This is a genomic window from Paractinoplanes toevensis, assembly GCF_018332695.1.
Lineage (GTDB): Bacteria > Actinomycetota > Actinomycetes > Mycobacteriales > Micromonosporaceae > Actinoplanes > Actinoplanes toevensis.
The window spans coordinates 57,672-113,770 of the sequence record NZ_BOQN01000092.1; the positions used below are offsets into that span (position 1 = coordinate 57,672).

General features: G+C 70.7%; 52 protein-coding genes and 1 pseudogene (2 of these 53 cut by a window edge). 27 read left to right on the forward strand and 26 right to left on the reverse strand.

All coding sequences use genetic code 11. The features are described 5' to 3' along the window. Positions 1-325 carry the 3' end of a GlxA family transcriptional regulator gene (locus Ato02nite_RS35580; RefSeq protein ID WP_213011076.1) on the forward strand. Its footprint begins 602 nt before the window's first position, so only the last 325 of its 927 coding nucleotides appear in the window; its start codon lies off the left edge, out of view; the stop codon is at positions 323-325. Here the strand turns inward: Ato02nite_RS35580 and Ato02nite_RS35585 are convergent. The 3 genes from Ato02nite_RS35585 to Ato02nite_RS35595 all read right to left on the reverse strand — a co-directional run bounded on the left by Ato02nite_RS35585 (position 228) and on the right by Ato02nite_RS35595 (position 3,073). Further along, positions 228-1,127 (reverse strand): NAD(P)-dependent oxidoreductase, encoded by a 900-nt coding sequence (locus tag Ato02nite_RS35585; protein ID WP_213011077.1) that lies wholly within the window; start codon positions 1,125-1,127, stop codon positions 228-230. The genes Ato02nite_RS35580 and Ato02nite_RS35585 overlap by 98 nt on opposite strands. Positions 1,128-1,199: 72 nt before the next feature. Further along, positions 1,200-1,463 carry a GlsB/YeaQ/YmgE family stress response membrane protein gene (locus Ato02nite_RS35590; protein WP_213011078.1) on the reverse strand — a complete coding sequence of 88 codons (264 nt, stop codon included), beginning with the start codon at positions 1,461-1,463 and terminating at the stop codon, positions 1,200-1,202. An 83-nt stretch (positions 1,464-1,546) separates the two neighbouring features. Continuing rightward, positions 1,547-3,073 carry a bifunctional AfsR/SARP family transcriptional regulator/alpha/beta hydrolase gene (locus Ato02nite_RS35595; protein WP_213011079.1) on the reverse strand — a complete coding sequence of 509 codons (1,527 nt, stop codon included), beginning with the start codon at positions 3,071-3,073 and terminating at the stop codon, positions 1,547-1,549. Positions 3,074-3,140: 67 nt separating this feature from the next. Here Ato02nite_RS35595 and Ato02nite_RS35600 point away from each other — a divergent pair, with 67 nt between their 5' ends. From Ato02nite_RS35600 to Ato02nite_RS35610, 3 genes are read left to right on the forward strand one after another with little or no spacing between them, the layout of a single operon-like run. Continuing rightward, on the forward strand, positions 3,141-4,442 hold the full coding sequence (locus Ato02nite_RS35600; RefSeq protein ID WP_213011130.1) for an FAD-binding oxidoreductase: 1,302 nt from the start codon (positions 3,141-3,143) through the stop codon (positions 4,440-4,442). 9 nt (positions 4,443-4,451) lie between these two features. After that, a complete protein-coding gene (locus Ato02nite_RS35605; RefSeq protein ID WP_213011080.1) occupies positions 4,452-5,285 on the forward strand; it encodes an NmrA family NAD(P)-binding protein in 834 nt (277 codons plus the stop codon). Then, positions 5,254-6,024 carry a thioesterase family protein gene (locus tag Ato02nite_RS35610; protein WP_213011081.1) on the forward strand — a complete coding sequence of 257 codons (771 nt, stop codon included), beginning with the start codon at positions 5,254-5,256 and terminating at the stop codon, positions 6,022-6,024. The genes Ato02nite_RS35605 and Ato02nite_RS35610 overlap by 32 nt, the downstream gene beginning before the upstream one ends. Here the strand turns inward: Ato02nite_RS35610 and Ato02nite_RS35615 are convergent. Further along, positions 6,002-9,052, reverse strand: coding sequence for an NACHT domain-containing protein (locus Ato02nite_RS35615; RefSeq protein ID WP_213011082.1), 3,051 nt, complete (start codon positions 9,050-9,052; stop codon positions 6,002-6,004). The genes Ato02nite_RS35610 and Ato02nite_RS35615 overlap by 23 nt on opposite strands. 68 nt (positions 9,053-9,120) lie before the next feature. Between Ato02nite_RS35615 and Ato02nite_RS35620 the strand changes: the two genes are divergently transcribed. The 6 genes and pseudogenes from Ato02nite_RS35620 to Ato02nite_RS35645 all read left to right on the forward strand — a co-directional run. Continuing rightward, entirely contained in the window at positions 9,121-10,548 is a 1,428-nt protein-coding gene (locus Ato02nite_RS35620) for an NAD-dependent succinate-semialdehyde dehydrogenase (RefSeq protein WP_213011083.1), read from the forward strand. A gap of 86 nt (positions 10,549-10,634) precedes the next feature. Then, a complete protein-coding gene (locus Ato02nite_RS35625) occupies positions 10,635-11,039 on the forward strand; it encodes a GntR family transcriptional regulator (RefSeq protein WP_213011084.1) in 405 nt (134 codons plus the stop codon). A 2-nt stretch (positions 11,040-11,041) separates the two neighbouring features. Then, positions 11,042-11,920 (forward strand): ABC transporter ATP-binding protein, encoded by an 879-nt coding sequence (locus Ato02nite_RS35630; RefSeq protein WP_213011085.1) that lies wholly within the window; start codon positions 11,042-11,044, stop codon positions 11,918-11,920. Beyond that, entirely contained in the window at positions 11,917-12,939 is a 1,023-nt protein-coding gene (locus tag Ato02nite_RS35635) for an ABC-2 membrane transporter-related protein (protein ID WP_213011086.1), read from the forward strand. Before Ato02nite_RS35630 ends, Ato02nite_RS35635 begins: the two co-directional genes overlap by 4 nt. Before the next feature lie 166 nt (positions 12,940-13,105). Then, complete coding sequence (locus Ato02nite_RS35640) at positions 13,106-14,260, forward strand: sugar ABC transporter substrate-binding protein (protein WP_213011087.1); 1,155 nt, start codon at positions 13,106-13,108, stop codon at positions 14,258-14,260. Between the two features lie 296 nt (positions 14,261-14,556). Beyond that, positions 14,557-14,904 (forward strand): annotated as a pseudogene (locus Ato02nite_RS35645) (substrate-binding domain-containing protein); the annotation flags it as partial. 699 nt (positions 14,905-15,603) lie between these two features. Here Ato02nite_RS35645 and sigJ read toward each other — a convergent pair. Continuing rightward, positions 15,604-16,458, reverse strand: a complete 855-nt coding sequence (gene sigJ / locus Ato02nite_RS35650) for an RNA polymerase sigma factor SigJ (RefSeq protein ID WP_213011088.1) — start codon at positions 16,456-16,458, stop codon at positions 15,604-15,606. A 70-nt stretch (positions 16,459-16,528) separates the two neighbouring features. Here sigJ and Ato02nite_RS35655 point away from each other — a divergent pair, with 70 nt between their 5' ends. Beyond that, positions 16,529-17,548, forward strand: a complete 1,020-nt coding sequence (locus Ato02nite_RS35655) for a nuclear transport factor 2 family protein (protein ID WP_213011089.1) — start codon at positions 16,529-16,531, stop codon at positions 17,546-17,548. Here Ato02nite_RS35655 and Ato02nite_RS35660 read toward each other — a convergent pair. Together Ato02nite_RS35660 and Ato02nite_RS35665 are read right to left on the reverse strand one after the other, a co-directional pair. Then, positions 17,542-18,267, reverse strand: a complete 726-nt coding sequence (locus tag Ato02nite_RS35660; protein ID WP_213011090.1) for an alanyl-tRNA editing protein — start codon at positions 18,265-18,267, stop codon at positions 17,542-17,544. The genes Ato02nite_RS35655 and Ato02nite_RS35660 overlap by 7 nt on opposite strands. Continuing rightward, on the reverse strand, positions 18,264-18,806 hold the full coding sequence (locus Ato02nite_RS35665; protein ID WP_213011091.1) for a TetR/AcrR family transcriptional regulator: 543 nt from the start codon (positions 18,804-18,806) through the stop codon (positions 18,264-18,266). Before Ato02nite_RS35665 ends, Ato02nite_RS35660 begins: the two co-directional genes overlap by 4 nt. A gap of 53 nt (positions 18,807-18,859) precedes the next feature. Between Ato02nite_RS35665 and Ato02nite_RS35670 the strand changes: the two genes are divergently transcribed. Then, positions 18,860-20,944, forward strand: a complete 2,085-nt coding sequence (locus Ato02nite_RS35670; RefSeq protein WP_213011092.1) for a glycoside hydrolase family 3 protein — start codon at positions 18,860-18,862, stop codon at positions 20,942-20,944. Here the strand turns inward: Ato02nite_RS35670 and Ato02nite_RS35675 are convergent. Genes Ato02nite_RS35675 through Ato02nite_RS35685 form a run of 3 tightly spaced genes read right to left on the reverse strand, consistent with a single transcriptional unit; the run spans position 20,927 to position 22,717 of the window. Then, on the reverse strand, positions 20,927-21,955 hold the full coding sequence (locus Ato02nite_RS35675) for an LLM class flavin-dependent oxidoreductase (RefSeq protein WP_213011093.1): 1,029 nt from the start codon (positions 21,953-21,955) through the stop codon (positions 20,927-20,929). The genes Ato02nite_RS35670 and Ato02nite_RS35675 overlap by 18 nt on opposite strands. Positions 21,956-21,964: 9 nt before the next feature. Next, a complete protein-coding gene (smpB, locus tag Ato02nite_RS35680) occupies positions 21,965-22,444 on the reverse strand; it encodes an SsrA-binding protein SmpB (RefSeq protein ID WP_203810185.1) in 480 nt (159 codons plus the stop codon). A gap of 9 nt (positions 22,445-22,453) precedes the next feature. Next, positions 22,454-22,717, reverse strand: coding sequence for a hypothetical protein (locus Ato02nite_RS35685; protein WP_203810183.1), 264 nt, complete (start codon positions 22,715-22,717; stop codon positions 22,454-22,456). Between the two features lie 162 nt (positions 22,718-22,879). Between Ato02nite_RS35685 and Ato02nite_RS35690 the strand changes: the two genes are divergently transcribed. After that, the gene (locus Ato02nite_RS35690; protein ID WP_213011094.1) at positions 22,880-24,997 is read left to right on the forward strand and encodes an MMPL family transporter; all 2,118 of its coding nucleotides are present in this window, start codon (positions 22,880-22,882) and stop codon (positions 24,995-24,997) included. 51 nt (positions 24,998-25,048) lie between these two features. Here the strand turns inward: Ato02nite_RS35690 and Ato02nite_RS35695 are convergent, their stop codons facing one another. Then, on the reverse strand, positions 25,049-25,372 hold the full coding sequence (locus Ato02nite_RS35695) for a putative quinol monooxygenase (RefSeq protein WP_213011095.1): 324 nt from the start codon (positions 25,370-25,372) through the stop codon (positions 25,049-25,051). A 6-nt stretch (positions 25,373-25,378) separates the two neighbouring features. Next, positions 25,379-26,278 (reverse strand): LysR family transcriptional regulator, encoded by a 900-nt coding sequence (locus Ato02nite_RS35700; RefSeq protein ID WP_246607872.1) that lies wholly within the window; start codon positions 26,276-26,278, stop codon positions 25,379-25,381. 146 nt (positions 26,279-26,424) lie between these two features. Here Ato02nite_RS35700 and Ato02nite_RS35705 point away from each other — a divergent pair, with 146 nt between their 5' ends. Then, positions 26,425-27,168: an SDR family oxidoreductase gene (locus Ato02nite_RS35705; protein ID WP_213011097.1), complete on the forward strand. Its 744-nt coding sequence runs from the start codon at positions 26,425-26,427 to the stop codon at positions 27,166-27,168. Here the strand turns inward: Ato02nite_RS35705 and Ato02nite_RS35710 are convergent. Further along, positions 27,117-28,013: a CE1 family esterase gene (locus Ato02nite_RS35710; RefSeq protein WP_213011098.1), complete on the reverse strand. Its 897-nt coding sequence runs from the start codon at positions 28,011-28,013 to the stop codon at positions 27,117-27,119. The genes Ato02nite_RS35705 and Ato02nite_RS35710 overlap by 52 nt on opposite strands. 80 nt (positions 28,014-28,093) lie before the next feature. Between Ato02nite_RS35710 and Ato02nite_RS35715 the strand changes: the two genes are divergently transcribed. Next, positions 28,094-28,660 (forward strand): TetR/AcrR family transcriptional regulator, encoded by a 567-nt coding sequence (locus tag Ato02nite_RS35715; protein ID WP_246607873.1) that lies wholly within the window; start codon positions 28,094-28,096, stop codon positions 28,658-28,660. Between the two features lie 19 nt (positions 28,661-28,679). Here the strand turns inward: Ato02nite_RS35715 and Ato02nite_RS35720 are convergent, their stop codons facing one another. From Ato02nite_RS35720 to Ato02nite_RS35735, 4 genes are all read right to left on the reverse strand, one after another. Continuing rightward, entirely contained in the window at positions 28,680-28,832 is a 153-nt protein-coding gene (locus tag Ato02nite_RS35720; protein WP_213011099.1) for a hypothetical protein, read from the reverse strand. Positions 28,833-28,834: 2 nt separating this feature from the next. After that, positions 28,835-28,987, reverse strand: a complete 153-nt coding sequence (locus Ato02nite_RS35725; RefSeq protein ID WP_213011100.1) for a hypothetical protein — start codon at positions 28,985-28,987, stop codon at positions 28,835-28,837. 73 nt (positions 28,988-29,060) lie between these two features. Then, positions 29,061-31,304 (reverse strand): putative bifunctional diguanylate cyclase/phosphodiesterase, encoded by a 2,244-nt coding sequence (locus Ato02nite_RS35730; RefSeq protein WP_213011101.1) that lies wholly within the window; start codon positions 31,302-31,304, stop codon positions 29,061-29,063. Positions 31,305-31,434: 130 nt separating this feature from the next. Next, positions 31,435-32,127, reverse strand: coding sequence for a hypothetical protein (locus tag Ato02nite_RS35735; RefSeq protein WP_213011102.1), 693 nt, complete (start codon positions 32,125-32,127; stop codon positions 31,435-31,437). A 70-nt stretch (positions 32,128-32,197) separates the two neighbouring features. Between Ato02nite_RS35735 and Ato02nite_RS35740 the strand changes: the two genes are divergently transcribed. Next, the gene (locus tag Ato02nite_RS35740) at positions 32,198-32,815 is read left to right on the forward strand and encodes a winged helix-turn-helix transcriptional regulator (RefSeq protein ID WP_213011103.1); all 618 of its coding nucleotides are present in this window, start codon (positions 32,198-32,200) and stop codon (positions 32,813-32,815) included. Here the strand turns inward: Ato02nite_RS35740 and Ato02nite_RS35745 are convergent. Further along, on the reverse strand, positions 32,812-33,945 hold the full coding sequence (locus Ato02nite_RS35745; protein WP_213011104.1) for a cellulose binding domain-containing protein: 1,134 nt from the start codon (positions 33,943-33,945) through the stop codon (positions 32,812-32,814). The two genes, Ato02nite_RS35740 and Ato02nite_RS35745, sit on opposite strands and share 4 nt — an antisense overlap. A gap of 122 nt (positions 33,946-34,067) precedes the next feature. Here Ato02nite_RS35745 and Ato02nite_RS35750 point away from each other — a divergent pair, with 122 nt between their 5' ends. After that, positions 34,068-36,242, forward strand: coding sequence for a rhamnogalacturonan lyase family protein (locus Ato02nite_RS35750; protein ID WP_213011105.1), 2,175 nt, complete (start codon positions 34,068-34,070; stop codon positions 36,240-36,242). On the opposite strand, the gene Ato02nite_RS35755 is transcribed toward Ato02nite_RS35750, so the two are convergent. The 3 genes from Ato02nite_RS35755 to Ato02nite_RS35765 are packed head-to-tail and all read right to left on the reverse strand — an operon-like array spanning position 36,236 to position 40,169. After that, the gene (locus Ato02nite_RS35755) at positions 36,236-37,594 is read right to left on the reverse strand and encodes a (Fe-S)-binding protein (protein ID WP_213011106.1); all 1,359 of its coding nucleotides are present in this window, start codon (positions 37,592-37,594) and stop codon (positions 36,236-36,238) included. The two genes, Ato02nite_RS35750 and Ato02nite_RS35755, sit on opposite strands and share 7 nt — an antisense overlap. Beyond that, positions 37,594-38,712, reverse strand: a complete 1,119-nt coding sequence (locus Ato02nite_RS35760; protein WP_213011107.1) for an FAD-binding oxidoreductase — start codon at positions 38,710-38,712, stop codon at positions 37,594-37,596. The genes Ato02nite_RS35755 and Ato02nite_RS35760 overlap by 1 nt, the downstream gene beginning before the upstream one ends. Then, a complete protein-coding gene (locus tag Ato02nite_RS35765; RefSeq protein ID WP_213011108.1) occupies positions 38,712-40,169 on the reverse strand; it encodes an FAD-linked oxidase C-terminal domain-containing protein in 1,458 nt (485 codons plus the stop codon). Before Ato02nite_RS35765 ends, Ato02nite_RS35760 begins: the two co-directional genes overlap by 1 nt. A gap of 117 nt (positions 40,170-40,286) precedes the next feature. Between Ato02nite_RS35765 and Ato02nite_RS35770 the strand changes: the two genes are divergently transcribed. Continuing rightward, entirely contained in the window at positions 40,287-40,970 is a 684-nt protein-coding gene (locus Ato02nite_RS35770) for a hypothetical protein (RefSeq protein WP_213011109.1), read from the forward strand. A 214-nt stretch (positions 40,971-41,184) separates the two neighbouring features. Here Ato02nite_RS35770 and Ato02nite_RS35775 read toward each other — a convergent pair whose 3' ends face one another. Further along, the gene (locus Ato02nite_RS35775) at positions 41,185-42,372 is read right to left on the reverse strand and encodes a cytochrome P450 (protein WP_213011110.1); all 1,188 of its coding nucleotides are present in this window, start codon (positions 42,370-42,372) and stop codon (positions 41,185-41,187) included. 179 nt (positions 42,373-42,551) lie between these two features. Between Ato02nite_RS35775 and Ato02nite_RS35780 the strand changes: the two genes are divergently transcribed. Next, a complete protein-coding gene (locus Ato02nite_RS35780) occupies positions 42,552-42,953 on the forward strand; it encodes a helix-turn-helix domain-containing protein (protein WP_213011111.1) in 402 nt (133 codons plus the stop codon). Here Ato02nite_RS35780 and Ato02nite_RS35785 read toward each other — a convergent pair. Together Ato02nite_RS35785 and Ato02nite_RS35790 are read right to left on the reverse strand one after the other, a co-directional pair. After that, the gene (locus Ato02nite_RS35785; RefSeq protein ID WP_213011112.1) at positions 42,907-43,953 is read right to left on the reverse strand and encodes an MAB_1171c family putative transporter; all 1,047 of its coding nucleotides are present in this window, start codon (positions 43,951-43,953) and stop codon (positions 42,907-42,909) included. The genes Ato02nite_RS35780 and Ato02nite_RS35785 overlap by 47 nt on opposite strands. Beyond that, entirely contained in the window at positions 43,950-44,426 is a 477-nt protein-coding gene (locus Ato02nite_RS35790; RefSeq protein ID WP_246607875.1) for a hypothetical protein, read from the reverse strand. Before Ato02nite_RS35790 ends, Ato02nite_RS35785 begins: the two co-directional genes overlap by 4 nt. A 189-nt stretch (positions 44,427-44,615) precedes the next feature. On the opposite strand from Ato02nite_RS35790, the gene ppdK reads away from it, so the two are divergent. Further along, complete coding sequence (gene ppdK, locus Ato02nite_RS35795; protein WP_213011113.1) at positions 44,616-47,297, forward strand: pyruvate, phosphate dikinase; 2,682 nt, start codon at positions 44,616-44,618, stop codon at positions 47,295-47,297. A 110-nt stretch (positions 47,298-47,407) separates the two neighbouring features. Next, positions 47,408-47,815 carry a VOC family protein gene (locus Ato02nite_RS35800; RefSeq protein ID WP_213011114.1) on the forward strand — a complete coding sequence of 136 codons (408 nt, stop codon included), beginning with the start codon at positions 47,408-47,410 and terminating at the stop codon, positions 47,813-47,815. A 5-nt stretch (positions 47,816-47,820) separates the two neighbouring features. On the opposite strand, the gene Ato02nite_RS35805 is transcribed toward Ato02nite_RS35800, so the two are convergent. Then, positions 47,821-48,210, reverse strand: coding sequence for a YybH family protein (locus Ato02nite_RS35805; RefSeq protein ID WP_213011115.1), 390 nt, complete (start codon positions 48,208-48,210; stop codon positions 47,821-47,823). A gap of 388 nt (positions 48,211-48,598) precedes the next feature. Between Ato02nite_RS35805 and Ato02nite_RS35810 the strand changes: the two genes are divergently transcribed. From Ato02nite_RS35810 to Ato02nite_RS35830, 5 genes are all read left to right on the forward strand, one after another. Beyond that, entirely contained in the window at positions 48,599-49,894 is a 1,296-nt protein-coding gene (locus Ato02nite_RS35810; RefSeq protein ID WP_213011116.1) for an IS256 family transposase, read from the forward strand. A 584-nt stretch (positions 49,895-50,478) separates the two neighbouring features. Next, a complete protein-coding gene (locus tag Ato02nite_RS35815) occupies positions 50,479-50,646 on the forward strand; it encodes a hypothetical protein (protein WP_213011117.1) in 168 nt (55 codons plus the stop codon). Positions 50,647-50,712: 66 nt separating this feature from the next. After that, complete coding sequence (locus Ato02nite_RS35820) at positions 50,713-52,068, forward strand: polysaccharide deacetylase family protein (protein ID WP_213011118.1); 1,356 nt, start codon at positions 50,713-50,715, stop codon at positions 52,066-52,068. 182 nt (positions 52,069-52,250) lie between these two features. After that, positions 52,251-52,838, forward strand: coding sequence for a CBS domain-containing protein (locus Ato02nite_RS35825; protein WP_213011119.1), 588 nt, complete (start codon positions 52,251-52,253; stop codon positions 52,836-52,838). A 118-nt stretch (positions 52,839-52,956) separates the two neighbouring features. Beyond that, positions 52,957-53,232 (forward strand): hypothetical protein, encoded by a 276-nt coding sequence (locus tag Ato02nite_RS35830; RefSeq protein ID WP_213011120.1) that lies wholly within the window; start codon positions 52,957-52,959, stop codon positions 53,230-53,232. Between the two features lie 192 nt (positions 53,233-53,424). Here the strand turns inward: Ato02nite_RS35830 and Ato02nite_RS35835 are convergent, their stop codons facing one another. Continuing rightward, complete coding sequence (locus tag Ato02nite_RS35835) at positions 53,425-54,693, reverse strand: alkaline phosphatase (protein WP_213011121.1); 1,269 nt, start codon at positions 54,691-54,693, stop codon at positions 53,425-53,427. Positions 54,694-54,935: 242 nt separating this feature from the next. Between Ato02nite_RS35835 and Ato02nite_RS35840 the strand changes: the two genes are divergently transcribed. Next, on the forward strand, positions 54,936-56,099 hold the 5' portion of the coding sequence (locus tag Ato02nite_RS35840) for an arabinofuranosidase catalytic domain-containing protein (RefSeq protein ID WP_213011122.1). Its footprint extends 312 nt past the window's final position; the window shows 1,164 of its 1,476 coding nt (coding positions 1-1,164); its start codon is at positions 54,936-54,938; the stop codon falls past the right edge of the window.

Below are 56,099 nucleotides of genomic sequence, written 5' to 3' on the forward strand. Positions count from 1 at the left end.
CGCGGCGCTGCTCGACTGGGCCGCCGGCAACCTGCACGAGGACCTGTCCATCGAGGTTCTGGCCCGGCGCGCGCTGCTGTCGACGCGGTCGCTGGCGCGGCGGTTCCGGGCGGCTACCGGCGTCACCCCGTACGCCTGGGTCCTGGACCAGAGGGTGAGTCTCGCCCAGCAGTTGCTGGAGACGCAGCCTTCGCTGGGGGTGGAGGAGGCCGCGGGCCGGGCCGGTTTCAGTTCCGCGGCTCTGCTGCGGCAGCATTTCCAGCGCCGTTTCGGCTGCTCGCCGTCGCAGTACCGGTCGCGGTTCGCGCCGTCACCGCGTGGATGACGCTCGCCATGTCCTCGGTGCCCCGGCCCAGCTGCTCGGTTTCGGCGTAGAGCTCCCGGCAGACGTCGAGCAGCGGCGCCGCGATCCGGTGCGCGCGGGCGGCCTCGACGATGAGCCGGTTGTTGTAGTGCACGTCCCGGATCGAGGCCTGAACCGCGAAGTCCCGGTCGACGATCTTCCCGGATTTTCCCTGGGAGACGAACGAGGCCATCGGGCCGGCGTCGAGGACGTCCTTGAGGAGGGCCTGGTCGAGCCCGACACCCTCGGCGAAGTGGAAGGCCTCGGCCAGTCCGGTCACCATGCTGATCAGGAACGTGTTGACGGCCAGCTTCATGAGCAGCCCGTTCGGCACCGGGCCGCACTCGAACACGGCCCGGCACATCGGCGCGAGCAGCGGGCGTACCTGTCGCCGGTCCCCGTCCTCCCCGGCCAGCATCGCGACCAGCTGGCCGGCCTCGGCCGGCCCTCGCGAGCCGGACACGGGTGCCTCGACGTAACGGCCGCCGTACGCCCGGATCCGGTCGCCGAGCCGCGCGGAGTAATCGGGTGCGGTGGTGCCCATGTGCACGACCGTGCGATCGGCGACGTGCGGGCCGATCACCGTGTCGATGGCCTCGGCGTTCGCCAGCATCAGGAACACGACCTCGGCCCGCTCGAACACCTCGGGCGGCCCGGCGGCACCCCGCGCTCCCGGCAGTGCCGCCCCCGACCTGGTCCAGACGACGAGATCGTCACCGGCCGCCACCAGGTTGGCGGCCATCGGCCGCCCCATCACTCCGAGCCCCAGAAAACCCAGCACCATGGGCACACCGTAGGACGAGGCGGGCCGCCCCTCGCAGTGATTGTGCGCAGGGATCGCGCCAATCCGACCGGGTCAGCGGCGGCTGCGGGACCCGGCGATCACGCTGACGCCCACGGCGGCCAGCACGACCTGGATGGTCAGCTCGATCCAGTCGATGCCGGGGGTGTCGGCGACGCCGATCGCGGCGGCGAGGAACGTGCCGACCACGGCGGCGCCGATGCCGATCAGGATGGTCAGCCAGATCGGGATGTTCTGCTTACCGGGGGCGAAAAGACGCCCGAGGGCGCCGATGATCAGGCCAATGATGATCGCGGTGATGATCCCGGTGATGTGCACGGCAGCTCCTCGAGGTTCTCTTCGTCAACACTGACGCGGGCGGCTGTGCGTGACATCGGGGAAACCCCGGATTCCGCTGCGGGTCAGGTGCCGAGGAAGTCGATGGCGTGCTGCCACAGTTCGGGCGAGTCGGTGAACCACAGGGCGTCGGTGCCGGCCACCGTGCGCAGGCGGGCGTCGGGCAGATGCTCGGCCAGGAACCGGGCGTGGCCGGGGTCGACGTTGAGGCAGTTGCGGCGGTGCAGCACCAGCGTCCGTGCGGTGATCGCGGGCAGGCGGTGGCGCAGGTCGGTGCCGGTGGCCGCGGCCCGGATCGAGGTGGCCACGGCCGGGCTCGCGGCGCGCCGGCCGATCCGGTTCCACCAGCGCCGGAACTCGTCGTCGGCGGCCACGCTCGGGGCGGCCTGGGCGACCGAGTCCACCCCCAGCGCCGGGTCCACGGTGTCCCGGATCAGCGTCTCGGTGGTGGCCGGATCCAGGCCGTACGGGTAACCGGCACCACGGGTGTAGCGCGGGTAGCACTGCGCCAGGATCAGCGACCGCACCCGGTCGGGGTGCCGGGCGGCGAACTCCAGCGCGACCAGGCCGGTGTCGAAGTTGCCGAACAGGTCGGCCCGGTCGATCGCGAGGTCGTCGAGGACCCGGCGCACGTCGGCGACCCACTGGTCGAGCGGGTTCTCGGCCGGGTCCAGCGGATCGGACAGGCCGATGCCGGACCGATCCAGGCACACGACGGCGGCGTGTTCGGCGAGGGCGGTGAGCGCCGTGCGGGCCTGCGCGCCGTCCAGCAGACCGTCGATGGTGAGCATCGCCGGGTTGAGAACGACCAGGTCACGACCACGATCAGAAAGCCGGGTGTACGCCGTGGAGCCACCGGCGTAGCGGACCGCCGTGGTGACCGCCGGGGCCGGCGCGGGCGACCGCAGCACCTCGGCCTGAGCATCGCGCAGCGCGGCCGACGGGTCCAGGCCGACCTCGACCAGCGCGGCCCGCGCCGCGGCGGCGGCCCGCAGCGCCTCGGCCGGCCGGCCCGCCCGGTGCAGGGCGCGCACGCGCAGCACCCACAGTGGCTCGTCCAGCGGGTCGGTGGTGGTCAGTTCCTCCAGCTCGGCCAGTGCCGAGCCGGGATCGCCGCCGGCCACCAGACAGCCGAGATGCTCCTGCACGAGGAGCCGCCGTTCCCGCCGCCACGCCTGCCGCAGCGCCGCCGCCGCGGTCGTGTCCGGGAACTCGGGCTCGCCCCACCACAGGGCCCGGGCCTCGGCCAGCACCGTCGCCGCGCCGTCCGGACGGCCGTCGGCGAGCAACCGGCGGGCCCGCGCCCGGGCCGCGGCGACCAGGCCGACGTCGGTGCGGCCGGGCGCGACCACCAGGCGGTACGCGTCCCGGCCGGCCCGTTCGACCTCGGCGTCCGGCAGCGCGGCGCGGATCCGCGACAGATGGGCGCGCAGCGTCTTGACGGCCGAGGGCGGCGGGTCGTCCCAGAGCAACCCGGCCAGCTCGTCGAGGGTGACCACGGCCGGGGCCCGGACGGTCAGGACGGTCAGCACCTCGCGGGCCTTGCGCTCCAGCCGGAGCCCAGCGCCCGGTCCGAGTACCCGCACGGTCACGACGCCCAGCGTAGGCCACATCCGGACCACATCCATCCCGCGCCGGGCGGCACCTAACTTCGGGTCCATGATGGTTCTGGAGAGACACTTCACCGGCGCCGTGTTCCGGCCCGGCCGACCCGGTTACGACGAGCACCGGCTCGGCTGGCAGCGGGCCTTCGACCCGCGCCCGGCCGTCATCGCCGCCGCCGCGACCGAGGCCGACGTGCGCACCGCGGTCCTCGCCGCCCGCGACCAGGAACTGCCGCTCGCGGTGCAGGCCACCGGCCACGGCATGGTCGTGCCCGCCGACGGCGCCCTGCTGTTGAGGACGACGGCGCTGGCCGGCATCGAGATCGACCCGCACCGGCGGGTCGCCCGGGTCGGTCCCGGCGCGATCTGGGCGGACGTGAACCGGGCCGCCGCCCGCTACGGCCTGGCCGGGCTGGCCGGCCGCTGCGGCACGGTCGGGGTGACCGGGTACACGGTCGGCGGCGGTCAGTCCTGGCTGTCCCGGACGTTCGGGTTCGCCGCCGACAGCGTGGTCAGCGCCGACGTCGTCACCGCCGACGGGACCGCGGTGACCGCGACCGCCCGGCAGCACCCCGACCTGTTCTGGGCGCTGCGCGGCGGCGGCGGGAACTTCGGCATCGTCACGTCGCTGGAGTTCCGGCTGTACCCGGTGGCTCGCGTCTGGTGCGGCATGTCGCTGTACCCGCTGGAGAACGCGGCCGCCACCCTCGCCGCCTACCGGGACTGGGCCCCCGGTGAGCCCGACGCCATGAACACGGCGGTCCTGCTGATCCGGCCACCGTCGCCGGGCCGGCGGGTCCTGGCCATCCGGGCCTTCCACCACGGCGACGACGGGCGCGCGATCCTCGCCCCGCTGCTGGACGCGGCCGGGCCGCCGCTGGTCGACGCGTTCGGCGTACGGCCGTTTCCGTCGGCGAGCGATGCCACCAACGGCCCGCAGGTGCCGCCGATGGCCCTCCGCCAGGAGATCGAGATGTTCCGCACCCTGCCCGGCGAGGTGCTCGACGCCGTCGTCGAGGCCGGTGCGGCCGACTCCCCGCTCGCCTTCGTCGAACTGCGGCACTGGGGTGGCGCGATGGCCCGCCCCGGCCCGGACGCCGGCCCGGCCGGGCACCGCGACGCGCCGTTCTCGGTGATGGCGGTCGGCCCGCAGCCGGTCGCCGAACCGGCCCTCGACCGGCTGACCGGCCGGCTCCGGCCGCACGCCACCGGCGGATCGTTCCTCACCCTCCAGATGGACCGTACGAAGACCCGCACCGCGTTCACCGACCACAACTACGCCCGTCTGCGGGCCGTCAAACGCGCCTGGGACCCCGGCAACTTCTTCCACCTCGGCCACAACATCCCACCGAACTGAGGAGACCCGATGACCCGCATTCTCGTCACCGCCGCCACCGGACACGTCGGCGCCGACGTCGTCCGCGCCCTGCAGTCCCGCAACGTCGAGGTCGTCCCGGGCGACTTCGACGATCCCGCCTCGCTGCGGCACGCCCTCGCCGGCGTCGACCGGGTCTACCTCAGCGCCGCCGACGGTCCCGCCAAGGTCGCCCGCGAGTGCGCGGTCATCGACGCGGCCGCCGAAGCCGGGGTCGGACGGATCGTCAAGCTCTCCGCCATGCACGCCGACCCCGCCTCGGCCCTGCCGGTGTTCCGCTGGCACGGCGAGATCGAGGCCCACCTGCGCCGATCGGAGGTACCGGCGGTGATCCTGCGCCCGGCGTTCTTCATGACCAACCTGCTCATGGTCGCGCCCAGCGTCGCCCGCACCGGCGTGCTGCACGCGCCGACCGCCGGCCGGCGGGTCGCGATGATCGACCCCCGCGACGTCGCCGCGGTCGCCGCCGCCGTCCTCCTCGGTGACGGACATGAGGACCGGACGTACGCCCTCACCGGTCCCGCCGCGATCACCTTCGCCGAGGTGGCCGCCGCCCTCGGGGTGGACTTCGCCGACCTCACCGAGGAGGAGGCCCGGCCCCGGTTCACCGGTGCCGGCCGGCCCGACTGGCTCGGCACCCACCTGGCCGGCGTCTTCGGCGTCATCCGGGCCGGCGGCTTCGAACGAACCACCGGGCACGTCGCCGAGATCACCGGGCGGCCGGCCCGCGACATAGTGACCTTCGCCCGCGACCATGCCGCCGCGTTCACCCCGGCCGATAAGCTCCGAAGTCATGGCGGAGAGTTATTTCGAGCGGGTCGGTGAGTCGAGTTTCAAGCCGACCGAGCACGTCGGCGGGGCCTGGCGGACCGACGAGCAGCACTTCAGTCCGCTCGGCGGGCTGATCGTGCACGCGCTCGACCGCCACGTGCCGGACGGCCTGGTCATCGCCCGGATCAGCTACGACATCCTCGGGAAGATCGACCTCGACGAGTGCGAGATCACCGTCGAGAAGATCCGGCCCGGGCGCACGATCGAGCTGCTCGAAGCCGTCGTCACCATCGGCGGGCGGTCGGTCGTCCGGGCCCGCGCCTGGCTGCTCTCGGTGCAGGACACCGCGGCCGTCGCCGGCACATCAATCGCGCCGATCGCCGCGCTGGAGTCGGTCGAGCCGTGGCGGATGAGCGACCTGTGGACCGGCGGCTACATCGGGTCGATCGAGGTGCGGCGCACCCCGGAATCGGTGCCCGGCCGGGCCACCACCTGGATCACCACGGACGTCGAGCTGGTCGCGGGGGAGACGAGCAGCCCGCTCGCCTCGTTCGTGGCGATGGTCGACACGGCCAACGGCATCGCGGTGCGGCAGGACCCCACCGAGTGGATGTTCCCCAACGTCGACCTGACCATCCACCTGCACCGGCAGCCGGAAGGCCGCTGGACCGGCCTGGACACGACGGTGACGTTCGGCCCGGCCGGTCAGGGCCTGACCAGCACCGTCCTGCACGACGTCAACGGCCCGGTCGGCGCCGCCCAGCAGATCCTCACGGTCCGTCGGCTGCGGTAGGGGCATAGGCTCCGACCAGCTCGTAGATCTCGTCGACCAGGGCGTTCTCATCAACGAACGCGCTGGGCCCCACGGCTTCGAGGATCGAGCGGAGCAGTCCGCGGTCGGTCAGCAGGTCGAGCAGGTCACGGCCGTGTTCCCGGCATTCCCTGGCGAACTGCTCCAGCGCGATCCGCCGGAGCCGGCGCCCGTGCCGCTGGCTCAGAGCTTCTACGTAGATGTTGGTTCGCCCGGTCGCGGTCTCTCCGGTGTAGGTCCCGAGTGGCAACTCGAGGAACAGCCACGCGTTCGAGGCGGCCTTCGCGCGGTCGGCGAGGTAGGTGATGTCGCCGAATTCCCGCCAGAACGGGATCAGTACGTACATGAGCTCGCGATTGTCGAAGCCGGTCTGCACGAACGCCGATTTGCGCAGTTGCCGCCCGGTGTCCGAGTCGGCCGCGACCGTGGCGTCCCAGTACCACGACGCGTCCTCGCGGGATGCCGGTCGTTCCTCCGGCGGCCAGGGCAACGACGGCATGACCGCGATATCGGTCCCGTCCTCGACCCGGATCGACAGCCGGGTCGGGTCGGCCGTCAGCTTCCATTCGACCCGGAACGACTGCCACAGCCGCCGGGCGTCCTCGGGTTCGAGCTGGCTCATCCACAGCAGAGCCAGACAGCGCCAGTTGATCACGACCGGCTCGCCGACCAGATCGGTCACGTCGATCGGGCCGTCGCTCAGCAGCACGGCCAGGCTCACCAGGTTGGCCGAGAACGCCGCCTGGCGCTGGGCCAGAGTGCGCCGTTCCGGTTCGTATTCGGCGAGGGTCCACCGCGGGTGCGGGTAGCCGGCTTCCGGCAGCAGTTCCAGGATCAGATCGCGGCAGCGCTGCCGGGCCGGCGCGTCCAGGGCGGCGAGCATGCCCTGGCAGAACTCCCACAGCGGCGCCCGCCGGGTCAGGGTGGTGAACGAGGTCAGCGCGTAGAAGAAGCCGGCGTCCAGCGCGGCGCCCGGCCGGCGGCGCAACTGGGCGCGGTCCTCGGCCAGGTCGACCAGGGCGGCGACGATCAGCCGGGCCGACAGGAACTCGCCGAACGTGGCGTGCAGGAACTCGAAGCTGCGCCGCGCGCTGCCGGTGTCCTGGCTGGCCCTCGACTCGTGCACGAAGAAGAACCGGCCCACCAGGAGCTGCGCGACGGTCAGCGGCCGTGCCGAGGCCGGGCGGGGAGCCCGGTCCTCCGCGCTGAGCAGATGCCGCATGTCGGTTTCGAGTTCGTCGTCGAGCAGGACGTCGCGGCCGCGGTTGTGCATGGCCACCGCCACCGCGGACAGGCGCCGCCACTCGGCCGCCACCTCGGCGTCCCACTGGTCGGGGCTGAGACCGCCGCCGAGCTTGTCCACCTCGCGGTCGAAGAAGTCGCCGAACAGTCGCTCGTACAGCCCGACGCGATCGAGCGAGTCCTGATGGCGCTGCAGCTGGTTTTCGCGGCCGTCGTAGAGGGCCAGCATGAGCAGCAGCAACGGCTGGCTGGCCAGCTCCCGGTGGGTCAGCGCCACCTCGGGTGGCAGGGGCCGCAGCCCGCGGGCGGCCAGCCCGGGTGCGTTGGCCGCGTTCCAGATGTCGAGCCAGGCCCGGACATGATCGTCGCTGAACGGGGACAGCCGGACGACGGTGGTGTCCTCGGGGAAGCGGGCCCGGTCGGCCACCACGGTCCGGCTGGTCACCACCACGGTGAGCGGCCGGCCCAGCTCGGCCTCCCGCTCCTGGAACTCCTGCAGTTGTTCCAGGTAATCGGCCCAGTTCTGCCCGGTGGCCTGCAACAGCTCGTCGAAGCCATCCATGATGACCACCGGCAGCGCACCCTCGGACCGGCGCACCAGTTCGGGCCAGCGGACGCTCTCACCGAGTAGTAGGTAGAGACCTTCTTCTATCTGGCGCTGCACCGGGGAGTCGGCCCGCACGTTGCGCAGCTCCACCCGTACCGGAAGAAAGCCGGCGCCGGACAGCCGGGCCGCGAGCACCCGGGTCAGGACCGATTTGCCGGAACCGGGATGGCCGAGCACGACGATCGGGCGGTCGGTGGCGCCGGGCGCGGTGAGCGCGGCGAACAGGAAGTCCTGCACGTCGGCGACCGGCCGGCCGCGGGCGGCCCACCACGACTCGGTGGCCGGCAGCGAGGACGGGCTTGCCCGCGCGAACAGTCCGGCCGGTTCCTGATAGGCCTCGCGCAGGGTCGGCAGGACCAGATCGCCGGCCCCGTCGGCGCTGCTCAGAATCGGTTTGCCCAGCCAGGCGGCGTAGCGGCGGACGAGTCCGGCCGGCACCTCGTCCTCGGGCGGCCGGTGATCCGCCAGGGCGCGGATCGCGTCGCGGACCAACTCCCGGGTGGCTCGCGCGTCGGTCATCGCGGTCCAGAGCCGGAACTCCGGGATCTCGGCGGCGAGCCGGCGGAAGGAGGCGCGGTACCGGTCGATGGCGGCCTGGCCGAGCGCGGTGGTGGCCTGGTTGTCGTGCAGGCGGTCGGTGAAGGCGCTGAGGCCGGTGAGAAACGTGATCACCCGGCCGGCGACCTGCCAGTAGTAGTCGTGCAGTTCCCGTTCGACGTCCTCGATCGGGACGGCCGGTTCGGGGTAGGGCGGGCAGCCGTCCAGTACGCCACTGACCAGGGCGGCATGCGAACCGGTGGCCAGCACCGTCATCTCTTCCGCGGAGAGCCGCGCCTCGTCCAGATCCAGACCACGCTCCGCGAGCCAGGCGTCGAGGGCCTCGTAGAACGAGACGATGACGATCACCGTGTGGGCGGCGACCAGTCGATCCGTACGGTCGAAGCGGTTGAGGTCCTGGGTCTTGGACCGCCAGGCGGCCACCGCCTGATGGCCCCAGCGCACCACCTGGTCGCGCAGGGCGAAGAAATCCACCGTGCCGACGCTGACCACGGTGACCGCCCCGGCCGCCAGGCCGGCCAGCGAGCCCAGTCGGTCCACCAGGTCGGACTCGCCGTCGAGCAGCCGGACCGCGTCGGCGAAGGAGAGCCCCCGGGACCTCATCCCGCGGACGGTAACGCACACCTTCAAGAAGCGTGGCGGGCGCGCCGGACCAGGACCATGCTGGGGGTGTGGAAACTGAACTCTTCATCGGTGGCAAGTGGGTCCCCGCGTCCTCGGGGAATCGTTTCGATGTGCTCGACCCGGCGACCGGCGACGTGATCGCCTCGGTCGCCGACGGCGGTGAGGCGGACGCGGCCGCCGCGGTGGATGCGGCGGCCGAGGCGGCCAAGGCTTGGGCGGCCACGCCTCCGCGGGTACGCGGTGAGCACCTGCGCCGTGCTTTCGAGCTGATGAGCGCCCGCGCCGACGAACTGGCCAAGCTGATCTCGCTGGAGAACGGCAAGGCGCTGGTCGACGCGAAGGGCGAGGTGACGTACGCGGCCGAGTTCTTCCGCTGGTTCGCGGAGGAGGCGGTCCGGGGCGAGGGCATCGTCAGCACCGCGCCGAGCGGCGCCAACCGGATTCTGGTGGTGCGGCAGCCGGTGGGGGTGTGCGTACTTGTCACGCCCTGGAATTTCCCGGCCGCCATGGCCACCCGGAAGATCGGGCCGGCGCTCGCCGCCGGCTGCACCGTGATTCTGAAGCCGGCCAGCGACACCCCGCTGACCGCCCTCGCGATGGCCGGGATCCTCGCCGAGGCCGGCGTGCCGGCCGGCGTCGTCAACGTGCTGCCGTCGCGCAGCTCCGGCAAGGTCGTGTCGAAGATGCTGGCCGACCCGCGGGTGCGCAAGGTGTCGTTCACCGGGTCGACCGAGGTGGGGCGCATCCTGCTCGCGCAGGCGGCGGAGAACGTCGTCAACACATCGATGGAGCTGGGCGGCAACGCGCCGTTCCTGGTGTTCGCCGACGCCGACCTGGACGCGGCGCTGGACGGCGCGATGATCGCGAAGATGCGCAACGGCGGCGAGGCGTGCACGGCGGCGAACCGGTTCTACGTGGAGGCGTCGGTGGCCGACGAGTTCTCCCGGCGGCTGGCCGAGCGGATGGCCGGTCTCGTGGTGGGCCCGGGCACCGACGAGAAGACGCAGGTCGGGCCGCTGGTCAACGAGGACACCGTGGCCAAGGTGGACAGCCTGGTTCGCGAGGCCCTCGACGCGGGGGCGACCGCGGTGACCGGGGGTGAGCGGCCGGGCGGGCCGGGCTTCTACTACCCGCCGACCGTACTGACCGGCATCGCGGGGGACGCGCCGATCCTGCGCGAGGAGATCTTCGGGCCGGTCGCGCCGATCGTCACCTTCACCAGCGAGGACGAGGCGGTCCGGTACGCCAACGACACCGAGTTCGGGCTCGTCGCGTACGTCTTCACCTCCGATCTCGCCCGCGGTCTGCGGGTGAGCGAGGCGATCGAGGCCGGCATGGTCGGCCTCAACCGTGGCCTGGTCAGCGACCCGGCGGCGCCGTTCGGCGGGGTGAAGCAGTCGGGCATCGGGCGTGAGGGCGGGCACGAGGGGCTCTTGGAGTACCTGGAGTCGAAGTACATCGCGGTCAACTGGTAACTCGCTGAAAGTCGGGCCGGAGGCATTGCCTCCGGCCTATTTCGTACTGCTATTGTGCTAGTAATCTAGTGGAATGGTGGTTACGGATGATCGAGTTCCATCTGGACTCCCGGTCCGGCGTCTCGCCCTACATGCAGCTCATCCAGCAGGTCCGGCACGCGCTGCGGCTCGGCCTGCTCAAGGAGGGCGACAAGCTGCCCACCGTCAAGGATGTGGTGGCCCGCGTCGCGATCAACCCGAACACGGTGCTGAAGGCCTACCGCGAGCTGGAGTACGAGGGGCTGGTGCAGCCCCGCCCCGGCCTCGGCACCTTCGTCACCCGCTCGCTCGGCAGCGAGGAGGACCTCGCCGCCCACGAGCCGCTGCGGCGTGACCTCGAGGGCTGGCTGGCCAAGGCGCGCGACGCGGGCCTCGACGAGGAAAGCATCGAGGCCCTGTTCATCCAGACATTTCGCCGCTTTTCGGCGGAGCGAGCGGGACGGAGAGGCTAGCGATGACCAGCGCGGTAGTGACCCAGAAACTGACTAAGAAGTACGGGCGGAAGACCGCCCTGTCCGACTGCTCCCTGGACATCCCGGCCGGCCACGTCGTCGGTCTCGTCGGCCCCAACGGTGCCGGCAAGTCGACCCTGCTCCAGCTCGTCTGCGGCCAGCTCAACCCGACCGCGGGCAGCCTCACGGTGCTGGGCGCGCCGCCGGTCACCGGTTCGCCGCGGATCGGGTTCGTCGCCCAGGACACCCCGGTCTATGGCAGCCTCTCCATCGAGGATCACCTTAGTTTCGGCAAGCACCTCAACCCGGCGTGGGACGACGATCTGGCGCGGGAGCGGATCGAGCGGCTCGACCTCGACCCGAAGCAGAAGGCCGGCAAATTGTCCGGCGGCCAGCGCGCCCAGGTCGCACTCACCCTGGCCATCGCCAAGCGGCCCGAGCTGCTGCTGCTCGACGAGCCGGTGGCCGCGCTCGACCCGCTCGCCCGCCGGGAGTTCCTGCAGGGCCTGATGGAGTACGTCGCCGAGTCCGGCACCAGCGTGGTCATGTCGTCCCACCTGGTGGCCGACCTGGAACGCGTCTGCGACTACATGATCGTGCTGGTCAAGTCCAAGGTCCGAGTCACCGGGGAGGTCGAGGAACTGCTCGCCACTCACCACCACGTCACGGGGGCGCGCGTGGACCCGGAGAATCTCGGACCGGGCCGCACGGTGATCCAGGCCCGGCACACCGATGTGCAGTCCAGCCTGGTCGTGCGCAGCAGCGCGCCGATCGACGACCCGGCGTTCAGCGTGGCCGGGATCGACCTGGAGGACCTCGTCCTGGCATACATGTCCGAGGCCGCGAACGGCCGTGACCGCGTACTGGAGAAGCAGCGATGATCTGGCTCACCTGGCGTCAGTTCCGAACCCAGGCCGTGATCGGCCTGGCCCTGGTGATCGCGGTCGCCGCGGCCTACCTGGCGACCCGATCGACCCTGCTCGACATCGCCCGGGACAGCGGTTACACGGCCTGCACCGCCGACTGCGGACAGCTCGCGAGCCAGTTCGTCAAGACGGCCCGGAGCGGCTACCTCGGCAAGCTCTATCAGATCGGTGCCCTCGTCCTGTTGCTGTTCCCGGCCCTGGTCGGGCTGTTCTGGGGCGCGCCGCTGGTCGCCCGCGAACTCGAGGCCGGCACCCATCGCCTGGTCTGGAACCAGTCGATCAGCCGCAACCGCTGGCTGGGCGTGAAGCTCGGCGGCATCGGGCTCGCCACCGCCACGGTCGCCGGCCTGGCCAGCTGGGCGATCACCGCGTGGGCCAGCCCACTCGACAAGGTCGACGGCTGGGTGACTCCGCTGACCTACGCGGCCCGCGGCATCGTGCCGATCGGCTACGCCGTCCTCGCGTTCGTCGTCGGCGTGACCATCGGCATGGTGCTGCGCCGGACGGTGGCGGCGATGGCGGTCACCCTGGTGGTCGTCGCCGCCGCCATGGTCGGCGGCCTCTTCCTCCGCGAGCAGCTCGTCGCGCACAGCACCTATCAGGCCGCGCTGCCGGCCGACTGGGACGGCGGCATCAGCCTCAGCCCGGACGACCCCAGCCACGACATCCGGGTCGAGGTGGAACCGCCGGAGGTTGCCACCTGGGTCCTCAGCAACACGATCCTCGGCTCGACCGGCGCCAAGTATCACGGACCGTACGACCCCGACTACTGCGGACCTCACGCGACGAAGGGCGGCGACGGTCCGCAGGGCTGCCGGAACTGGTTGACCGCGCAGAATTTGCAGCAAAAGGTCACATACATCGGAAACGACAAGTTCTGGGTCATGCAGTGGCGAGAAACCGGTGTCCTGCTGGTAGCTTCGTCGCTCCTGGCGATCTTCTGCTTCTGGTGGATCAGGCGTCGGGTGGCGTAGCGTGCGATGGCACTGTGGGTAACGGCTGATGTTGACGCTCGGAAGATGAACTATTTTTCTTCCGAGCGCCGTACCCCTAGTCGAGCGTCGTGCGGACTACTCGATACTGGGGCGACGTTCGGCCGGACCACACAGGTCGGGATCCACCTGAGAGGAATTCTCGGAAATGCGCAAGAAGCTGCTGGCGCTCGCGACGGTCGGGCTGCTGGCGACGGTCACCATGACAGCGTGTGACGACTCGGATGGTTCGAGTGATGCCAGTAGCGGCAATGACGGCGGCGGTAGCGGTTCCGGCAAGGCCCGCGTCGGCGTGATCATGCCGGACACCAAGAGCTCCCAGCGGTGGAAGACCGACGACCCGAAGTTCCTGAAGGCCGCCTTCGACGCGGCCGGCGTGCCGGTCGAGATCCAGAACGCCGAGGGTGACCGCGCGAACTTCCAGAAAATCGGCGACCAGATGATCAACAGCGGCATCAAGGTGCTGATCATCGCGAACCTCGACTCGGACTCCGGCAAAGCGGTCATCGAGAACGCGAAGGCCAACAAGATCCCGGTCATCGCGTACGACCGGCTGATCCGCAACGGCGGCGCCGACTACTACGTCAGCTTCGACAACGAGAAGGTCGGCAAGTACCAGGCGTACGGCCTGATCAACTGCATCGAGTCCAAGAACATCAAGAACCCGGTCATCGCCGAGCTCAACGGCTCGTCGACGGACAACAACGCGAGCCTGTTCAAGGCCGGCTACGACAGTCAGCTGCAGCCGAAGTACGACAGCGCCGAGTACACCAAGGGCCCCGACCAGTCCGTCCCCGACTGGGACAACGACGAGGCCGGCAAGATCTTCGAGCAGATGATCCAGCAGCAGCCGAAGATCGACGGGGTGCTCGCCGCCAATGACGGCCTCGGCAACGCGGTCATCGAGGTGCTCCGCAAGAAGGGACTGGCCGGCAAGGTCCCGGTCACCGGCCAGGACGCCACCCTGCAGGGCCTGCAGAACCTGCTGACCGGCGAGCAGTGCGTCACCATCTACAAGCGCATCAAGCCGGAGGCGGACGCCGCGGCCGGCCTCGCTATCAAGCTGTTCAAGGGCGAGAAGCCCTCGGTGACCGGCCAGATCAAGGACCCGGAGTCGGGCGCGTACGTGCCGTTCGTGAGCCTGGAGCCGCTGCAGATCGACGTCACCAGGGTCAAGGACGTGGTGACCGACGGCTTCGTCACCAAGAAGGACCTGTGCGCCGGTAAGTACGCCAAGCTGTGCACGCAGTACGGCGTGGGCGTCACGCCCAGCGCGAGCAGCGACACGGCCGACGACAAGTAGAACCCTGTCGCAAAGGGGCCGGCCTTCGCCGGCCCCTTTGCCGTGTAACGGGATGCTGACGACGACCTTCTCCGCGGCCCCCTGGGTGATGGTCAGCTCGGTGGTGAGGATCGCCCCGAAGTCCACCTCGACCGGTTTCTTGTGCACGGCGACGATGCTGAGCCGGGCGCCGTGCTTGGCCGCGCCCAGGACCGTCTCGATCACCACGGGAGCGCCGGCCGCGTCGAGGTAGACGTCGGTGGCCGGCTTGACCCCGCGGACCCCGACCCCCTTCGGCGCCGCACCGTGCAGCTCGATCAGCCGCCCGGCGACGTCATGGGTGCCGAGCACGGCGTCGCGGATCAGCACGAATCCGGAGGGTCGTGATCCGGTCGGCCGACGATCATGTCCCGCTCGGCGTCACGGCGGTGGCCGCCTTCGACGACGACACCGCCCGGCGCGTGCTGGCCCGGACGGACCGGGCGGACCTGGCGGTGATCGGCTTCGACGAAACCGCGCACGGCGCCTTCTGGAAGCCGTCGCTGACCACGGTCCGCATCGACGCCGCCGGCTACGGCCGCCGCGCCGCCCGCCGCGCCCTCGGCCACCCCGCCGGGGACGCCCCGGTGGAGGCGTCCCGGGTGATCGTGCGGGAGTCGGCCTAGAGATCTTTTCCGGTCGAGGTCCCGTCAATTCCAGAAAAGGGCGGGCTTCCTGGAAACGGAGGGCGGGACGCTTTCGAGCGGAGGATCTTTCGGTACGCGCCGGGCTCACTCCCGTGGCACGCGGTCCCGGCAGGTGCAACGCACCCTCCGCGCGCCCGCTGCGGGAGGGCCCGGCCCAAGCCCCCAACCCGCCACCGAACAGTCCCGGCGACGGCCGTCTATCTCCCGCCTGGTGGTCGCTGCTCGCGGGTACCGGGTCGCCGTCCCGCATCCCGGACATAGTCCCGTCTGATGGACGGCGCTTCCACTCCGTGGACCACCCGGCGGACAGAAGAACATGACATATCGCCTATGCCCGATGCCGACAGCTCGGTCAGACGCGATCTTGTGGACTTGCCGTGCGGAGCGGCAACTCCACAAGATCTGCGATGCCGGGCGCCGCGACGTGGCACCGACGCCTCACTGACCGGCCGAATACGTATAAAACGCCCTTCGAGCAGAGCGGCGCGTGTGGATGAGCAGCGCAAGGCGTTGCCGCGCGGGGGCTGAGTGCGTGTGTCGTTGCGCGAGAGTCGCGGCACGTGCCGGTGTTGCAGGCTGGTCGCGGGGTGGCGGCGGTCGGGGGTGGTTGCGGTTGTTGACGGTGTTGCCCGTATTGGAAAAGGGTTTGATTCTCGCGACCCTGACCTCGAAAGGTGTCTAGTCTCGCCAGGGCCGCAGCTTCTCCGGGTTGCGCACCGCCCAGATGCGCCGGATCCGCTCGCCCGCGATCTCGAACGCGAACACTGTCGCGATGGCCCCGTCCTGCCAGGCCACCAGGCCGGGCCGGCCGTTGACCGTACGCTCCTGGAACGTCGTACGGTCGCCCGCCAGCCGCGCGATCTCGGCGTAGGCGCGGGCGATCCGCTCGCCGCCCACGATCGGTTCCAGGTGGGTGACCGCCCGCCCGCCGCCGTCGGCGGTCGCGGTGGCGTCCGGATCGAGCAGGCCGATCAGGGCGTCGATGTCCTTGGCCTCCCAGGCCGTCCGGAACCGCCGCACGATGCCGGCCTGCTCGGTGCTCGGTGCGGCCGGAGCTTGCGCGGTGCGGACCCGGCGGCGGGCCGACGAGGCCAGCTGGCGGCAGGCCGCCGGAGTACGGCCGACGATCTCGGCGACCTCGCCGAACGGGTAGCGGAAGACGTCGTGCAGGACGAACGCGACCCGCTCGGCCGGGGTCATCGCCTCCAGGACGACCAGGAAGGCCATCGTCACCGACTCGTCGAGGGTGATCCGGTCGGCCGGATCGGTGATCGACTCCGCGGGCTCGGGCAGCGGCTCCGGGATCCAGTCACCGACGTAGGTCTCCCGCCGGGCCCGCGCCGATCCGAGCAGATTCAGGCAGATGCGGCCGGCGACCGTCGTCAGCCAGGCGCCGGGCCGCTCGATGGCCTGCTGCTCGGCGGCGGACATGGCGTACCAGCGGGCGTAGGTCTCCTGCACCACGTCCTCGGCGTCGGTGAGGGACCCGAGGAGCCGGTAGGTGAAGTTGATCAGTTGCCGCCGCTCGCTCATGCCCATACGACAACACAGCGCCCCGGATTGTGAGGCCTCACATTCCGCGGCGCCGCGTTGTCGTACCCGCATGGAACTTTTGCTGAAGACCATCGCGGACCGCGTCGAGATCGAGGCCCTGCGCGGCGAGTTCACCGACGCGGCGATGATGCGCGACCGGCCCCGGCTGGCGTCGCTGTTCACCCCGGACGGCGCCCTGCGCATGCCGAACATCCCGGCCGAGTTCGTCGGCCGCGAGCAGATCCGGGCCGGCGGCGAACAACTGCAGAGCCAGTGGGACTTCTTCGTGCAGACCACCCACCCCGGCACCATCGTGCTCGACGGCGACACCGCGACCGGCCGCGCCTACCTGCAGGAAATCGCGCGCACCCGGGACGGGCGCCAGGGCCTGAACTACGCCATCTACCACGACCGCTACCAGCGCACCGAGGAAGGCTGGCGGTTCGCCGAGCGGGTGTACGAGGTGCGCTATCTCGACACCACCCCGCTGGCCGGCACGGCACCGGGGAACCGCCTGGAGCGGGTGGCCGCCGCGCTGCGGGCCAACGGCTTCGCCGCCGAGATCCTCGATGACGCCGCGGCCGCCCGCACCCGCGTCCGGGAGCTGATCCCGGCGGGCGCGAGCGTGTTCACCGGGGCCAGCGAGACCCTCCGGCTGTCCGGGATAGACGAGGACATCAACACCGGCGACCGGTACGACGCCATCCGTCCCCGCGTCCTGGCCATCGACCGGGCCACCGGCGCCGACGAGATCCGGCGGCTGACCGCCGGCCCCGACTACGTGGTCAACAGCGTCGCCGCGGTCACCGAGACCGGCTCACTGGTGCTGGCCTCGGGCAGCGGCAGCCAGCTCCCGGCCAACGCGGGCGGCGCGGCCCACGCGCTCTGGGTAGTCGGCGCGCAGAAGGTGGTGCCGGACCTGACTGCGGCACTGCGCCGCGTCGAGGAGCACGCGCTCCCGCTGGAGAGCGCCCGCGCCCAGGCGGTGTACGGGATGCCCAGCGCCATCAACCGCCTGCTCGTCCTCAACGCGGAGCCCCGCCCGGGCCGCGGCACGGTCCTGCTCCTGCGGGAGGACATCGGCTACTGAGCCAGGCGGATGCGGACCCGGCGGTTCTGGCGCCCCTTGCTCTCCACCTTGACCACCTCGACCCGGCCGACCTGGGCGGTGGAGGCCACGTGGGTGCCGCCGTCGGCCTGCACGTCCAGGCCGACGATGTCGATCACCCGGATCTCCGGCTGTTCGAGCGGCGGCAGGGCGTCCTGGGTGCGCACCAGCGTCGGGATCAGCAGGGCCTCCTCGCGCGGCAGGACCCGGGCCACGATCTTGCGGTCGGCGGCGATCTCGGCGTTCACCGCGTCCTCGAGGGCCTGCTTGAAGCCGGGCGGCACCTCGGGCAGGTTGAAGTCCATCCGGGCCTCGCCGGGCTGCATGTTGCCGCCGGTGACCAGGGCACCGAAATCACGGAACACCGTGCCGCAGAGAATGTGCAGGCCGGAGTGGGTGCGCATGAGCGAGCTGCGGCGCTCGTCGTCGATCGCGCCGCGCACCGAGGTGCCCACCGGCGGGATCGGGTCACCCGGCGCCGGGATGAGGTGGAAGTCGTCGCCCTTGCGGGTGTCGACGATCCGGGTCTGCACCCCCTGCCAGAGCAGCACACCGTGGTCGGGCGGCTGGCCACCGCCGCCGGGATAGAAGGCGGACCGGTCGAGCACGATGCCCGCCTCCGGGTCGCCCGCGTCGGACCACAACACCGTGCAGTCCCACTCCCGCAGAGTCGGATCACTCCAGTCGAGGCGTTCACTCATGAGCGAACTCTAAACAGGGCGTCGGCGAAGCGTTGCCACTGGCGCCACATGTCGATCGTCGGGTCGCGGAGCCAGTTGAGCTGGATGCCGTCCATGAAGGAGTAGACCTCTACGGCCAGTTCGTGGTCGCCCAGCATGTCGCCGAGGAGGGTGGTGCCGGTGCGCAGGCGCTCGGCGAAGTAGGCGTGCGCCGGGTGCGCCGGGTCCAGGGCCTCGGCCGCCAGCACCGTGTAGAGGCGGACGATCTCGGGCTGGGCCAGGTTGCGGCGCACGATGCTGTCCAGGACGTGCCGCACGTTCAGCTCCGGGTCGAGCGACTGGTTGTCGCGCTCGTCGCGCAGGGCCAGCACGTCCAGCAGCAGCTGCTCCTTGGAGCCGACGTGGTGCAGGACGCCGGCCCTGGTCAGGCCGGTCGCCTCGGCCAAGGCCTTGATCGAGAAACGGTGGTAACCGATCCGGGCGATCAGCGTGGTCGCCTCGTCGACGAGCTGGCGGCGGCGCACGTCGGCGGTCAGGCGGACACGCTTGCCGTTCGTCACCGCCCGATCGTAGACTGCACGCTACCTACACCAGTGTCAGTAAGGGAGCGGCGATGACTGCCTTCGACGAATCCGTGGCCCGGCTGCGGGCCGGCCACGAGCTCGACGCCGAGACCGACGCGCTGCTCGCCGAGCTCACCCTCGACGAGAAGCTGTGGCTGCTCGACGGCGATGATGAGTTCTGGCCGGGCATGGCCGAGATGGCGGCCGGTTACAACCTGCGGCCGATCGTGATGGGCGCGGTCGACCGGCTCGGCCTGCCCGGCCTGCGGTTCAGCGACGGTCCGCGCGGCGTCGTGATGGGTGCCTCGACCGCGTTCCCGGTCTCGATGGCCCGCGGCGCCACCTGGGATCTCGGGCTGGAGGAGCGGGTCGGCCTGGCGATCGGCCGGGAGCTGCGCGCCCAGGGCGCGAACTTCTTCGGCGGCGTCTGCATCAATCTGCCGCGGCACCCGGCCTGGGGCCGGATCCAGGAGACGTACGGTGAGGACCCGCTCCTGCTCGGCGAGTTCGGCGCCGCCCTGGTCCGCGGTGTGCAGCGCAACGCGATGGCGGTGGCCAAGCACTACGCGCTCAACAGCATGGAAAACGCTCGCTTCCAGGTCGACGTCACCGCCGACGAGGCGACCCTGCACGAGGTGTTCCTGCCGCACTTCCGCCGGGTCGTCGAGGAGGGCGTCGACGGCATCATGACCGCTTACAACTCGGTCAACGGCGAGTGGGCCGGGCAGAACGAGGAGCTGATGGAGGGCATCCTGCGCCGCCGCTGGGGCTTCGCCGGCGTCACCGTCTCCGACTTCATCTTCGGCCTGCGCGACGCGGCCGGTTCGCTGCGCGCCGGCCTCGACGTGGAGGAGCCGTTCCGCCAGCAGCGGGCCCAGCACCTGCCCGGCGCCGTCGAGGAGGAGTTCGTCGACCGAGCCGCCCGGCGCATCCTGCGCACCCAGTTGGCCTATCACGCCCGCGATCTGGAGCCCGCGCCGTCGCCGGACGTGGTTTTCGGCGCCGACCACCGGGCCCTGGCCCGCGAGGTGGCCCGGCGATCGATGGTGCTGCTCAAGAACGACGGCGTGCTGCCGCTCGACGAATCGGCCATCACCAGCGTCGCGGTGCTCGGCCGCCTGGCGGCGACCGCGAACACCGGCGACCACGGTTCGTCCGACGTGCGCTCGCCGGCGGTGGTGACGGCTCTGGAGGGACTGACGGCCGCACTTCCGGGCGTACGGGTGACCGATGACCCGCAAGGAGCCGACGTCGCCATTGTGGTGGTCGGCTACACCGCCGCCGACGAAGGCGAGTACCTGGGCGCCGACAGCATGGCCGACCCGGCGTTGCAGGCCCTGTTCCCGCCGCTGCCGGAGGGTTCGGCCGGGTTCGACCTGTCGCAGGCGGCCGCCACCATGGGCAGCGCGGACGGCGGCGACCGGGCGAGCCTGCGGCTGAAACCGGACGACGTCGAGCTGATCCGGGCCACCGCCGCCGTCAACCCGCGCACCGTCGTGGTGATCGTGACGGCCGGCGCGGTGATCACCGAGGAGTGGCGCGACGAGGTGCCGGCCGTGCTGATCGGGTGGTACGGCGGTTCCGAGGGCGGGCATGCCCTCGCCGACGTCCTGCTCGGCCGGGTCGACGCGGCCGGCCGGCTGCCCTACTCGCTTCCGGCGAGCGAGGAGCACCTGCCGTTCTTCGACCGCACCGCGACCAGCATCACCTACGACCGCTGGTTCGGGCAGCGGCTCCTCGACCGCGACGGCGTTCCGGCGGCGTTCCCGCTCGGGTTCGGCCTGTCCTACACCAGTTTCGGCATCGACGGGCTGTCGGTGTCGGGGGTCGACGGCGAGCAGTTCACGGCGACGACCGCCGTCACCAATACCGGTGACCGGGCCGGCCGGCACGTCGTGCAGCTCTACGGCGTGGTCGAGGCCGACGACTTCCCGCGCCGGGTGCTGCTCGGTTTCGCCCCGGTCGAGCTGGCCGCGGGGGAGAAGGCCGAGGTCACGGTCACCGGCTCGACCAGGCCACTGCAGCGGTGGACGGCGGGCGGGTTCGTGCCCGCCGCCACCGAGGTCGTCGTCGAGGCCGCCGCGTTCTCCGGTGACCCCGGCGCCGCGACCGGCGGACTACGCCTGCGCGAGTAACTCCCGCACCCGGGGGAGGACCCGGGTGCCGTACAGCTCGATGGCCTTCATCATCGCCTCGTGCGGGAGCGTCCCGGCCGAGTACTTCAGGTCGAAGCGCTGGACGCCCAGCTCCTTGATGGTGTTGGCGATCTTCTGGGCGACCGTCTCGGGGGAGCCGGCGTGCCAGGCGCCCTCGTCGATGTCGGCCTGGAAGCGGTCGCGGGCCAGCGGCGGCCAGCCGCGCTCGCGGCCGATCCGGTTCATCATCACCCGCACGTGCGGCCAGAGCAGGTCGGCCGCCTCCTTGTCGGTGTCCGCGACGAAGCCGGGGCAGTGCACGGCGACCGGCAGGTCCTCGGGCTTGCCCAGCTCCTTCAGGGCGCGGCGGTACAGGTCGACGTACGGCCCGAAGCGGGCCGGTGCGCCGCCGATGATCGCCAGGACCAGGGGGAATCCGTACGATGCGGCGCGGACGACCGACTCGGGGCTGCCGCCGACGCCGATCCAGGTGGGGATGCGGCCCTTCTCGGTCTTGGGGTAGACCTGCTGGTTCTTCAGGCCGGGGCGGACCGTGCCGGCCCAGGTCACCGGGCCCTCCTCGAGGAGCGCGGCCATCAGCTCGGCCTTCTCCTCGAACAGCTTGTCGTAGTCGGCCAGGTCGAAGCCGAACAGCGGGAACGACTCGGTGAACGAGCCCCGGCCCAGGGTGATCTCGGCGCGGCCGTTCGAGACGGCGTCGAGGGTGGCGAACCGCTCGTACACCCGCACCGGGTCGTCCGAGCTGAGCACGGTGACCGCGGTGCCGAGGGTGATCTTCTCGGTGCGCGCCGCGATCGCGGCCAGGACGATCTCCGGGGACGACACCGCGAAGTCGTCGCGGTGGTGCTCGCCGACACTGAACGCGTCGATCCCCACCTGCTCGGCCAGGACCGCCTGGTCGACCACGTTGCGGATCACCTGTGCGTAGGGGAGGGGCTTGCCGTCGCTGCCGGCGGTGACGTCGCCGAACGTATCCAGACCGAATTTCACAAGATCAGGTTACCGGCGCCCTTTCAGGCGCCTTCCCATCTCCCGCTGAATCTCCTTCTGGGCGTCCCGCGCGGCCAGGACCTGCCGTTTATCGTACGATTTGAGGCCTCGGGCCATACCGATCTCGACCTTGGCCCAGCCGTTGTTGAAGTACATCGACAGCGGCACCAGGGTCAGGCCGTTCCCGTCGCGCAGCTGGCTCAGGATCTTCGCGATCTCGACCCGGTGCAGCAGCAGCTTGCGGGTGCGGCGCGGGACGTGGTTGGTCCAGCTGCCGTAGCCGTACTCGGCGATGTGCAGCCCGTACAGCATGATTTCGCCCTCATGCTCCTGCGCGAACGCGTCGACCAGCGACGCGCGCCCCTCCCGCAGGGACTTCACCTCGGTGCCGGCCAGCACCAGACCCGCCTCGTAGGTCTTGAGGATCTCGTAGTCGTGCCGCGCCTTCTTGTTCGACGCGATCAGCTTCCGGCCGGTCTCTTTCGCCACGTTCCGAGGTTACGGGACGGGGCGGCGCATCGAGTACGTGACGCTGGACAGCCGGTGCGGCTCGTTGTGCACGTGGATGGCGGCCCGGTCGTACGCCTGCCAGCCGGCCGCGCCCGCCCGGTTGAGATGGCGGAGGTCGTCGAAACGCTCATCGGTGCCCCAGCGCAGCACCCCGCCGGGGTGGTGGAAGGTGGCCGTCCAGTCCATGAACCGGTCGGCGCCGAGCGTGCCGGCCGCGCGGTACTCCAGCCGCGCAAATTCCCAATTGGTCACCCTTTCGATTATGCCGTCACTCCCCGGGACGCGCTGTCCGGACCCGGTCAGCACAGTGGACCCTGAGAGAACCCTGAGCTGTCGGGTTTCAGGGTTGGGTTACGTAACGCGAGCGGCATACCCTTCGCCCGTCAAAGGCTCAGGTCTTCGGGGGGAGACGGCATGGCTTCGGGTGGGGTAGCACGACTGGTGTGCGGGCGATGGTCCAAGTGGATCGTCCTCGCCCTCTGGATCGTCGTGGTGGCGCTGGCGGCACCCCTGGCGGGGAAGCTGACCGACGTCGAGAAGAACGACAACTCCGCCTGGCTGCCCGCCGGCGCGGAGGCGACACAGGTCGCCGACCTGCAGAAACAATTCCAGCCGGACGACATCGCGCCGGCCCTCATCGTCTACGAGCGCACCGGCGGCATCACCGCGGCCGACACGGCCAAGGCCACCGCCGACGCCAAGGCGTTCGCCTCGGTGGCCGGCGTCACCGGCCAGGTGACCGGGCCGATCCCGGCCGAGGACAAGGCCGCGCTGTCCACGATCGTCCCGGTGAAGGTCGACGCGGACGGCTGGGAGCAGATCGCCACCATTGTCGACAACCTCAAGGCGATCAGCGGTTCGGGCGAGAACGGCCTGGCGGTCTACCTGACCGGCCCGGCCGGTAACGCGGCCGACTCGGCGTCGGCGTTCGAGGGCATCGACGGCACGCTGCTCTACACGACGCTGATAGTGGTGGCGATCATCCTGCTCATCACCTACCGCAGCCCGGTGCTGTGGCTGTTCCCGATCATCTCGGCCGGGGTGGCGCTGGTCGGCGCGCAGGCCGTCATCTATCTGCTCGCCAAGCACGGCGGGCTGGTGGTCAACGCGCAGAGCGCCGGCATCCTCACCGTGCTGGTGTTCGGCGCCGGCACCGACTACGCCCTGCTGCTCGTCGCCCGCTACCGCGAGGAGCTGCGCAAACACGAGGACCGGCACGAGGCGATGCAGCTCGCCCTGCACCGGGCCGGCCCGGCGATCATCGCGAGCGCCGCCACCGTGGCGGTCGGCATGTCCTGCCTCACCCTCGCCGACCTCAACTCGACCAGCGGCCTCGGCCCGGTCGCGGCCCTCGGCATCGTGGTCGGGCTGGCCGCCATGGTCACCCTGCTGCCGGCCATGCTGGTGATCTGCGGCCGGTGGCTGTTCTGGCCGGCCAAGCCGAAGTTCGGCACGGCCGAACCGACCGCCACCGGTCTGTGGGCGCGGCTCGGCGGGCGGATCGCCAAGCGGCCGCGCACCGTCTGGATCGGCACCGCCCTCGCGCTCGGCGTGATGGCGCTCGGCCTGTTCCAGCTGCGGGCCGACGGGTTGTCCACGGCCGACAGTTTCACCACCGAGCAGCCGTCGGTGGCCGGCGAGCAGGCGCTCGCCCGGCACTTCCCGGCCGGCGGTGGCCAGCCGGTCACCGTCATCGCCCAGGCCGGCCAGGCCGATCAGGTGCGGACGGCGTTCGCCGGGGTGCGGGGCATCAGCGCGGTGGCCGACCCGGTCGCCAAGGACGGCCTGGTGCAGCTGGACGGCACGCTCACCGACGCGCCGGACTCGACCGCCGCGCAGGAGACGGTCGGCCGGGTGCGCGACGCCGTGCACGCGGTGCCGGGCGCGGAGGCCAAGGTCGGCGGGCAGACCGCGATGATCGTCGACATCAACACGGCGAACCGGCACGACAACCGGCTGATCATCCCGCTCGTGCTGCTGGTCGTGCTGGTCATTCTCGCTTTGCTGCTGCGGGCGATCGTGGCACCGCTGATCCTGATGGGCACCGTGGTGCTGTCGTTCGGGGCGGCGCTCGGGGTCAGCGCGCTGGTCTTCCGGCACGTGTTCGGCTGGGAGGGCGAGGACACGGCGTTCCCGCTGTTCGTCTTCGTGTTCCTGGTCGCGCTGGGGATCGACTACAACATCTTCCTGATGACCCGGGTGCGGGAGGAAGCCCGCACCCACGGCACGCGGCGCGGCGCCCTGATCGGCCTCGGCGCCACCGGCGGCGTGATCACCTCGGCCGGCATCGTGCTGGCCGGCACGTTCGCGGCTCTCGGCAGCCTGCCGCTGGTCGCGTTCGCCGAGATCGGGTTCGCGGTCGCGTTCGGCGTCCTGCTCGACACGCTGATCGTCCGCTCGGTGCTGGTCACCGCGCTCAACCTGGACGTCGGGCGGCACATGTGGTGGCCCAGCAAGCTCGGCCACGTGCCGGACGAGCCGGCGAAGACGGAAGCCCCGTTGTCACCGTCCGAACCCGAGCTCACGCACTGAGTGCCCGCCGTGCAGGGTCGCCGGTACGCGACCCTGCACGGCGGCGCGGGGTCACTTGACGGCGAGTTCGCCCAGTTCCGACCAGTCGTCCTGGTCGATCGACTGACTGACGATCTTCGGGGTCGCCACCAGGTACTGCGGGAGGTCCAGCTGAGCCTGCTTGAAGTGCGCCGACCCGACGTGCGCGCCGCCCGCCTCCCCGTCGCGGAATGCCTCTACCAGCACGTACTCCTGGGGGTTGTCCAGGCTGCGCGACCAGTCGAACCAGAGGCACCCGGGCTCGCCGCGCGTAGCGCGGGTGAACGGCCCGGAGATCTCCGGCCACGCCTCGGCGTGTTCCGGCTTGACCAGGAACTTCGCGGTAATGAAGATCATTACTGGCTATCCTTTCGTGCGATCGGGTGGCAGGAGCCGGGTTGCCGAGTCCAGGAAGCCGGCGACCAGCGGTTCGTCGTCGTCCGTGATTCGGGTGGCGACGACCACCCGGCAGGGCTCGATGCCGTCGACCGGGACGGTGACCAGGTCGTCCCGTAACGACACCCGGCGGTCGTCGGCCGGGATCAGCGCGACGGCCCGCCCGTCGGCGACCGCCTCCAGCTTGTCCTCGAACGTCTCCACCAGCGTCGGGCCGAGCGGCGCCGGCCGGCCGTCCGGCCGGGGGTCGAGCCGCCAGAAGTCGGTCCACAGCGAAGCCAGGCCGGCGCAGGCCACCAAGGGTTCGCCGGCGAAATCGCGGGGCCGGACCGCTTCCTTGCCGGCGAGCGGGTGCGTCGCGGGCACCAGGAGCGCCCGCGGCTCGGTGTAGAGGTCGGTCAGCCGCAGGCCGTCGGCCGGGATCGGCAGGGGAGTGCGCAGCACGAGCGCGTCCACCCGGCGGTCCGGCAGGGCGGCGGCCTCGTTCCAGTCCAGGTGCCGGGTGCGCACGTGGGCGTCCGGGCGGCGACGGCGCAGGTCCCGCACCGCCGGGGTGATTACCAGGTCCTCGACGTACCCGATGGTGATCGTCCGGGGCGGCGCCGCGGCCCGGGCGGTGCGCACCGCCTCGCCCGCGCCGTGCAGCAGACGCTGCGCCTGCGGGAGGAAGGCGGCACCGGCGGCGGTGAGCCGGCTGCCCTGGGTGGTGCGGTCGAGCAGGCGCACGCCGAGCGAGTCTTCCAGGCGCTGGATCTGGCGGCTCAGCGACGGCTGGGCGACGTGCAGGTCGGCCGCCGCCTTCGCGAAGTTCAGGTGGTGGGCGACGACGGTGAAGTAGCGGACCAGCCGCAGGTCCAGGTCGGGCACGTGCCGATCGTACTCGTTATGCGTTTTCGGCATGACGGGGTGCGAAACGGGTCTTGGACGCCCGCCCGGAACCGCAGTTGACTCAGTCTCGCCGGCCGGCATCCCGCGCAGTTCCCCGCAGTTCCGTCATGAGGAGTCGTCCCATCATGGGCAGGTACGAGAACAAGAAGATCGTGATCACCGGCGGCAGCAGCGGTTTCGGCCTGGTCGCCGCGCACCTGCTGGTCGACCAAGGGGCCCGGGTCCTGATCACCGGCCGAGACCGGACGGCCCTCGACGCCGCCGGCGAGCGGCTCGGCGGCAACGCCGTCGTGCTGCGCAGCGACGCCGCGTCGCTGCCCGACATCGATGCGCTCGCCGACCGGGTCAAGGCCGAGTTCGGTACGGCCGACGCGCTGCTGGCCAACGCCGGGGTCAACGGTTTCGCACCGTTCGAAGCGACCAGCCCGGAGCTTTTCGACGAGCTGTTGACGATCAATGCGAAGGGCCCGTACTTCACGGTGCAGAAGCTGGCCCCGCTGCTGGCGCCGGGCAGCGGCATCGTCCTCACCACGTCGGTGGCGAACGTGCTGGGCCTGCCGATGCTCAGCGCCTACGCGGCCGGCAAGGCGGCGGTCCGTTCGATGACCCGCAGCCTGGCCCGTGAGCTGCTGCCGCGCGGCATCCGGGTCAACGCGGTCAGCCCCGGTCCGATCGACTCCGGCATCCTGGAGAAGTCGATGCACGCCGAGGCGGCGGGCCAGTTGAAGGGTCAGATGGCCGCCGACAACCCGATGTCCCGCCTCGGCCGGCCGGTGGAGGTCGCGACGGCGATGCTGTTCCTGGCCTTCGACGCCACCTACACGACCGGTGCCGAGCTCGCCGTGGACGGCGGCGGCTCCCAGATCTGACCGCGGGTGGCCAGGCCGAAGAAGTCTCGGATCAGGTCGGCGGTGTTCACGTCCTGGTTGGTCCGGCCCATGACGGCGGGCGTCCGGCGTGGTCCGGGGATGGTATGGCCGCCGCCGTGCACCGTGTAGAGCGCCACCGGTGGCCTGCCCTCCTGCCGGTACTCGGTCAGCTCGACCGATGTTCCGTTCGCACCGCCGGGCAGCTTCGTGGTGGCCGGGGCGGCGGTGATGTCGTTGCGGGCGGCGAAGTAGGCCGCGGTCTCCGGCGCCGAGAGGCTGCGGCCGCCTATCTTGAACACGGACCGCGCCCACCAGGCCAGTTCGCCGCCCTGGTAACTGATGATCGGGTCCTTCGTACCGTGGATCAGCAGCATGGGCATCGGGGCCGGCGGCGCGCCGGCCAGCAGGAAGTTGTCCGGCGCCGGCATCGTCGCGGCGATCATCGTCGCGCCCGCGATCAGCTCGGGGACCTCGTGCGCCAGGCGCATCGCCATCTGGCCGCCGTTGGAGTAGCCGATCACGAACACCCGGGCCGGGTCGATGCGGTGGGTCCGCACCAGCTGGTCGATCACCGCCCGGGTGAAGCCGACGTCGTCGATGTCGTCCCGCCGGGCCGGGAACGCGCTGGCCCGGCGCGCGTCGTTCCAGTTGCCCCGGTAGCCGTCGAGGTAGGCGACCACGCCGCCGAGGGCGTCGAACATCCCGCCGGTGAAGGCCCGGTGCTTCGCCGCCGTCTGCCTGGAGCCGTGGAAGATCAGGATCAGGTCCCGGCCGGCCTCGCCGTCGGCCGGCCCCACGACGGTGAAGCTTCGTGTCCTGCCGCCGACCTCGATGCTGTCGCGCATGTCGTCACTCCCAATAAGCGGATTACCTATCCGGTTCAACGTAACACAATCGGATGGGCTATCCGGTTATCCTGGTGACCATGACCACGGCACCGCTGCGCAAGGACGCCGCCCGCAACTGGCACCGGATCGTCGAGGTCGGCCGGCGGCTGGTCGACGAGGGGACGGCGATCCAGCTCAACGACGTCGCCCGGGCCGCCGAGGTGGGGGTGGCCACCGTCTACCGGCACTTCCCGACGCCGGAGGCGCTGCTCGAGACGGTGGCCACGCCGGGGCTCGAAGCGCTGACCGCGCACGCCGAGCGGGCTCTGTCCGGCGGTGACCCGTGGGCCGAGCTGCGGGATTTCCTGCTGGCGGCCGTCGACGCCCAGGTCTCCGATCCGGCGCTGCCGCCGGTGTTCGCCGCGCCGGTGGACGCGCTGCCGCGCACCACCGAGTTGAAGCGGGGACTCACCGAGATGTTCGGGCGGCTGCTCGACCGCGCGCACGCCGCGGGCGTGGCCGACCCGGCGGTGACCAAGGCCGACATGCTGCCGCTGATGTGCGGCGTGATGTTCGCGGCGAACGTGCACCCGGCGGGCGGGGACCGGGCCTTGACCGCCCGCCGCTATCTGACCGTCCTGCTGGAGGGCCTGCGGGTTCGGTAGGCGCCGGTCTCCGCCGGGTTCAGTCGTCCCAGGTGGTGCTGGCGACGACGTTGTCCCAGTTGGTGCCGGCGAACGTGTCGTTACCGGCGGCGAACAGCAGTGCGACAGCCACGGCTGCTACGGCGAGCGTCACGATCAGGGCCACCATCCGGTGGCGCAGGACGGCGGGCATGACTAGTTGTCCCACGAGGTGCTGGCCAGGACGTTGTCCCAGTGGGTGCCGGCCACGGCGTCGTGGCCCGTGGCGAGGTAGAGCGCCACGATGACGGTGGCGACGGCGAGCGTAACGATCAGGGCCACCACGCGGCGGCTCAGGATTGTGGTCACGGTTGCTCCTCTCATCGACCTGCGGCAGTGCGATGAGTCGACGGTAGACCGTCGGCGGCCCGCGCGTGGTCCCTCAGGCGACCGACGGCAGCGGCGCGGTGACCGCGTTCCACTCGGGGGACCTGACGATCATGCGGCTGATCTCGGCGGCGTCCACCGGGCGGGTGAACAGGTAGCCCTGGGCCGCGTCGCAGCCCAGCTCGCGGAGCAACTCCAGGGTCGGCTCGTCCTCGACGCCCTCGGCGATGGCGCGCAGCCGCAGGGCGTGCGCCAGGGCGATCATCGCGCGCACCACGCCCTCGCGGGCCGGGTCGCCGTTGATGCCGGCCACGAAGCTGCGGTCGATCTTCAGGGCGTCCCAGTGGCGGTCGGCCAGGCGGGACACCGAGGAGTAACCGGTGCCGAAGTCGTCGACGGCCACCGCGACACCGTGCCGGCGCAGCTCGGCCAGGGTGCCGGTCATCACCGTGTCGTCGACCAGGGCGGTCTCGGTGACCTCCAGGATCAGGGCCGACGGCGGGGCGCCGTGCGCCTCGAGGGCGGCCAGCACGACCTGGATCAGGCGGCTGTTGGTGAGCTGGCGGGGGGACACGTTCACGGCGACCGTGGGGCGCCAGCCGAACTCGGCCAGCCAGCCGTCCTGCGCGGTCAGCACCTGGTCGAGGACCTGCTCGAACAGGATGCCGACCAGGCCGACCGCCTCGGCGTGCGGCACGAACTCGTCGGGGGAGAGCAGGCCGCGGGTCGGGTGCTGCCAGCGGACCAGGGCCTCCAGGGCGTACAGGGAACCGCCGGTGAGGTCGATCTCCGGGTGGTAGACGCAGACCAGTTCGTCGTTGGCGAGGGCGTGCCGCAGCTCGGCGTCCAGGCGCAGGCGGGCGCTCGCCTCCGCGGCGTACCGGTCGTCGAATCTCTCGGCGCGGCCGCGGCCGCCGCTCTTGGCCCGGTACATCGCCGCGTCCGCCTCGTTCAGCAGGACGGACGGGTCGGCCCGGTAGTCGTCGGTGGTGCGCACGCCGACCGAGACCGAGGGGTACACCTCGGTGCCGTCGATCATGATCGGCTCGGTGAACGTGGTGACGAGTCGCTGGGCGACCAGGTCGGTGGCCTCGTCGGTGGCGTCCGGCATCAGGATGACGAACTCGTCGCCGCCGAGGCGGGCCACGACGTCCCGGTCGTCGCGGACCGACGCCACGATCCGGTCGGCGATGGTGATGAGCATCCGGTCGCCGGCCGCGTGGCCGAGGCTGTCGTTGACGTCCTTGAACCGGTCCAGGTCGCAGAAGAGCAGGGCGACCTTGCTGCTCCCGTCGGCCGGCAGCTCGGCCAGCGCGAAGGTGAGCCGGCGGACCAGTTCGGTGCGGTTCGGCAGGCCGGTCAGGCCGTCCCGGGTGGCGCGCCGGCCCATGTCGCTCAGTGGGCGGCGGATCCGGGCGGCGGCCAGGAAACCCGAGACCAGCACGGCGAACGAGACCAGGCGGTGCGGGCCGTGGGTGGTGAAGGCGGCGTACGCGTCCAGGGCCAGCACGCCGGCGATGACAATCAGGTAGCGGCGCACGCTGAGGATGTTGGTGGAGACGTGCAGCGGCACGTTGAGCTGGGGCATCTGCGGGTGCAGGGCGGCCGCGCCGAGCAGCAGCGGCATCAGCATCCAGCCCAGGTCCATCCAGCCGCCGGCGTTGTAGGTGCCGTTCAGGCTGGCCGTCGCGTAGTAGGCGTCCGGGATGAACCAGGCCACCATGCCGGCCACCAGCAGCCGGGCCGGCCACTTGCGCATCTCCATGGACAGGCCGGCGCGCAGGGCGCCGAACAGCACGATCAGGGTGCCGACCGGGGTCACGACGGCGACCAGGACGGCGAGCGCGTTGCTGCCGTCCTGGTCGCGCAGGGTCGGGCTGATGATGTGGATCCAGTACTGCAGGGCCAGCGGCACGGTCAGGACGCCGGCCTCGAGCATGCTGTCCCGGCCGGCGTGATGACTGAGCCGCACCACCGAGGCGGCGGCCAGCAGGTGCGCGGCGATGTAGAGGATGTCGGCGACCGACGGGAACGGTGCCGCCGCGTTGAACAGGTCGTACCCGGCGAAGATGATGTCACCCGCCGCCGACAGCGACAGCGCGACGGCCAGCATCCACCAGGCCGAACGGTTGCGGGGCCGGTTCCGGCGCACGCCGATGACGGCGGCCACCGCACCGCTGCTGTTGACCGCCGGGAAGAGCCAGTTGGTGAACTGGTTCTGCGGCAGCACGATGTACGCGGCGGCGACGGCCGTCCCGGCGAGCAGGAACCATAGCCACGCCCGGCTGGGCCGTGACACGGTGCTCGGGGCACCTGATGATGCGGGCATGAGGGATCTCCAGTCCGACCGGCGGCTGAACCGGATAGCTCGGGACTGAGTGGAGATCGGCGATTGTGGCCCGGACCTGACGGGTTCGGCCGAGATCAGTTCATGCGATGACGATGTCGTGCAGGTCGACGGTGATCGGCGTCCACGACAGGTCCGCGCTTCCGTCGGGGTTGCGGAGGTGGATGTGGCGGCTGGTGGGCACGAGAACGCCGTTGATCCGCTCGTCGGCCCGGATGTAGTGGGCGACCGGCACGTCCCCGTTGACCTCGGGCGCGTAGTCCAGCCGCCGCAGGTGTGACTTGTCGTCGTAGTAGTAGCGCTGGGTGCGGCTGTGCACGGCGATCGACTCGGGGTAGGTGACGGCCAGGACGCGCCAGGTCTCGCCGCCCTCGGTCCACGGCTCGGCCTCGCGCGCCTCGACGCCCGGCCAGCTGAACAACTCCGGTTCGACCAGGTAGTGCCAGGTCGCGTAGCTGCGGAAATACAGGATCTGGGCGAGGTTCCACGGGGTCTCGACGCCGAAGCCGGCGAACGATGCCCGGGGGTGCTCCAGGCCCTCGAACGCGGCGAGCGAGCCGTCCCAGGTGGTGCTGCGGCCGGTCGACCGCTGCCGCCGGGTCAGGCGCGGCCGGCGCAGGTCGGCCTCGGTGTCGTCCGCTCCGACCAGGTCGGGGTGTCCCTTGGCCGCCCAGAACGGGCCGCCGTAGGTGATCGTGGCCCGCAGGGTGCTCAGCGACCGCAGGTGGTCGAGCCCGCCGTTGGCGTCCAGCACTTGTTTCAGCAGCGCATCCATCTATCACTCCTAGATTAGGACCAACGAGTGCGACACTAGCACCTAGTGGTGCGCGCAGTAAGGTTGCGGTGTGTCACAGCGGACCTATGACGATGCGTGCGGTGCGGCCCTGGCCATGGATGTGGTGGGCGAACGGTGGGCGCTGCTGATCGTGCGCGAGCTGATCCTCGGCCCGAAGCGGTTCCGTGATCTGCGCGCCGGACTGCCCCTCGCCAGCCAGAACGTGTTGAGCCAGCGGCTGCGCGAGCTCGAGGCGGCCGGCATCGTGCGGCACACGGTGCTGGGCGCGCCGGTCAGTGCCCCGGTCTACGAGCTGACCGACCGCGGCCGCCGGTTGGAGCCCACGCTGATCGAGCTGTCCCGGTGGGGCGCCGGCCAGGCCGCCCCCGAGGGCGCCGGGATGAGCACCGACGCCTTCATGCTGCTGCTCAAAGCCCTCTACCGCCCGCAGGACGTGTCACTGACGGTGCACCTGCACGTCGGGCCGGACACGTTCGAGGTGGTCATCACGCCGGCCGGGGCCGAGGTCACCCGCGGCACCCGGGCCACGGCGGACGTGACCATCACGGCCGCCGTCGCGACGATGCGGGCGATCATGTTCACCGGCCGCACCGTCGCCGACGGCGACGTGGAGATCAGCGGCGATCGGGCCGCCGCCGAACTCTTCTTCACACTCTTCGGGATCTAGGAGATCGCCGCCGAGACGTACGGGTACCACTTGTCGGCGATCTTCACGTTGCCGGCGTCGTTGGGGTGTACGCCGTCGTAGGTGTCGGTGGCCGTGTCGAAGCCGGTCCACTGGTCCACCACCGTGATCGGTGAGGCGGCCGTGGTCAGGCCGGCTGCCCAGGCCGGGATGGCCGCGTTCAGGGCCACCGTCCGGGCACCGCACTCGGTGCAGGTGCTCGGGTTCATCGGGATGATCTTGGCGACGCCGATCTTCATGTTCGGGTTGGACGCGCGCATCTGGGTGACCATCCGGGTGAACGCGGCGAGGATCGTGCTGGGGGCGATGTTCGACCAGACGTCGTTGGTGCCGAAGTGCATGATCACCACGTCCGGATCCGTGGCAGCCAGCCAGCCGACGAGGAGGTCCTGGTTGGCGACGTTGGTGGCCAGGTAACCGCCGTGCCCCTCGTTCTCGCCGTCGTAGGTGAAGCCGCACCCCTGACCGGGCAGGGTGCCGACGAAGTCGACCCGGGCGGCCGGCAGCTTCTGCCACAGCAGGGCCCGCCAGCAGCCGGGCGAGCCGGTGATCGAGTCACCGAGCGCCATGATCTTGACCGGCGACCCGGCCGGCGGGCTCGTGGTCGGCGAAACAGTCGGGGAGGTGGTCGGTGAAGTGGTCGGCGGAGTGGTGGTGGATGTCGGGTTCGGCGTCATCGTGGACGTCGGCGGCGACGGCGTTGTGATCACGCCGGTGCAGGCCACGGAGTTCAGCGCGAAGCCGGTCGGCACCGGGTTGCTGCCGGTCCACGTGCCGTTGAAGCCGAACGACGCGACCCCGCCGGTGGCGATGGTCGGATTCCAGCCGGCGTTGCGGACGGTGACCGCCGAGCCGGCCTGGCTGACCGTGCCGTTCCACAACTGGGTGATGGTCTGCCCGGCGCCGAACGTGAAGGTCACCGCCCAGCCGTTGAGGAGATCGCCGAGGTTGGTGACGTCGACCGTGGCGCCGAAGCCGCCCGGCCACTGGCTGGAGATCGTGTACTTCGCGGTGCAGCCGGCCGCGGCGTCGGCCCGGCTCGCGGTGATCACCGCGGTGGAGGCGAGGGCGGTGGCCGCGGCGACCAGTAACGCCAGTTTTCGTCGATGCATGGGGGTTCCTCCCGGAGGACGCGGGATGTGGGTGAGGACCGTCCAGGAGCTTGACGAACGCGGTGGCACGCCTCAGTCTGGGAGCGCTCCCAATCCATGACTGTAAATCTAAGGGGCCTTGCGTGGCCAGAAGGAAACAGATCGCCGCGGTCCTCGCCGTCGCCACCGTCGGCGCGGGACTCCTGCTGGCGGCACGGGCCGACGCGGCCGCGGGCTGCCAGGTCAAATACACCGTCAGCAACTCGTGGCCGGGCGGCTTCGGTGCCGCCGTCGACGTCACCAACCTCGGCGACCCGATCGACGGCTGGACCCTGACGTACGCCTTCCCGGGCGACCAGACGATCTCCCAGCTGTGGAACGGGGTGGTCACCCAGTCCGGGGCGAACGTCTCGGTGAAGGACGCCGGCTACAACGCCGCGCTCGCCACGAACGGGACGACCAGCTTCGGCTTCAACGCGACCGGGTCCGGCGCGACCCCGGCGTCGTTCAGCCTCAACGGAACCGCGTGCACCGGTGGTACTACGCCCACGAGTCCCACCGCCACGCCGACAACGACGCCACCGACCACGAGTCCGACCACGCCACCGCCCAGCGGCGGCACCTCGACCGTCAACGGCAAACAGGTCGAGAAACTCGACCGCGGCGTGATCAGCGTCCACTCCGGAAGCGGAAACCTGGTCAGCTGGCGACTGCTCGGCACCGACCCGAGCGGCGTCGCGTTCAACGTCTACCGCGGCACCACCAAGCTCACCGCGAGCCCGCTCACGGCATCCACCAACTACCTCGACGCGGGCGCGGCCGCCGGTCCGGCGTACACCGTGAAGGCGGTCGTCGGCGGCGCCGAGCAGGCCGCCGACGGCCCGGCCCTGACTTTCGCCAACGGCTACCTGGACGTGCCGATCCAGAACCCGAACAGCTCGCTCTACGTCGCCAACGACGCCAGCACCGGCGACCTGGACGGCGACGGCAAGCTGGACATCGTCCTCAAGTGGGACCCGACCAACGCGAAGGACAACTCGCAGTCCGGCGTCACCGACCCGGTCTACGTGGACGGCTACAAGCTCGACGGCACCCGCCTGTGGCGGATCAACCTGGGCCGCAACATCCGGGCCGGCGCGCATTACACCCAGTTCCAGGTGTACGACTACGACGGTGACGGCGACGCCGAGGTGGCGATGAAGACGGCCGACGCGACCGTGGACGGCACCGGCCGGGTGATCGGCGACGCGAACGCCGACTACCGCAACTCGTCCGGTTACGTCCTGTCCGGCCCCGAGTACCTGACGATGTTCGACGGCCGCACCGGCGCCGCCGCGTCCACGGTGAACTACGAGCCGGCCCGCGGCACCGTGTCGAGCTGGGGTGACTCGTACGGCAATCGGGTTGATCGTTTCCTGGCCGGAACGGCCTACCTGGACGGCAGCCGGCCCAGCCTGATCATGGCGCGGGGTTATTACACCCGCAGCGTGATCGTGGCCTGGGACTTCCGCAACGGCACGCTGACCCGCCGCTGGACGTTCGACTCGAACGGCTCCGGCAACAGCGCCTACGCCGGTCAGGGCAACCATCAGCTCTCGGTCGCCGACGTCGATCAGGACGGCCGGGACGAGATCGTGTACGGCTCGATGGCGATCGACGACAACGGCGCCAAGCTGTGGAACACCGGCAACGGCCACGGCGACGCCATGCACGTCGGCGATCTCGACCCGTCCCGCCCGGGTCTCGAGGAGTTCAAGGTGGACGAGGACAGCAGCAAGCCGTCCTCGTGGCTGGCCGACGCGAAGACCGGCCAGATCATCTGGTCGACCCCGGCGAACGGCGACAACGGCCGCGGCGTCTCGGCCGACATCTGGGCCGGCAGCCCCGGCGCGGAGTCGTGGTCGTCGGCCGCCGACGGGGTGCGCAGCCCGTCCGGCGCGGTGGTCGCCGGCCGCAAGCCGTCCTCGACGAACTTCGTGGTCTGGTGGGACGGCGACGCGACCCGCGAGTTGCTCGACGGCACGCACATCGACAAGTACGGCACGTCCGGCGACACCCGGCTGCTGACCGCGGCCGACGTGCACTCCAACAACAGCACCAAGTCGACCCCGTCGCTCTCCGGCGACCTGCTCGGCGACTGGCGCGAGGAGGTGATCTGGCCGACGACCGCGAACAACGCGCTGCGCATCTACAGCACGCCGACGCAGAGCGACCGCCGGGTCGTCACCCTCCTGCACGACGTGCAGTACCGCGAGGCGATCGCCTGGCAGAACACCGCCTACAACCAGCCACCACACCCGAGCTTCGCGATTCAGTGAAGTAAGGCGTCACCGCCCAGGTTCCGGATGGAAGCGTCCAGGACCTGGGCGGTGTGCGCCAGGGCGATCCGCCCGCCCTGGCGCTGCGCGGCCGCGGCGATCTGCATGAGGCAGCCGGGGTTGGCCGTGACCAGCAGGGATGCCCCGGTGGCGAGGACGTTGCGGGCCTTCATGTCGCCGAGCGACGCGGCCGGGGCCGGGTTCAGCACATTCCAGATCCCCGCCGAACCGCAGCAGATCTCCGGCTCGGCGATCTCGTGCAGCTTCAAACCCGGAATTTCCGACAACAAAGACCGAGGTTGGGTACGGATACCCTGCGCGTGCCCGAGGTGGCAGGCATCGTGATACGCGACCGTCAACTCCAGTGGATGCCGCGGCGCGACCGGCCCGAGCTCGTGCAGCAGTTCGGCGAGATCGCGGACCTTGGCGGTGAACGCCGCCGCCTTCGCCGCATAGGCCGGGTCGTCGGCGAGCAGCGTGTCGTACTCCTTGAGCGACGACCCGCACCCGGCCGCGTTGACCACGAAGTAGTCCATCCCGGTCGACTCGAACGTGTCGATCAGCTTCCGGGCGAACCGCTGCGCCTCGTCCCTGCGCCCGTTGTGCACGCTCAGCGCCCCGCAACAGCCCTGCGACGGCGGGATCAGCACGTCGCATCCTTCGGCCGCGAGTACCCGTACGGTCGCGGAATTGACGTCCGGGAAGAACGCGCTCTGCACGCACCCGGTGAGCATGCCCACGACGGCCCGCCGCCGGCCGCGCGCCGCGACGCGGCGCGGCGGCTTCGGCACACCGCGCAGCTTCGGCGCGAGCGATTCCAACGTCGCGAGGGTGGGTGCCAAGCGCGGCAGGAGGCCGCTGCGGGCCACGAGTTTCTGCAGGCCAGAGCTTTGGTACGCACGGAGCGGCCCGCGCAGGAGGCGGAGTCGGCGCGGATAGGGGAACAGCGCGAAGACCGCCGTCCGCAGCGCTCTTTCGCGGGGTGTGCGGGTGTGGCGCCGCTCGACCTGGGCGCGGGTGTCCTCGATCAGCCGGTCGTATTTCACGCCGGACGGGCAGGCGGTCACGCACGACATGCAGCCGAGGCAGGCGTCGAAATGCTCCACCATGGAGTCGCTGAGCGGCTCCCCGCTGACGCCCTGGTTCATCAGATAGATCCGCCCGCGCGGCGAGTCCGCCTCCGCGCCCCACAGCACGTAGGTGGGGCAGGTTGGCAGGCAGAACCCGCAGTGCACGCAGTCGGCGATCAGGTCCTTGGCGGGCGGGTGGTCGTCGTCGAAGGCCGGCCCACCGGAGACCGGCCCGAGCACGTCCCGCGGGGCCTCGCCGGTGCCCCAGGTGGAGTCCACCATCAGATGCCTCCTACGAAGCGGCCGGGCGCGAAGCGGTGGCCCGGGTCGAACTGGTCCTTGATCCGCCGCATCAGCGAAAGGCCCGGCGTCGGCCCCCACATGTCCAGAATGTCGCGCACCTCGGGCGGGGCGGTGAGCACCACGGCGTGGCCGCCGAGGCGCACGCAGGCGGCCCGCAACCGTTCCACCTCGGTGATCCCGGCCGCGGCGGCGTACAGCACGCCGGTGCCGGCCGACCCGCGAACGGCGTCCGGCCCGGCGGCCAGCGCGGGCACCGCGGACAGCGGAACCGACAGCTTCACGCCGATGCCGTCGGCCGTCCATGGCGCCACCCCCCACCACTTGGGCGACATATCAGAAATGTCGCCCTTGAGGAGCTTCTCGAGGAGTCCGGCCCGTTCCTGCACGCCGTCGGGCGTCCCTTCGAGAAGGACGGCCAGCTCGCCGGAGGCCGAGTCGATCTCGACGGCCGCCGGTGCGACCGCGGCCGCCCGGATTCGGGCGGCGTCCGACGGCGGGGTGACCGCGCGGACGAACAGCGCGTGCTTCGGGCGCGGATGCAGGCGGAACGCGCACTCGGTGATCAGGCCGAGGGTGCCGTAGGAGCCGGTGTAGAGCTTGCCCAGGTCGTACCCGGCGACGTTCTTCACGACCTTGCCGCCCGCCTTGGCGACCTTCCCGTCGGCCCGGACCACGGTGATGCCGATCAGCAGGTCACGGACGCCGCCGTAGTGCAGCCGCCGCGGCCCGCTGGTCGCGGTCGCGACCGTGCCGCCGACGGTAGCGCCGTCCGGGCCGTCCAGGGCGAGGAGCTGATCGCCGAGGTCCAGCGACCGCAGCGGTGTCCCGGCCCGGACGATGGTGATCAGGTCGCCGGCCGCGTGCTCGACCACCCCGGACAGGTGGTGGGTGTCGATGATCAGGTCGAGGGCGCGGGGTGGCGGGCCCCAGTCCAGCTTGGTCCCGGCGCCGCGCACCACCACGGTCAGACCGGGTGTGGCGGCCAGCAGGGCCGAAGCCTCGGCCGTGTCGCGCGGTGCCGCGACCAGCCGGGCCGGCACGCCACCGACCACGTCGTCGTCGCCGGCCGGGCGGGTCAACTCGTCGAGGGCGGTCATCAGAAGACCTCCGCCCCGTCCCGGTCGGCGGTCTCGCCGGCCGTCCGCCGGCCCGGGCGCTCGCCGCACAGCCGGGGCGTCGGATAGATCTTGCCGGGGTTGGCCAGCCCGGCCGGGTCGAACGCGCACCGCAGCAGCTGCATGGTGTCGAGGTCGTCGTCACCGAACATCCGGGGCATGTACTTCGCCTTGTCCGCGCCGACCCCGTGCTCGCCGGTGATCGATCCGCCGTACTCGATGCACAGGTCGATGATCGCCCCGGAGGTCGTCTCGGCCCGCTCGGCCTCGCCCGGCACCGCGTCGTCGAACAGCACCAGGGGATGCAGGTTGCCGTCGCCGGCGTGGAAGACGTTGGCGACCCGGACGCCGTTCTCCGCGGCCAGCGCGTCGATGCGGCGCAGCACCTCGGGCAGGGCGGTCCGCGGGATCACCCCGTCCTGCACGATGTAGTCGGGGCTGATCCGGCCCACCGCCGCGAACGCCGACTTGCGGCCCTTCCAGAACAGTGCCCGCTGAGCGTCGTCCGCGGCGATCTGGATCTCGAAGGCCGCGCTCTCCGAACACAGCCGGACCACCTCGTCGAACTGCGCGGCCACCTCGGCGGCCGGACCGTCCAGCTCGACGATCAGCACCGCGCCCGCCCCCGCCGGGTAGCCGCAGGCGACCGCGGCCTCGGCGGCCTCGATGGCCAGCGCGTCCATCATCTCGATCGCGGCCGGCACCACCCCGGCCGCGATGATCGCGCTGGTGGCGGCACCGGCCTGGTCGACGCCGTGGAAGGCGGCGAGCAGGGTGCGGACCGTCTCGGGCAGCCGGGTGAGTTTCACCGTCACCTCGGTGGCGACGCCGAGCGTGCCCTCCGAGCCGACGAACGCGCCGATCAGGTCGTAGCCGGGCGGGTCGAGCGCCTTCCCGCCGAGCCGGGTCACCGAACCGTCCGGGGCGACCACCTCGAGGCCGGTCACGTGGTTGACGGTGAAGCCGTACTTCAGGCAGTGGGCACCGCCGGAATTCTCCGCGACGTTCCCGCCGATCGAGCAGATCTGCTGGCTGGACGGGTCGGGCGCGTAGTAGTAGCCGGCCGGGGTGGTGGCCCGGGTCAGCTGCAGGTTGATCACCCCGGGCTGCACGACGGCCCGCTCGTCGGCCGGCGAGATGTCCAGGATGTCGCGCATCTGGGCGGTCACGACCAGCACCCCGTCGGCGTGCGGCAGCGCCCCGCCGGACAGGCCGGTGCCCGAGCCGCGCGCCACGAACGGCACCTCGGCCTCGGCGCACGCCCGGACCGTGGCCGCGACCTGCGCGGTGCTCCGCGCGAGAACCGCTATGGCCGGGACGACCTTGTGGTGGGCGAGACCGTCACACTCGTACGTCCGGAGCTCCTGCCGGTCAGTGATGACCCGCTCCCGGCCCAGCTCACGCCGCAACCGCTCGGCAAGCCCTTCGATCCCGGTCATCAGGGGCCTCCGCTCCGACGTTGGTGAAATCAACCTAATCGCTGACCGTCCGCCGGTCACCAGGTCACCGTGCGTACTTCAGTCGGCGACCCACCGATCTTCTGCAAAGATGGCCCGATGTTCAGGACCGGGAGAGTCGCCGTCACCGCCCTCTGCGCCCTTGCGGTGGCCGCCGGCTGCAGCTCCGACGACGGCGAGAAGCCGGACACGTCGAACATCTCCATCACCACCATGCGCGGTGCGCTGCTGCAGGCCGCCGACGTCGGGCCGACCTGGAAAGCACCCGAGGAGAGCGCCGACCCCAACCAGCTGGTCAGCATCTGCGGCGGCACGACCGCCGCGCCCGAGGTGCCGCCGGGCGCGCAGGTGGTCGCCTCGCCGCTGGTCGACGAGGGGGAGAAGGGCGCGCAGACCCTCGAGCAGATCGCCCTGGTCTACGGCGACAAGTCGGGCGCCGACGCGGCCATGACCGGGCTCAAGGCGATCGCCGACAACTGTCAGGGCAACCTGTCGGTGGCCGCCGTCAACAATGACGAGCGCAACGAGCCCGCCTACACCGAGACGGTGCAGCAGCAGCCGCTGAAGCAGGACAACTGGACCGGCTTCACGGTGATCCGGCACAAGAAGTACGAGGCGTCGCACCCGGGCACCGCCGACACCGCCGTCACCGTCATCCAGCGGACGAACGTGGTGCTCGTCGATGCGTACGCGATCTATCAACTGAGCAACGCCAGCACCGGATCCCAGTTCGACGCCGACTGGCAGAAGCTGGTTGGCACGGTCGTGCAGCGCGTGGGATAGACAGCCGCGTTGCCGTCGTCTAATGTTCGGCATGCGCCGTTGCGAGTTCTTCCCCCGTGGAATTCGCAGCGGCGTGCAAGCTTCCGGCGCCCCCTGTCCGCAAAAGCGCGGACCGGGGGCGCTTGCATATCTACTCAGGGGGCCGAGCCCCCTGAAACCCCACGGTGCGGTGGTTGCGCCTCGCGCGTTGGTCACGCTGCTGCCGGTGGAGTTGCTAGAAACTGACCGGTAGGAACGTGTAACCGCGAATCGTCAGGCTGTTTCTGCGCCCGGGTGCGCCGTCAAGGCGTACGCCCGGAAAGCGGGACAAAAGCGCAGGAAAGGCCACCCGGGCCTCGAGTCTCGCGAGAGGCGCGCCTAGGCAGTAATGGATTCCTCCGCCGAAGGACAGGGGGGCGTTGTCCCTCCTGGACAGATCTAGGCGCTCCGGGTGGTCGAAACGCTTTGGGTCGCGGTTGCCTGCACCTAGGTAGGCGACGATCCGGTCGCCTGGCTCGACGGCCGCGCCGCCGATCGTTGTCTCCTCCCAGGCCACTCGGGCTACCAGTTGCACCGGCGAGTCGTAGCGCAGCAGCTCCTCGATCGCGGTGGCCGGGTCGGCGTGCAGCGCGGGGATCTGGCCGGGGTTGTCCAGTAGCGCCACCAGGCCGTTGGCCAGCAGGTTGGTGGTGGTCTCGAACCCGGCCGCGAACAGCAGTGCCGCCATCGTGAGCAGCTCGTCGTCGGTGAGGTCGGTTTCCACCAGCGCGCTGATCAGATCGTCCTGGGGAGCCTTCCGCCGGGCCGCCGCCAGGTCGGACAGGTAGGCGCGCATCGTCTCGGCCGCCGGGTCGGCCTTCGCGATCACCTCCGGGGTGATCACGTCGAGTAGCTGCGACCAGTCCCGCACCAGAGTTTGGAACTGGCCGCGGTCCGGCTCGGGCACCCCGAGCAGCTCGCCGATCACGTTGACCGGCAGCGGGAACGCGAACGCCGCGATGAAGTCGGCCGGCCCGCTCACCTCGGCCAGCAGGTCGTCGACCATCCGCTCGATGGCCGGCCGCAGCGCCTGCACCCGGCGCGCGGTGAAACCTGAGCTGACGAGCCGGCGCAGCCGGGTGTGTTCCGGTGGGTTGAGTGCGAGCAGGCTGGTGAACAGCTGATGCAGAGCCGGGTGCTGATCCCAGTCGGGCAGGCCGGCGAAGGCCAGCATGTGGGCCGGCATGTGCCCGAGTTTCGGGTCGCGGGTGACCGCCGCGCAGTCGGCGTGCCGGGTCACCACCAGGGCGTTGTCGTCGGCCCGCACCACCGGGGAGATCTCCCGAAGGCGCTGGTAGCGCGGGTACGGATCGTCGCGGCCAGTCAAGGTCGTCAATTCGTCGAGCAGTGCCGAAACCTCGGGTCCCTCCACAATGTCCACCACTCGGCCGACGCTACCCGGTCGGGGGGTTGAGCGGCGGGAACGTGTGGCTTACGCTCAGCTCGGTCTCATCAACCACAGTTTATGACGCCCTACATCGGGGGATGTGCAAGGACGCGGGGTCGCGCGTTTCTGCTCATGGGCGTCAGAATGAAGCACCTTCACACGGGGAGGAGGGCGTGGTGGGCGCCTTCTCCATCGCCGGCAAGCTCGACGGGTTGTTCCGCCGGGTCCGCGCCGCGGGCCAGGCGGAACCGAGCTATATGGCGGTCGCCGAGGCGATCCGCCGGAAGCAGGGTGTGCAGATCTCGCACACCTACATCTGGCAGCTGCGCACCGGCCGCCGCGACAACCCGACCGTGGCGCACCTGACCGCCCTGGCCACCTATTTCGGCGTCCCGGTGTCCTATTTTCTCGACGACGAGCAGACCCGCCGGGTCGACGCTCAGCTCGAGTTGCTGCAGACCATCCGCGATGCCGGGGTCACCGAGATCGCGTTGCGCGCGGCCGACGTGTCGCCGCGCGGCCGAGAGACGATCAGCGAGCTGATCCGGAAGGTGTGGGAGTCCGAGCAGGGTCGCTGAAGGCCCGGCTCACCCGGCTCAACCAGGCCACCTCGTCGGCCATCTCCGGCCCGACCTCGGCGAACGCTTTTTCGTGATCGTTCGGCGGGGCGCCCTCGGCGCGTCGCCGCAGCGCCTGCGAGATTGCCGCGGCCTCGCTCTGGGCGGGATCGGCGGCGGCCGGTGGCGGTTCCGGGAGGTACGGGCGCAGCGCCAGCATCCCGTCCCGGATCTCGATCACCCGCCGGTAGAGGCGCAGGTGCACGTCGTCCACGCCGGCCAGCTCGAACACCGCCCGGCGCGGCGTGAACAGAATGACCTCGGGGAACGCGTCCCGCATGGCCTTCCACAGTGGCCGCAGCACCAGTAACGACCAGTACGCGCCGATGATCGCCCGGGATCGTCGGGCGGCCGGCACGCACGCGCCCGCCACCGCGATGAGCGTGCCGCCGCCCTGCAGGTAGAGCGCCCAACCCTCGAACCGGTCGAAGTCGGTGCCCGGTGCTCCCACGATCAGTGCGGTCTTGATCGCCGCGTAGAGCGCGATCATCGCGGCACCGGTGGAGATCGCGCGCAGCCCGAGGCGGGGGAGTCCGGGCGGCGCCTGTCTCGCCACCGACCGGAACAGCACCGCGGTGATGATCAGCACCGTGCCCAGGAACCCTTCGAGCACCACCCAGTAGGCAACCGTCCTCGGCGGCAGGTCACCTTCCAGCTCGATGTCGCCGGCCAGCGCGACCAGGACGGCCAGCACCGCGACGGTCAGGGCGAGGTGCCATCTCCGCAGGCCACGACCGGAGAGCAAGGACAGGAAACAGAGCAGGAAGTACGCCGTGAGCACGCCCAGCAGGTTCGGCACCAGGAGTGGCACGTCCGGCCGCAGCAGCACGATCGTCTTGATCAGGGCGAGGGTGAAGACCGTCGCCCAGAACGCTCGCTGCCGGGCATCGCGCCACAGCGTCGGCAGCCGGGCCACCACCACGCCCCACAGCAGGACCAGCAGCGCGACCGACAGGATCATTGCTGGTCGACGAAGCCGAAAGCGTCGGCCACCCGGCCGAGAGTGGTGCGCGGCGGCGGTGCGGAGCGGCCCCGGATCAGCGAGGCCATCATCTCGGCCTCGCGCTCCTGGGCGGTGGTGTAGCTGACCCGGCCCAGCACCCGGCGCACGGTGGCCGGGTCGAGGTCGGGGAAGAGCCGGGCGAGCGTGCCGTCGGCGCCGGCGTGCCCGCTCAGGATGTGCGCGAGCTCGTGCAGCACGATGTGCTCGGCGTGCAGCGGCGACGTGCCCGGGTCGTAGAAGACGTGGTCGGCCGCGTCGGTGGCGATCCACATGCCGCACGGCGCTTCGGCGCTCAGCCCGGGGATCGGGCGGCGGATCAGCGGGCGGCCCCGGCGGGCGGCCACCTCGCCGCAGAATGCATCGAGGTCGAAGGGCGCAGGGACTCGGATGCCGCGCAGGCGCTGCTCGCTCCGATGCCGAAGTCCCATCATCGCCGCCAGGCTACTCGCCCGTTGGTTTGCGCGGAACTGCGCGGAGAGAGCGCTTCCCGAACACGAGACGGCGTAGGCCTGTGGAAAACCCCACCTACCGGTTAACTATTCGGTCAAGGTCTGCATAGCCTTACGAATCGCGGGGCAGAAACCAGTTCGGCCGCGGAATCAAAACCGGAGGTGGCTGGCATGAGCAAGTTCGTGTACGACTTCGCCGAGGGCAACAGGGATATGAAAGACCTGCTCGGCGGCAAAGGTGCGAATCTCGCCGAGATGACCAACCTCGGGCTGCCCGTCCCCGGCGGCTTCACCATCACCACCGAGGCCTGCCAGCGCTACCTCGCCGAGGGCCACCACGCCGACGGACTCGCCGCCGAGATCGACGCCCACCTCGCCGCGCTCGAGACCACCATGGGCCGCACCCTCGGCGACCCGGCCGACCCGCTGCTCGTCTCGGTCCGCTCCGGAGCCAAGTTCTCCATGCCCGGCATGATGGAGACCGTCCTCAACGTCGGCCTCAACGACGAATCCGTGGACGGTCTTTCCCGCCAGGCCGGCGGCAACGACCGGTTCGCCTGGGACTCGTACCGCCGGCTCATCCAGATGTTCGGCAAGACCGTCTGCGACGTGCCCGGCGAGGAATTCGAGGAAGCCCTGCACTCGGCGAAGGTCGGCAAGGGCGTCAAGGACGACGTCCAGCTCGACGCCGACGATCTGCGGGCGCTGGTCACGGCGTACAAGAAGGTCTTCGCCAAGCACACCGGCCACGACTTCCCGCAGGACCCGCGCGAGCAGCTCGACCTGGCCATCGAGGCGGTCTTCCGGTCCTGGAACGCCGACCGGGCCGTGCTCTACCGCCGCCAGGAGCGCATCCCGGCCGACCTGGGCACCGCCGTCAACGTGGTCGCCATGGTCTTCGGCAACCTCGGTCCCGACTCCGGCACCGGCGTCGCCTTCACCCGCGACCCGTCCACCGGCGAGACCGGTGTCTACGGCGACTACCTGCAGAACGCGCAGGGCGAGGACGTGGTGGCCGGCATCCGGAACACCCTCGCGCTGGCCGACCTCGAAAAGATCGACAAGAAGTCGTACGACGAGCTGCTCGGCATCATGTCGACCCTCGAGGCGCATTACCACGACCTGTGCGACATCGAGTTCACCATCGAGCGCGGCAAGCTGTGGATGCTGCAGACCCGGGTCGGCAAGCGCACCGCCGCGGCCGCCTTCACGATCGCGGCGCAGCTCATCGACGAGGGCATGATCGACCTCGATGAAGCGCTCACCCGGGTCAGCGGCGCGCAGCTCGCCCAGCTGATGTTCCCCCGGTTCGACCTGGCCGGCGACCCGGTGTCGTTGACCCGGGGCGTCGGCGCCTCGCCGGGCGCCGCCTACGGCGAGGTGGTCTTCTCGGCGGCCGACGCGGTGGCCGCGGCGGCCGAGGGACGGCAGGTCATTCTGGTACGCCGGGAGACCAACCCCGACGACCTGTCCGGCATGATCGCGGCGCAGGGCATCCTCACCTCCCGCGGCGGCAAGACCTCGCACGCCGCCGTCGTCGCCCGCGGGATGGGCAAGACCTGCGTGTGCGGCGCCGACGCCATCGAGATCGGCCGCGACCAGTTCAGCGTCGGCGGCCAGGTCGTGCACGAGGGCGACGTGATCTCCATTGACGGCACCACCGGCCGGGTCTACCTCGGTGAGGTGCCCGTCCGGCCGTCCGAGGTGGTGCAGTACTTCGAGGGCGACCTCGACCCCGCGCTGGCCAACGAGCCGCTGGTGGCCGCCGTACACCTGCTCATGACGCATGCCGATGGGGCCGCGGCCCTGAAGGTGCGCACCAACGCCGACACCGGCCCCGACGCCGCGCGGGCGCGGCGGTTCGGGGCGCAGGGCATCGGCCTCTGCCGCACCGAGCACATGTTCCTCGGCGACCGGCGCGAACTCGTCGAACGGCTGATCCTGGCCCGCACCGAGGCCGAGCGCAACGACGCACTCGGCGCGCTGCAGCCGTTGCAGCGGGCCGACTTCCTGGACATCTTCCGGGAGATGAACGGGCTGCCCGTCACCGTCCGGCTGATCGACCCGCCGCTGCACGAGTTCCTGCCCTCGCTGGAGGACCTGGCCGTGCAGGTCGCGGTGGCCAAGGCCCGCGGCGAACAGTCCGAACGCGACGAGCGGATGCTGGCCGCCGTCCGCCGGATGCACGAGTCGAACCCGATGCTCGGCCTGCGCGGCGTACGCCTCGGTCTGGTCATTCCCGGTCTTTTCGCCATGCAGGTGCGGGCCATCGCCGAGGCCGCCGTCGCGCTGGCCGCCGAGGGCGGCCGCCCTCGGCCGGAAATCATGGTTCCGCTGGTCGGTGCCGTCCAGGAACTCGAAACGGTACGCGCGGAAGCCGAGAAGATCATCGCCGAGGTGGTCGGCGACTCCGGGGTCAAGGTACTGATCGGCACCATGATCGAGGTACCGCGGGCGGCGCTGACCGCCGGGCAGATCGCCGAGGCCGCCGAGTTCTTCTCCTTCGGCACCAACGACCTGACCCAGATGGCCTGGGGCTTCTCCCGCGACGACGTGGAAGGTGCGTTCTTCTGGCGCTACCTGGAGCTGGGCATCTTCGGCATCAGCCCGTTCGAGTCGATCGACCGGGACGGCGTGGGCCGGCTGGTCCGGATCGCCACCGCCGAAGGACGCAAGGCCCGGCCCGGGCTGAAGCTCGGCGTCTGCGGCGAGCACGGCGGCGACCCGGAGTCGGTGCACTTCTTCCACGAGGTCGGGCTCGACTACGTGTCCTGCTCGCCGTTCCGGGTGCCGATCGCACGGCTCGAGGCCGGCCGGGCCGCCATCTCCTCGGCCGGGTCGGATCACCGCTGAGATTTCTTGTTCCCGCCCGGGGGAGTGGCTCGCTCTCCCGGGCCTTTTTGTCGGTGGGTAGGTCTAGCGTCCTCCCCTGACAGGACAAGTCACAGCCAAGGGAGCCTGCGATGGCGTCTCAGCTCAACCCCTACCTGACCTTCGACGGCAACGCCCGCCAAGCCATGGAGTTCTACCAGTCCGTCCTCGGCGGCGAGCTGAAGATCAACACCTTCGGCGAGTTCGGCAACCCCGACCCCGCCCTGGCCGACCTCGTGATGCACGCCAACCTGCTGTCGCCCAAGGGTTACCACCTGATGGCCTCCGACAGCGCGCCCGGCATGACCCTCAATCCCGGCAACAACGTCACGATCAGCCTCAGCGGCGACCCGGGCGAGGGCCTCGAGGAGATCTGGGACAAGCTGGCCGACGGCGGCGAGGTGCACGTGCCGTTCGAGAAACAGATGTGGGGCGACACGTTCGGCCAATGCAAAGACACGTTCGGCATCCAGTGGATGGTCGACGTCGTCGGTTCGTGACCCCGTCAGTCTCCGCCCGGCGCCGGCGTGTTCTGGTCGTGCAGCAGCAGCCACCCGGCGTCGAGGCGGGCGAACGTGAGGCCCAGCAGGTAACGCATGGTGTAAGGCGCGCCGGTCTGATCAAGGTCGTGGTAATCCACGGCGAACAGCACCGCCCCGGTCCCACCGGTGGTGGCGCGATGCAGCGGCGTCAGCCGCCAGCTCCAGTCCGGATCGGCGAACCACTCCCGGTGAAACTCACCGACCGCCGCCTTGCCGACCACGATGCGCCCACCGAGCAGCACCAGTGACACGTCGTCGTGCACGGTAGCGAGATAGCCGTCCAGGTCACGCCCGCCGACGGCGGCCAGATGCCGCTCCACCGCCGCGTCGAATTCTCTGTTGTCCCCCGTCATGATCGCGGAGCTTGTCACCTCGAAGCCCCGGCCGCACCCCAATTTCCCGAGCCGTCCGGCCCGGCACCGGTGCTCCTAGCGTAAGGAGGCGTGATCGACGCCGACCTTGCTTCCTCGCCATCGACCGAGCCCCGGTCCCCGAGCAGTCGGCCGTCGTGCCGAGACACGACCGACCACTGACGACCGACGGTTGCGCGCGGCTGCCGGCCGAGCGGCTCGCCACGGGGCCCCGGCTGCTGCTGTGCACCCCGCCCGGCTGCGGCCCACCGATCTGCACCGACGACGAGAGGTCCGACATCCACCGCCACCTCCACTGGGACTGTGCCAGGAGCGGTGTTTCCGGCCCGACACGCCGGGCTGAGGTCCGGCGGGATGGGCACCGTGAGTGATGACATCGAACGTTGTGAGTCCACGGAAGAAGACCGACGGTGACGGGCGGCAGCTGTCACCGGAGCAGGCCGCTGCGGCGGCGATGGTGGCCGAGGCCAAGGCCCGCGGGTTGGAACTGACCGGCCCTGACGGCTTGTTGAAGCTGTTCACCAAGAATGTGCTCGAGACCGCGTTGAACGAGGAAATCACCGAACACCTCGGCCACGAGAAGAACCAGGCCGCACGGGAGCGCGAGTCGACCAACGTCCGGAATGGCAGCCGCAGTAAGACGGTGATCTCGGATGCGGCCGGTGAAGTCCGGATCGAGGTTCCCCGGGATCGGGAAGGAACGTTCGCGCCGCAGATCGTCAAGAAACGGCAACGCCGGCTGACCGAGGTCGACGAGATCGTCCTGTCGTTGTACGCGAAAGGAATGACGACGGGAGAAATATCCGCGCATTTCGCGGAGATCTACGGCGCGTCGGTATCGAAGGAAACAATCTCGCGGATCACCGACAAAGTCGTCGCGGAGATGACTGAATGGTCGACCCGGCCGCTCGACAGCGTCTACGTGGCCGTGTTCATCGACGCGATCATGGTCAAGGTCCGCGAGGGACAGGTCGCGAACCGGCCGATCTACGCGGCCATCGGCGTCACCGTCGACGGTCGGAAGGACGTGCTGGGCCTTTGGGCTGGTACCGGAGGCGAGGGCGCCAAGTTCTGGATGAGCGTGCTGATCGACATGAAGAACCGCGGCGTTCGGGATGTGTTCTTCGTCGTCTGCGACGGGCTCAAAGGACTGCCGGACACGGTCGAGGCCGTGTGGCCGGAAGCGATCGTCCAGACCTGCATCATTCATTTGATCCGCAATACGTTCCGGCTGACCTCCCGCAGAGACGCCGACGCGATCAAGAAGGACATTAAACCGATCTACACCGCGGTCAACGCGGACGCCGCACTGGCCGCTCTTGATGATCTGGAGGAGAAATGGGGTAGTCGATACCGGGCGATGATCCGGCTCTGGCGTGACGCGTGGAACGAGTTCATCCCGTTCCTCGACTACGACGTCGAGATCAGAACCGTGATCTGCTCAACGAACGCGATCGAGTCTCTGAACGCCCGCTACCGGCGCGCCGTCCGCGCCCGCGGACATTTCCCGACCGAACAAGCCGCGATGAAATGCCTGTACCTTGTGACCCGCAGCCTGGACCCCACCGGGACCGGCCGCGCCCGATGGACGATGCGTTGGAAGCCCGTACTGAACGCCTTCGCCATCACCTTCGGTGACCGCTGGCCGGCCGCCGAAACCTACTAACCGAAGAGCCGGAAACACCGATCTTGGTACGGACCCCCTCCACTTGGCGGGCGGTCTGGTTGTGGGGGCTGGTCGGGCTGCGGCGGGCGGTCTGGTTGTGGGGGCTGGTCCGGTTGCGGGCGATGGACCCCGATGTGGGGAGGCACCGGCTGCCGGTGGCGCCCGGCTGTCGGTGATGCTCTGGTTGCCGGCGAGGACCAGGCTGTCGGCGGCGGCTCGGGCGTGCGTGATGGCCCGAATGCTGGCGATGGCCCGAATGCTGGCGACGGCCCGGACGTGATCGATGGGCTGATGCCGTGGGTGCTGCGGCCGCTGCCGCGGGACCGGCCGTTGTGGTGGGCGGTTCTTGCCGGTGGCGGTTCCGGTCGCCGCGGGCGGGGCCGGGACTACCGGTGAGGCCGGCAAATGCGGTCAGCCCGCCGCTGGGGAGCGCGAGCCGGCGACCGGGCCGCTCGGCCGCCGGCTCGCGCTCGTTGCCGGGGACGTGCGGCGGCGCCGGACCGAGACCGCCGGGCCGGCGCCTACCGCGCTGCTCGGTGAGTGGTTTCGGCTGTCTGCGGCGGTGGGGGGATATCGGGTGGCACATGGCTCGGCAGTGGTGGCTGCACCGTCTCGTGGAGCTGTCCTGTCTCGACACGCTCGTGGTCACCGTCGTCGCCGACCCGGAATGGCGCCTCGACCTCGATCGGCTTCGGCCCGCGCTGTGGGCCGAGCTGATCGGCATTGCGGGGAACGCGCATGGTGAGGGGTGAGGCGCGGGCGACCGACGCCCGCGCACGGAGGTGAGATCCGTGGAAGTGCGACGATTACGCAGACTCGTGACCGGGACGGCCGTGGTGGTGGCGGTCGCCGTCACCTCGGTGGCGCCGGCGGTCGCGTCGGACACCACGCCGGGGCAGGCACAGGTGTTCACCCGTGGCTACGACACCGCCAACGTGGCGAGCCTGACCTTCGACCTGGACTGGCGCACCGGGACGGCCGCCGAGCAGGCGGTCAGCCGGGCCAATTTCGAGACCGTGCTGCAGGTGCTCGCGGCGAACGGCATCGTCGGCGCGTTCGGGATGACCGGGCGGTTCGCCGAGCAGAACCCGGCCGACGCGCGGCGGGTGGTGGCGGCCGGGCACAAGATCATCAACCACAGTTACAGCCACCCGGACTTCATGACCCTGACCCAGGCGCAGCGCTGGGATCAGCTGGACCGGACCGAGGCGGCTTTCCGGGCGGCCGGCGTCAGCTCGGCCGGCTGGTTCCGGGCACCGTACCGCTCCGGCTACCTGGACGCGGGCCTCAACCGGGACCTGGCCGCGCGTGGTTTCTACGTCAACCTGGACTGGACCTTCGACACCACCGGTTACCAGGGAGCAGACTGGCCGACGGTGAGTTCCCGGATCGACCGGTTCACGGTCCCGGGCACGATCATCGTGATGCACGTGTCGATTCCGTCCAGCGATCCGGGCCACCTTCAGCAGATCATCGACAAGCTCAAGGGCATGGGGTACGCCTTCGTCAGTCCCTGGCAGGCGGTCACCCGCGGGCCGATCCGCGACAAATACCTCGCGGCGGGCGGGGCGTCCTCGGTGTTCGGGGCGGCCACGACCGGTGATCTGGACGCCACCGCCGCGGATACCGCGGTGCAGTGGTTCCAGGGCGGCCGGATCTACCACTCGCCGACGACCGGCACCCGTTATGTCCGGGGTGCGATCCTCACCAAGTACCGGGCGATCGGCACCGTCACCTCGGTGCTCGGCTTCCCGATCTCCGACGAGTCGGCCGGGGCCGGTGGTGGCTGGTACAACCACTTCCAGGGCGGGTCGATCTACTGGTCGGCGGCGACCGGCGCGCACTCGGTGCAGGGCGGTATCCGTACGAAATGGTGGTCGTTGGGGTCTGAATCGGGGTTCCTGGGCTATCCGCGCTCCGACGAGACGAAGTTGACCGGTGGATACGGGTCGCAGTTCCAGGGCGGCAACGTCTACTGGACGGCGAACACCGGCGCGCACGAGGTGCACGGCGGCATCCTCACGAAATACCTCTCGATCGGCGCCATGGGCAGCGCGCTCGGCGCACCCACCAGCGACGAGTACGTGGTCACCGGCGGTTACCGCAACGACTTCCAGCACGGCGCCATCGTCTGGTCCTCGGCGACCGGAACGGCCACGGTGATCAACAGCTAGGGACCTTCACCGGAGAGAAACCCTTGGCGTCCTGGCCGGCGATGGTCATGGTGTCCTCCTCGATCGATGTTCTCAGCGATCAGGCTCCTCTCCGGCGGGGGCGGGCACCCGGGTCCAAATGCCCGTTCCGGCCGGGACTTTCGACCCTCACTTCTCGACGGCCGCCGCGGGAAGGTGTAGCCATGCGCGCGAAGGACATCATGAGCAGCCCGGTGCACACCGTCCCGCAGACCGCGTCGATCGAGGCCGCCGCGCTGCTGATCACGGCGAGGTCGGTGACCGCGCTGCCGGTGCTCGACGCGGCCGGCCGGCTGGTCGGCATGGTCAGCGAGGGCGACCTGCTGCGCCACCGGGTGCCCGCCGACCCGACCGCGCACATCCGGCGGCGGCCCGACGCCGATCCGGCCGACCGGCCGGCCATGGTCGTCGAGGTCATGTCGCCCGGCCCGGTCACCACCCGGCCCGACGCCGACGTGGCCGAGACGATGCTGTCCTGCGACGTGCGCAGCCTGCCGGTGGTGGCCGATGGCGCGGTCGTCGGCATCATCAGCCGCCGCGACATCCTGCGGGCGATGGTGCGCGGCGACGACGTCCTGGCGGCCGAAATTCAACACCGACTTGATGAGTACGGCGGGGGCAGGCGCTGGACCGCGACGGTCGAGACCGGTGTCGCTCATCTCGGCGGCACCTTCCCGGACGACATCGAGCGGGGCATAGTGCTGGTGCTGGCCCGCACGGTTCCCGGGGTGGCCGCCGTCAAGATCGGATGATCGGCATTGATCCCCGGGCGTCGCTGGTCCGTGAGTCAGGGCAGCAGGTCCCGCCCGGCCGGGACGGAAGTCCCTGCCCCGTGGCGGGGCAGGTGACAAGCATGACCGGTGGGAGGCGATGGAGATGTTCTACCTGATCGTGGTCAGCGCGATGATCATCACGATTCTGGCGGTCAGTGCCTGGACCTGGCCGGGGCTCGCGCAGGAGGCCTCGGAGGGCCAGCCGGCGCCCGAGCCGTCCACCGCGGTGGAAAGCCTCGAGGGCGTGCTCGTCACCCAGCTGATGGCCGGCGAGATCACCACCGCGCAGTACCGGCGGGCCGTCGAAGGCCTCGCCGCCCGCGACGACGACCGCCACCCGATGGCCGTGCCACCGGAGACCGGCACCGCCTGACGGGCGGGACCTTAGGCCCGCCCCGACCGGTCCATGGCCGGCGCCGCACGGCATCCGGCAGGCTAGCGTTCGGGTATGGGCAGTGAAGCAGTTTCATGCAGCACCACCGCCACGTTCGACCTGGCGGTTGCGCACGCGATGCGTCATCGGGCGCCGCCGCGGATTCGACTCCCGAGGTCGCCCTACTGAGCATCAGCGGGTGAGGACCGGGGCGAGCACCTCGTGGACGTACGTGTTGGGGTGTTGGCCGGTGAAACGGTCGGCCAGCGGGCCGGACGCGGTGATCGGGACGCTCTGGCCGGTGTGTGATTCGGTGGTCCAGTCCAGGTTGAAGCGCAGCGTGCTGCCCCTGATCGGGAACGGGCCGTCCTCGGCCGAGACGCCGTCGCCGGACTCGTCGGTGGTGGCGGTGTCCTCGACGGCCAGGCCGCCGGTCTCGTGGTCGCCGGTCACGATCAGCAGCGTGTCGGGGTGTGCGGCCGCGTAGTCGCGGGCCACCGTGACCGCCTTCTCCAGCTCGCCCATCGCCTGCAGGGTGCGGCGGCCGTTGTTGTTGTGCGCGAACTCGTCGACCGCCTCCTCCTCGACGAACAGGAGGAAGCCGTTGCGTTCGGTGGACAGGGTGGCCAGTGCCGTGCGGGTCATGGTGGCCAGGCTGACCGGCGGGTCGTACACGTCGCCCTGGCCCTCCGGGTGCTGCTGGAACATCTCCTCGTTGGCGAACAGGCCGAGCAGTTTGCCGCGCCGGGCGGCGGTGAGCTGGGCGGCGGTGGAGACGTACTGGTAGCCGTTGGCGCGGGCCCGGGCGATCAGGTCGCCCTTGGTGCCGCGGCTGCCCTCCTCCGGGTCGGCGGCCGGCTGGTCGGGGTACGCGCCGGGCCGCCCGGCCGGCAGCCACCAGTCCTCGCCGCCGCCCAGGATGACGTCGGGCCTGCTGACGTCGAGGTACTGGCGGGCGATGTCGTCCTGGGCGGCCCGGTCGGTGCTGTTGGCGAAGAACGCGGCCGGGCTGGCGTCGGTCACCTGGGCGGTGGTGACCAGGCCGGTGGCCTTCCCGGCCGCCTTGGCCTGGGCGCCGAGCGTGGGCAGCGGCCGGCCGGCGACGTCGACGCTGATGGCACCGTTGTAGGTGCGCTGACCGGTGGCCCAGGCGCTGGCTCCGGCGGCCGAGTCGGTGACCGCGGTCGCCGGGTCGCGCGGGCTGGTGGTGAGCTGGCCGGACACCGGCAGCGAGTCCATCGTCAACCGGCCGTCGAAGCCCGCGTAGAACAGCCGGGCAGCCTCGCGGTGGGCGGCGGCCATGCCGTCACCGTTGATGAAGATGACGTTGCGCGCGGTTGGCCGGCCTTTCGCGGCCGGCCCGGCGTCGGCCCGGCTGGTGGCCCGGGCCACGGCAAACCCGCCGGCGGCGACGGCGGCGGCGAGGACCGGCGCCAGCCATTTCACGGTACGGACGACCATGGTGCCCTCCCTGAACTCCCCACCGAGTAAACGCCCGGTCGCCACCGTGCAGGAGTTCCGGGGGTGAAATGCCGGATCCTTCGGAAGTTCACCCGTCAGATGAGGACGCCGGCCACGGTCAGGAGCTCTATTGACAACCTTGAAATAGTCGGGCAACGTCTTGTTAACGTTCACATCAGGGTGACTCCCCAGCAGCGTCCAGCCGATCTGGCCCTGTTTCGCCTGCCCGCGAAAGGCACCCCATGCGTCTGCGATCCCCCTGGCTGGCTGCGCTGGCCACCGCCGTCCTCACGGCCGTCTCCCTCGTCGCGATCGGCGGCAACGCCAGCGCCGCCGGCACCGGCCCGTGCGACATCTACGCCTCCGGCGGCACCCCCTGCGTCGCCGCGCACAGCACCACCCGGGCCCTGTTCGGCTCCTACTCGGGCTCGCTCTACCAGGTTCGCCGCTGGTCCGACGGCGCGACCTCGAACATCGGCGTGCTCAGCGCCGGCGGTTACGCCAACGCGGCCACTCAGGACTCGTTCTGCTCCGGCACCTACTGCACGATCGTCCGGATCTACGACCAGACGACCCGGCACAACGACCTGACCATCGCCCCGGGCGGCGGCGCCAACCCCACCGCCGACCAGGGCTCCAACGCGGCCGCACTGCCGGTCACGGCCGGCGGGCACAAGGTGTACGGCGTGTACATCTCCGCCGGTAACGGCTACCGCAACAACGCGACCAACGGCGTCGCTACCGGTAGCGCCCCCGAGGGCATGTACATGGTCACCGAGGGCACCCACGTCAACGACCGGTGCTGCTTCGACTACGGCAACGCCGAGACCAACAACCTGGACACCGGCAACGGTGACATGGACGCCATCTACTTCGGCAACCTGTGCTGGTTCTCGCCCTGCGCCACCGGCCCGCGGGTGGCGGCCGACCTGGAGAACGGCCTGTTCGCCGGCGGCAACGGCTCCAACACCGCGAACACCGGCCGGAACAGCGCGTTCGTCACCGCGGTGCTGAAGAACAACGGCACCTCGACGTACGCCATCAAGGACGGCAACGCCCAGTCCGGCGGCCTCGCCACCCGGTACAACGGTGCGCTGCCGACCCAGTCCGGCTACCGGCCGATGACCAAGCAGGGCGCGATCATCCTGGGCATCGGCGGCGACAACAGCAACGGCTCGGTCGGCTCGTTCTTCGAGGGCGTGATGACCAGCGGTTACCCGTCGGACGCCACGGAGAACTCGGTCCAGTCGAACATCGTCGCGGTCGGTTACTCCAAGAGCGTCACGTTCCCGGTGAACGGCGCGACCTACCGGCTGACCAACCTGCAGAGCGGCAAGCTGCTCGACGCGGTCAACTGCGGCACCGCCAACGGCACCGCGATCGACCAGTGGCAGGCCCTGGGCAAC

Bases quoted from the DNA above. Each gene is read 5' to 3' on its own strand.
- Ato02nite_RS35705 (WP_213011097.1), top strand. From the start codon at position 26,425: ATGGGCAGGTACGAGAACAAGAAGATCGTGATCACCGGCGGCAGCAGC.
- Ato02nite_RS35720 (WP_213011099.1), bottom strand. From the start codon at position 28,832: ATGCCCGCCGTCCTGCGCCACCGGATGGTGGCCCTGATCGTGACGCTC.
- Ato02nite_RS35600 (WP_213011130.1), top strand. From the start codon at position 3,141: ATGATGGTTCTGGAGAGACACTTCACCGGCGCCGTGTTCCGGCCCGGC.
- Ato02nite_RS35710 (WP_213011098.1), bottom strand. From the start codon at position 28,013: ATGCGCGACAGCATCGAGGTCGGCGGCAGGACACGAAGCTTCACCGTC.
- Ato02nite_RS35640 (WP_213011087.1), top strand. From the start codon at position 13,106: ATGCGCAAGAAGCTGCTGGCGCTCGCGACGGTCGGGCTGCTGGCGACG.
- Ato02nite_RS35715 (WP_246607873.1), top strand. From the start codon at position 28,094: ATGACCACGGCACCGCTGCGCAAGGACGCCGCCCGCAACTGGCACCGG.
- Ato02nite_RS35670 (WP_213011092.1), top strand. From the start codon at position 18,860: ATGACTGCCTTCGACGAATCCGTGGCCCGGCTGCGGGCCGGCCACGAG.
- Ato02nite_RS35765 (WP_213011108.1), bottom strand. From the start codon at position 40,169: ATGACCGGGATCGAAGGGCTTGCCGAGCGGTTGCGGCGTGAGCTGGGC.
- Ato02nite_RS35625 (WP_213011084.1), top strand. From the start codon at position 10,635: ATGATCGAGTTCCATCTGGACTCCCGGTCCGGCGTCTCGCCCTACATG.
- Ato02nite_RS35745 (WP_213011104.1), bottom strand. From the start codon at position 33,945: ATGCATCGACGAAAACTGGCGTTACTGGTCGCCGCGGCCACCGCCCTC.
- Ato02nite_RS35830 (WP_213011120.1), top strand. From the start codon at position 52,957: ATGGAGATGTTCTACCTGATCGTGGTCAGCGCGATGATCATCACGATT.
- Ato02nite_RS35815 (WP_213011117.1), top strand. From the start codon at position 50,479: ATGGCTCGGCAGTGGTGGCTGCACCGTCTCGTGGAGCTGTCCTGTCTC.
- Ato02nite_RS35655 (WP_213011089.1), top strand. From the start codon at position 16,529: ATGGAACTTTTGCTGAAGACCATCGCGGACCGCGTCGAGATCGAGGCC.
- Ato02nite_RS35760 (WP_213011107.1), bottom strand. From the start codon at position 38,712: ATGACCGCCCTCGACGAGTTGACCCGCCCGGCCGGCGACGACGACGTG.
- Ato02nite_RS35790 (WP_246607875.1), bottom strand. From the start codon at position 44,426: ATGATGGGACTTCGGCATCGGAGCGAGCAGCGCCTGCGCGGCATCCGA.
- Ato02nite_RS35785 (WP_213011112.1), bottom strand. From the start codon at position 43,953: ATGATCCTGTCGGTCGCGCTGCTGGTCCTGCTGTGGGGCGTGGTGGTG.
- Ato02nite_RS35615 (WP_213011082.1), bottom strand. From the start codon at position 9,052: ATGAGGTCCCGGGGGCTCTCCTTCGCCGACGCGGTCCGGCTGCTCGAC.
- Ato02nite_RS35635 (WP_213011086.1), top strand. From the start codon at position 11,917: ATGATCTGGCTCACCTGGCGTCAGTTCCGAACCCAGGCCGTGATCGGC.
- Ato02nite_RS35610 (WP_213011081.1), top strand. From the start codon at position 5,254: ATGGCGGAGAGTTATTTCGAGCGGGTCGGTGAGTCGAGTTTCAAGCCG.
- Ato02nite_RS35810 (WP_213011116.1), top strand. From the start codon at position 48,599: ATGACATCGAACGTTGTGAGTCCACGGAAGAAGACCGACGGTGACGGG.
- Ato02nite_RS35660 (WP_213011090.1), bottom strand. From the start codon at position 18,267: ATGAGTGAACGCCTCGACTGGAGTGATCCGACTCTGCGGGAGTGGGAC.
- Ato02nite_RS35825 (WP_213011119.1), top strand. From the start codon at position 52,251: ATGCGCGCGAAGGACATCATGAGCAGCCCGGTGCACACCGTCCCGCAG.
- Ato02nite_RS35585 (WP_213011077.1), bottom strand. From the start codon at position 1,127: ATGGTGCTGGGTTTTCTGGGGCTCGGAGTGATGGGGCGGCCGATGGCC.
- Ato02nite_RS35690 (WP_213011094.1), top strand. From the start codon at position 22,880: ATGGCTTCGGGTGGGGTAGCACGACTGGTGTGCGGGCGATGGTCCAAG.
- Ato02nite_RS35630 (WP_213011085.1), top strand. From the start codon at position 11,042: ATGACCAGCGCGGTAGTGACCCAGAAACTGACTAAGAAGTACGGGCGG.
- Ato02nite_RS35755 (WP_213011106.1), bottom strand. From the start codon at position 37,594: ATGGTGGACTCCACCTGGGGCACCGGCGAGGCCCCGCGGGACGTGCTC.
- Ato02nite_RS35800 (WP_213011114.1), top strand. From the start codon at position 47,408: ATGGCGTCTCAGCTCAACCCCTACCTGACCTTCGACGGCAACGCCCGC.
- Ato02nite_RS35770 (WP_213011109.1), top strand. From the start codon at position 40,287: ATGTTCAGGACCGGGAGAGTCGCCGTCACCGCCCTCTGCGCCCTTGCG.
- Ato02nite_RS35695 (WP_213011095.1), bottom strand. From the start codon at position 25,372: ATGATCTTCATTACCGCGAAGTTCCTGGTCAAGCCGGAACACGCCGAG.
- ppdK (WP_213011113.1), top strand. From the start codon at position 44,616: ATGAGCAAGTTCGTGTACGACTTCGCCGAGGGCAACAGGGATATGAAA.
- Ato02nite_RS35735 (WP_213011102.1), bottom strand. From the start codon at position 32,127: ATGGATGCGCTGCTGAAACAAGTGCTGGACGCCAACGGCGGGCTCGAC.
- Ato02nite_RS35805 (WP_213011115.1), bottom strand. From the start codon at position 48,210: ATGACGGGGGACAACAGAGAATTCGACGCGGCGGTGGAGCGGCATCTG.
- Ato02nite_RS35835 (WP_213011121.1), bottom strand. From the start codon at position 54,693: ATGGTCGTCCGTACCGTGAAATGGCTGGCGCCGGTCCTCGCCGCCGCC.
- Ato02nite_RS35605 (WP_213011080.1), top strand. From the start codon at position 4,452: ATGACCCGCATTCTCGTCACCGCCGCCACCGGACACGTCGGCGCCGAC.
- sigJ (WP_213011088.1), bottom strand. From the start codon at position 16,458: ATGAGCGAGCGGCGGCAACTGATCAACTTCACCTACCGGCTCCTCGGG.